This is a genomic window from Streptomyces sp. NPDC026673 (assembly GCF_040638135.1).
Lineage (GTDB): Bacteria > Actinomycetota > Actinomycetes > Streptomycetales > Streptomycetaceae > Actinacidiphila.
In genome coordinates this window covers 55,802-113,472 of the sequence record NZ_JBEZXR010000010.1, presented here as the reverse complement: position 1 = coordinate 113,472, position 57,671 = coordinate 55,802, and the positions used below count along the sequence as shown (strand labels likewise).

44 protein-coding genes and 1 pseudogene (2 of these 45 running past the window's edge) are annotated in these 57,671 nt (G+C 72.4%); 26 read left to right on the top strand and 19 right to left on the bottom strand.

Annotated features, from left to right (window positions below; genetic code table 11):
- Both AB0F62_RS10965 and AB0F62_RS10960 read right to left on the bottom strand, forming a co-directional pair.
- Window positions 1–133 carry the beginning of a DUF4232 domain-containing protein gene (locus tag AB0F62_RS10965; protein ID WP_361795275.1) on the bottom strand. 656 nt of this gene lie to the left of the window's left edge, so only the first 133 of its 789 coding nucleotides appear in the window; it begins with the start codon at window positions 131–133; the stop codon falls past the left edge of the window.
- A gap of 113 nt (window positions 134–246) precedes the next feature.
- A complete protein-coding gene (locus tag AB0F62_RS10960; protein ID WP_361795272.1) occupies window positions 247–1,638 on the bottom strand; it encodes a serine/threonine-protein kinase in 1,392 nt (463 codons plus the stop codon).
- Between the two features lie 9 nt (window positions 1,639–1,647).
- Here AB0F62_RS10960 and AB0F62_RS10955 point away from each other — a divergent pair, with 9 nt between their 5' ends.
- Both AB0F62_RS10955 and AB0F62_RS10950 read left to right on the top strand, forming a co-directional pair.
- Window positions 1,648–2,235 carry an RNA polymerase sigma factor gene (locus AB0F62_RS10955; protein WP_361795269.1) on the top strand — a complete coding sequence of 196 codons (588 nt, stop codon included), beginning with the start codon at window positions 1,648–1,650 and terminating at the stop codon, window positions 2,233–2,235.
- 126 nt (window positions 2,236–2,361) lie between these two features.
- Window positions 2,362–6,174: a carboxypeptidase regulatory-like domain-containing protein gene (locus AB0F62_RS10950; RefSeq protein WP_361795266.1), complete on the top strand. Its 3,813-nt coding sequence runs from the start codon at window positions 2,362–2,364 to the stop codon at window positions 6,172–6,174.
- An 84-nt stretch (window positions 6,175–6,258) separates the two neighbouring features.
- Here AB0F62_RS10950 and AB0F62_RS10945 read toward each other — a convergent pair whose 3' ends face one another.
- The 3 genes from AB0F62_RS10945 to AB0F62_RS10935 form a co-directional block, all read right to left on the bottom strand.
- Window positions 6,259–6,534 carry a hypothetical protein gene (locus AB0F62_RS10945; protein WP_361795263.1) on the bottom strand — a complete coding sequence of 92 codons (276 nt, stop codon included), beginning with the start codon at window positions 6,532–6,534 and terminating at the stop codon, window positions 6,259–6,261.
- A gap of 323 nt (window positions 6,535–6,857) precedes the next feature.
- Window positions 6,858–7,610: a nitroreductase gene (locus AB0F62_RS10940; RefSeq protein ID WP_361795260.1), complete on the bottom strand. Its 753-nt coding sequence runs from the start codon at window positions 7,608–7,610 to the stop codon at window positions 6,858–6,860.
- 433 nt (window positions 7,611–8,043) lie between these two features.
- Window positions 8,044–11,763, bottom strand: a complete 3,720-nt coding sequence (locus AB0F62_RS10935; protein ID WP_361795257.1) for a S8 family serine peptidase — start codon at window positions 11,761–11,763, stop codon at window positions 8,044–8,046.
- Between the two features lie 226 nt (window positions 11,764–11,989).
- On the opposite strand from AB0F62_RS10935, the gene AB0F62_RS10930 reads away from it, so the two are divergent.
- Window positions 11,990–12,487: a hypothetical protein gene (locus tag AB0F62_RS10930; protein ID WP_361795254.1), complete on the top strand. Its 498-nt coding sequence runs from the start codon at window positions 11,990–11,992 to the stop codon at window positions 12,485–12,487.
- 85 nt (window positions 12,488–12,572) lie between these two features.
- Here AB0F62_RS10930 and AB0F62_RS10925 read toward each other — a convergent pair whose 3' ends face one another.
- Window positions 12,573–13,568 (bottom strand): LysR family transcriptional regulator, encoded by a 996-nt coding sequence (locus AB0F62_RS10925; RefSeq protein WP_361795251.1) that lies wholly within the window; start codon window positions 13,566–13,568, stop codon window positions 12,573–12,575.
- A 129-nt stretch (window positions 13,569–13,697) separates the two neighbouring features.
- Between AB0F62_RS10925 and AB0F62_RS10920 the strand changes: the two genes are divergently transcribed.
- The 3 genes from AB0F62_RS10920 (at window position 13,698) to AB0F62_RS10910 (ending at window position 16,798) form a co-directional block, all read left to right on the top strand.
- Entirely contained in the window at window positions 13,698–14,393 is a 696-nt protein-coding gene (locus tag AB0F62_RS10920; protein ID WP_361795248.1) for a type 1 glutamine amidotransferase domain-containing protein, read from the top strand.
- Window positions 14,394–14,425: 32 nt separating this feature from the next.
- Complete coding sequence (locus AB0F62_RS10915; protein WP_361795245.1) at window positions 14,426–15,916, top strand: MFS transporter; 1,491 nt, start codon at window positions 14,426–14,428, stop codon at window positions 15,914–15,916.
- A gap of 96 nt (window positions 15,917–16,012) precedes the next feature.
- Complete coding sequence (locus tag AB0F62_RS10910; protein WP_361795242.1) at window positions 16,013–16,798, top strand: SDR family NAD(P)-dependent oxidoreductase; 786 nt, start codon at window positions 16,013–16,015, stop codon at window positions 16,796–16,798.
- A gap of 108 nt (window positions 16,799–16,906) precedes the next feature.
- Here AB0F62_RS10910 and AB0F62_RS10905 read toward each other — a convergent pair whose 3' ends face one another.
- A complete protein-coding gene (locus AB0F62_RS10905) occupies window positions 16,907–18,352 on the bottom strand; it encodes a WGR domain-containing protein (protein WP_361795239.1) in 1,446 nt (481 codons plus the stop codon).
- Window positions 18,353–18,783: 431 nt separating this feature from the next.
- Between AB0F62_RS10905 and AB0F62_RS10900 the strand changes: the two genes are divergently transcribed.
- Both AB0F62_RS10900 and AB0F62_RS10895 read left to right on the top strand, forming a co-directional pair.
- Complete coding sequence (locus AB0F62_RS10900; RefSeq protein WP_361795236.1) at window positions 18,784–19,752, top strand: helix-turn-helix domain-containing protein; 969 nt, start codon at window positions 18,784–18,786, stop codon at window positions 19,750–19,752.
- 101 nt (window positions 19,753–19,853) lie between these two features.
- Complete coding sequence (locus AB0F62_RS10895; protein ID WP_361795233.1) at window positions 19,854–20,429, top strand: SUKH-4 family immunity protein; 576 nt, start codon at window positions 19,854–19,856, stop codon at window positions 20,427–20,429.
- Between the two features lie 99 nt (window positions 20,430–20,528).
- On the opposite strand, the gene AB0F62_RS10890 is transcribed toward AB0F62_RS10895, so the two are convergent.
- Window positions 20,529–21,332, bottom strand: coding sequence for an SDR family oxidoreductase (locus AB0F62_RS10890; RefSeq protein ID WP_361795230.1), 804 nt, complete (start codon window positions 21,330–21,332; stop codon window positions 20,529–20,531).
- 101 nt (window positions 21,333–21,433) lie between these two features.
- On the opposite strand from AB0F62_RS10890, the gene AB0F62_RS10885 reads away from it, so the two are divergent.
- Window positions 21,434–22,276: a helix-turn-helix transcriptional regulator gene (locus AB0F62_RS10885; protein WP_361795227.1), complete on the top strand. Its 843-nt coding sequence runs from the start codon at window positions 21,434–21,436 to the stop codon at window positions 22,274–22,276.
- Window positions 22,277–22,335: 59 nt separating this feature from the next.
- On the opposite strand, the gene AB0F62_RS10880 is transcribed toward AB0F62_RS10885, so the two are convergent.
- From AB0F62_RS10880 to AB0F62_RS10865, 4 genes are all read right to left on the bottom strand, one after another.
- Entirely contained in the window at window positions 22,336–22,716 is a 381-nt protein-coding gene (locus AB0F62_RS10880) for a hotdog domain-containing protein (RefSeq protein WP_361795224.1), read from the bottom strand.
- 9 nt (window positions 22,717–22,725) lie between these two features.
- Window positions 22,726–23,100, bottom strand: a complete 375-nt coding sequence (locus AB0F62_RS10875; RefSeq protein ID WP_361795221.1) for a DUF488 family protein — start codon at window positions 23,098–23,100, stop codon at window positions 22,726–22,728.
- Window positions 23,101–23,206: 106 nt separating this feature from the next.
- Window positions 23,207–24,103 carry an N-acetylmuramic acid 6-phosphate etherase gene (gene murQ, locus AB0F62_RS10870; RefSeq protein WP_361795218.1) on the bottom strand — a complete coding sequence of 299 codons (897 nt, stop codon included), beginning with the start codon at window positions 24,101–24,103 and terminating at the stop codon, window positions 23,207–23,209.
- Window positions 24,104–24,151: 48 nt separating this feature from the next.
- Window positions 24,152–25,102, bottom strand: a complete 951-nt coding sequence (locus AB0F62_RS10865) for a MurR/RpiR family transcriptional regulator (protein WP_361795215.1) — start codon at window positions 25,100–25,102, stop codon at window positions 24,152–24,154.
- Between the two features lie 205 nt (window positions 25,103–25,307).
- On the opposite strand from AB0F62_RS10865, the gene AB0F62_RS10860 reads away from it, so the two are divergent.
- From AB0F62_RS10860 to AB0F62_RS10845, 4 genes are all read left to right on the top strand, one after another.
- A complete protein-coding gene (locus AB0F62_RS10860; RefSeq protein WP_361795212.1) occupies window positions 25,308–26,309 on the top strand; it encodes a BadF/BadG/BcrA/BcrD ATPase family protein in 1,002 nt (333 codons plus the stop codon).
- 8 nt (window positions 26,310–26,317) lie between these two features.
- A complete protein-coding gene (locus tag AB0F62_RS10855; protein WP_361795209.1) occupies window positions 26,318–27,904 on the top strand; it encodes a sodium:solute symporter in 1,587 nt (528 codons plus the stop codon).
- 88 nt (window positions 27,905–27,992) lie between these two features.
- Window positions 27,993–29,171: an anhydro-N-acetylmuramic acid kinase gene (locus AB0F62_RS10850; RefSeq protein WP_361795206.1), complete on the top strand. Its 1,179-nt coding sequence runs from the start codon at window positions 27,993–27,995 to the stop codon at window positions 29,169–29,171.
- Window positions 29,172–29,218: 47 nt separating this feature from the next.
- The gene (locus AB0F62_RS10845) at window positions 29,219–32,086 is read left to right on the top strand and encodes an FAD-binding and (Fe-S)-binding domain-containing protein (RefSeq protein WP_361795203.1); all 2,868 of its coding nucleotides are present in this window, start codon (window positions 29,219–29,221) and stop codon (window positions 32,084–32,086) included.
- Window positions 32,087–32,093: 7 nt separating this feature from the next.
- On the opposite strand, the gene AB0F62_RS10840 is transcribed toward AB0F62_RS10845, so the two are convergent.
- Window positions 32,094–32,633, bottom strand: coding sequence for a precorrin-3B C(17)-methyltransferase (locus tag AB0F62_RS10840; RefSeq protein WP_361795200.1), 540 nt, complete (start codon window positions 32,631–32,633; stop codon window positions 32,094–32,096).
- 128 nt (window positions 32,634–32,761) lie between these two features.
- Here AB0F62_RS10840 and AB0F62_RS10835 point away from each other — a divergent pair, with 128 nt between their 5' ends.
- Window positions 32,762–32,980: a hypothetical protein gene (locus tag AB0F62_RS10835; RefSeq protein WP_361795197.1), complete on the top strand. Its 219-nt coding sequence runs from the start codon at window positions 32,762–32,764 to the stop codon at window positions 32,978–32,980.
- 80 nt (window positions 32,981–33,060) lie between these two features.
- Here the strand turns inward: AB0F62_RS10835 and AB0F62_RS10830 are convergent, their stop codons facing one another.
- Entirely contained in the window at window positions 33,061–34,212 is a 1,152-nt protein-coding gene (locus AB0F62_RS10830) for a methyltransferase (RefSeq protein ID WP_361795195.1), read from the bottom strand.
- Between the two features lie 163 nt (window positions 34,213–34,375).
- On the bottom strand, window positions 34,376–35,242 hold the full coding sequence (locus tag AB0F62_RS10825) for a hypothetical protein (RefSeq protein WP_361795192.1): 867 nt from the start codon (window positions 35,240–35,242) through the stop codon (window positions 34,376–34,378).
- Window positions 35,243–35,729: 487 nt separating this feature from the next.
- Here AB0F62_RS10825 and AB0F62_RS10820 point away from each other — a divergent pair, with 487 nt between their 5' ends.
- Window positions 35,730–36,701, top strand: a complete 972-nt coding sequence (locus AB0F62_RS10820) for an alpha/beta hydrolase (RefSeq protein ID WP_361795189.1) — start codon at window positions 35,730–35,732, stop codon at window positions 36,699–36,701.
- 85 nt (window positions 36,702–36,786) lie between these two features.
- Here the strand turns inward: AB0F62_RS10820 and AB0F62_RS10815 are convergent, their stop codons facing one another.
- Window positions 36,787–37,602: an IclR family transcriptional regulator C-terminal domain-containing protein gene (locus tag AB0F62_RS10815; RefSeq protein ID WP_361795186.1), complete on the bottom strand. Its 816-nt coding sequence runs from the start codon at window positions 37,600–37,602 to the stop codon at window positions 36,787–36,789.
- A 124-nt stretch (window positions 37,603–37,726) separates the two neighbouring features.
- On the opposite strand from AB0F62_RS10815, the gene AB0F62_RS10810 reads away from it, so the two are divergent.
- From AB0F62_RS10810 to AB0F62_RS10795, 4 genes are all read left to right on the top strand, one after another.
- Complete coding sequence (locus tag AB0F62_RS10810) at window positions 37,727–38,314, top strand: flavin reductase family protein (protein WP_361795183.1); 588 nt, start codon at window positions 37,727–37,729, stop codon at window positions 38,312–38,314.
- A 96-nt stretch (window positions 38,315–38,410) separates the two neighbouring features.
- A complete protein-coding gene (locus tag AB0F62_RS10805; protein WP_361795180.1) occupies window positions 38,411–39,979 on the top strand; it encodes a 4-hydroxyphenylacetate 3-hydroxylase N-terminal domain-containing protein in 1,569 nt (522 codons plus the stop codon).
- A 32-nt stretch (window positions 39,980–40,011) separates the two neighbouring features.
- Entirely contained in the window at window positions 40,012–40,848 is an 837-nt protein-coding gene (locus AB0F62_RS10800; protein ID WP_361795177.1) for a catechol 1,2-dioxygenase, read from the top strand.
- 65 nt (window positions 40,849–40,913) lie between these two features.
- A complete protein-coding gene (locus AB0F62_RS10795) occupies window positions 40,914–41,645 on the top strand; it encodes a hypothetical protein (protein ID WP_361795174.1) in 732 nt (243 codons plus the stop codon).
- A 539-nt stretch (window positions 41,646–42,184) separates the two neighbouring features.
- Here the strand turns inward: AB0F62_RS10795 and AB0F62_RS10790 are convergent.
- On the bottom strand, window positions 42,185–42,472 hold the full coding sequence (locus tag AB0F62_RS10790) for a hypothetical protein (RefSeq protein ID WP_361795171.1): 288 nt from the start codon (window positions 42,470–42,472) through the stop codon (window positions 42,185–42,187).
- Window positions 42,473–42,526: 54 nt separating this feature from the next.
- On the opposite strand from AB0F62_RS10790, the gene AB0F62_RS10785 reads away from it, so the two are divergent.
- Complete coding sequence (locus tag AB0F62_RS10785; RefSeq protein ID WP_361795168.1) at window positions 42,527–43,258, top strand: MerR family transcriptional regulator; 732 nt, start codon at window positions 42,527–42,529, stop codon at window positions 43,256–43,258.
- A 38-nt stretch (window positions 43,259–43,296) separates the two neighbouring features.
- Here the strand turns inward: AB0F62_RS10785 and AB0F62_RS10780 are convergent.
- Window positions 43,297–43,476: pseudogene (locus AB0F62_RS10780) on the bottom strand (aminoglycoside adenylyltransferase domain-containing protein); the annotation flags it as partial.
- Between the two features lie 263 nt (window positions 43,477–43,739).
- On the opposite strand from AB0F62_RS10780, the gene AB0F62_RS10775 reads away from it, so the two are divergent.
- From AB0F62_RS10775 to AB0F62_RS10755, 5 genes are all read left to right on the top strand, one after another.
- Complete coding sequence (locus tag AB0F62_RS10775; RefSeq protein ID WP_361795165.1) at window positions 43,740–47,018, top strand: GH92 family glycosyl hydrolase; 3,279 nt, start codon at window positions 43,740–43,742, stop codon at window positions 47,016–47,018.
- A gap of 365 nt (window positions 47,019–47,383) precedes the next feature.
- Complete coding sequence (locus AB0F62_RS10770; RefSeq protein WP_361795162.1) at window positions 47,384–48,352, top strand: ABC transporter permease; 969 nt, start codon at window positions 47,384–47,386, stop codon at window positions 48,350–48,352.
- A gap of 49 nt (window positions 48,353–48,401) precedes the next feature.
- On the top strand, window positions 48,402–49,418 hold the full coding sequence (locus AB0F62_RS10765) for an ABC transporter permease (RefSeq protein ID WP_361795159.1): 1,017 nt from the start codon (window positions 48,402–48,404) through the stop codon (window positions 49,416–49,418).
- Window positions 49,415–51,529, top strand: coding sequence for an ABC transporter ATP-binding protein (locus AB0F62_RS10760; RefSeq protein ID WP_361795156.1), 2,115 nt, complete (start codon window positions 49,415–49,417; stop codon window positions 51,527–51,529). Before AB0F62_RS10765 ends, AB0F62_RS10760 begins: the two co-directional genes overlap by 4 nt.
- Window positions 51,530–51,650: 121 nt before the next feature.
- Window positions 51,651–53,351: an ABC transporter family substrate-binding protein gene (locus AB0F62_RS10755; RefSeq protein ID WP_361795153.1), complete on the top strand. Its 1,701-nt coding sequence runs from the start codon at window positions 51,651–51,653 to the stop codon at window positions 53,349–53,351.
- A 143-nt stretch (window positions 53,352–53,494) separates the two neighbouring features.
- Here AB0F62_RS10755 and AB0F62_RS10750 read toward each other — a convergent pair whose 3' ends face one another.
- Window positions 53,495–57,241 carry a S8 family serine peptidase gene (locus AB0F62_RS10750; protein ID WP_361795150.1) on the bottom strand — a complete coding sequence of 1,249 codons (3,747 nt, stop codon included), beginning with the start codon at window positions 57,239–57,241 and terminating at the stop codon, window positions 53,495–53,497.
- A gap of 371 nt (window positions 57,242–57,612) precedes the next feature.
- On the opposite strand from AB0F62_RS10750, the gene AB0F62_RS10745 reads away from it, so the two are divergent.
- Window positions 57,613–57,671, top strand: the beginning of a protein-coding gene (locus tag AB0F62_RS10745) for a LuxR family transcriptional regulator (protein WP_361795147.1). 949 nt of this gene lie beyond the right edge of the window; the window shows 59 of its 1,008 coding nt (coding positions 1–59); the start codon lies at window positions 57,613–57,615; its stop codon lies beyond the right edge, outside the window.

Below are 57,671 nucleotides of genomic sequence, written 5' to 3'. Positions count from 1 at the left end.
CGCTCAGGGCCGCCGCCAGGAGGAGTCCGCCCGCCGGCAGCGCGACGAGCCGGAACGAGCTGCCGCGGCCGCGGGCGGCCGCGTCCCGGCCGGGTCGCCCGAACGGCATTCCCTCGTAATCGGCCATGTGCATGCCCCTTTCCTCGTCGGCGGGGTGCGCCACGGCACCCTGGGCCGGTCGTTCGTGCGGCCCGTCTTCCCGGTGAGATGCGCCGGGGGCGGCGGAAGTTCTCGGCGGATACCGGCTCACACGGTGATCCGGAGCTCCCCGAGGATCCGGTCGGTCAGATCGGGACCGCCCTTCTGCCGGATCTGCACATACACCTGGGGCTGCGCGCCGGCCCCCCTGATGAGGCTGATCTCGTCGATCGAGCCGCCCGCGGAGCCGCAGTCGCTCCAGTGGCGGACCCGGCCGGTCCACCCGGACGGTCCCCCGCCCGCGTAGCCACGGCCGCCCCGGTAGCGGCAGCCGTCGTGCCGGATGGCGCCGACCCGCGCGGCGAGATCGCCCCGCTCGCTCAGCCCGACGAACACGCCGTCGACCCCTGAGCCCAGGTCCTGCCAGCTTCCCACGTCACCCGCGACGAGGAGGGCCGGCTCATCGGCGTCGGGGAGGCCCACCGCCTTCGGGCTCCACCCGCCGCCGACGAGTTCCCGGGCCCACCCCGCCGGTACCTCCACCCGGATCCGGTGCGTCGCGTCGCCGACGACCGACGGCGCGGCGGCCCGGGGCGTATCGGAGCGCGAGGCGACCAGGCCCGCGCCCGACGCGGCGAGCACCGCGGCGCAGACCACGACGGCCGGCGCCCGTCCCCATCGGCGACGCGGTCCCCCGGACTCGTGGCCGGCCCGCACTGCCAGCGCGTCCAGTTCGTCGGCGAACCGCGCCGCGCCCGGCCAGCGCTTTTTCCGGTCGGGCGCCAGAGCGCGCAGCACCGCCCGCTCCACACCCGCCGGCAGGTCGGGGCGGAGCCGGCGGGGTCGTACGACCTTCCCCGGCGGACCGGGTACCGCCCCCGTGACCAGGTGGTACAGCAGGGCCCCCAGGCCGTACACGTCGGCCCTGACGTCGATGTCCCCGTCCGGGCGCGCCTGCTCGGGCGCCATGTAGCCGGCCGACCCGGCCGCCATGGTCAGACCCGAGGCCTGGGCGAGGGCCTTGGCCAGACCGAGGTCGGCCACGAGCACCCGGTCGCCGCCGTCCTGCGCCTTGCTGATCAGCACATTGGACGGCTTGATGTCGCGGTGCACGACGCCCGCCTCGTGCAGCGCCGCGACGCCCCGGGCGGCCTCCGCCGTCAGCCGCAGTGCTTCGCGCACGGGCGGCCGGCCGTGCGCGAGGAGATCGCCCAGAGTGCCCCCGTCGGCGTACTCCATCACGAAATACGGCCGCTCGTCGGGCAGTTCCCCCATGTCGAAGACCTGCACCAGGCGGCGCGACGCCGCCTTGCGGAGCAGTCGGGCCTCGGCGAGGAACCGCTCGCGCAGATCCATGCGGTACGCCCAGTTCTCGGCCATGACCTTGACGGCCACCGGCGCGTCGAGCGAGTCGTCGTGGGCCAGCCACACCATCGCGAACGCCCCCGATCCGACGGGTCGCACCAGCCGGTAGCGGCCGATCTGCTCAGGTGGGGGCATGTGCCTATCATGCACCGACCCCAAGACGGCCTAAGGAGGACCCCTGTGACGCCCGCCCAGGAGACGGAGGAGCTCGCCGCGCGGGCGGCGGCCGGGGACACCGCGGCGCTGGACCTGCTGCTCGCGCGGATCCGTCCCGAGGTGCTGCGGCGGTGCGGCCGTTTCCTGCCGCACCGCGAGGACGCCGAGGAGGCCGCGCAGGACGTGCTGCTCCAAGTCGCCCGCAGCATCGGCACCTTCGAGGGCCGCAGCCTCTTCCACACCTGGCTGTACACGGTCGTCGCCAACTGCGCGCGCCAGAAGTACCGCGAACTCAGGCGGCGGCGTGCCGAGCAGCCCCTCACCGCGGCCGAGACCGACACGCCCGACCCGCGCAGGACCAGCGTGGTGGCCGGGACCCGCCTCGACCTGCTGGAGGCGCTCGAACGGCTGGAGAGCGCGAGCCCCGACCTGGTCGCGCCGCTGGTGTACCGGGACATCTGCCAGATGGAGTACCGCGAGATCGAGGAGCGCCTCGGTATCCCGCTCGGCACGGTGAAGTCCCGCCTGCACAAGGCGCGCCGGCAGGTCCGGCAATGGCTGGTGGACACGGCCTGAGGCGTACCGCACGGGCATCCGCGAAAGTTCCCCGCGCCGAACGCGAACTTTTCCCGGGCTTCCCGCAACTCACCCATCCGGGGGCGGTGTGCGCCGCCGCCCGAGAATGCCGACAGGAGTTGCGATTTGTCCATATCCCGGAGACCGCTGACCCACCGGCGCAGACGGTGGTCCGTCGCCGCCGGGCTGCTGAGCACCGCCGTACTGGCCGTGCTCGGCGTCCAGGCCCCGGCCCTCGCGACGGGCGCCGCGGAGGCCACGGCGTCGCCGACGTCCGGTCACGCGCCGCCGGGCCGCGTCGAGGCGCTGTGCGGCCCGCCCAAGCCGCACGAGTTCACCTGCTACGGCCTGCGGCGCACGGACCTCCCCGCGCGCAAGGGCGTGCGGACGGCCGGGGACGCCCCGCAGGGCTTCGGTCCCGCCGATCTGCGCGGCGCCTACGGCCTGCCCGACGACGGCGGGGCCGGAAGGACGATCGCCGTCGTCGACGCCTTCGACAACCCCCAGGCCGAGGCCGACCTCGCCGTTTACCGCGCGCAGTACGGGCTGCCCCCCTGCACCACCGCCAACGGCTGCTTCACCAAGGTCGACCAGCGCGGCGGCACCCACTACCCGGCCCCCGACCCCGGCTGGGCCGGTGAGATCTCCCTCGACCTGGACATGGTCTCCGCCGTCGCCCCGAACGCCCGCATTCTGCTGGTCGAGGCCGACTCCGCGAGCATCGAAGACCTGGGCGCCGCCGTCGACCAGGCCGTGGCGCTCGGCGCGGGATACGTCTCCAACTCCTACGGCTCCAACTACCTGTACTACCCCGAGGACCCCGGCGAGTCCGCCGCCGACGTCCACTACGACCATCCCGGCGTCGCCATCGTCGCCTCGTCGGGTGACTCCCGCTACGGCGTCGCCTACCCGGCCGCGTCCCCCCACGTGACCGCCGTCGGCGGGACGACCCTGACCCGGGACGGCGGCACGGCCCGCGGCTGGTCGGAGTCGGTGTGGGACCACGACGGAGCAGGCACCGGCTCCGGTTGCTCCCTGTACGAGCCCAAGCCCGCCTTCCAGCAGGACACCGGCTGCCCGGGGCGGACCGTCGCCGACGTGTCCGCCGTGGCCGACCCGGCCACCGGCGTGGCCGTCTACGACGGCTACAACGGCGGCGGCTGGGGCGTGGCCGGCGGCACCAGCGCCTCGGCGCCGATCATCGCGGGCGTCTACGCCAACGCGGCCGCCCCGGTCGCCGGGACCTACCCCAACACCTACCCGTACGCCGCCGGGGGCGCCGGACTCCACGACGTCACCACCGGCACCAACGGCCGCTGCTCACCGGCGTATCTGTGCACCGCGGGCCCGGGATACGACGGCCCCACCGGCCTGGGCACCCCCGACGGCCTGCGGGCCTTCCGGATGGGGCCGCACGGGACCCTGACGGGGAAGGTCACCGACAAGGGCAGCGGCGCACCGGTGCCCGCGGCCGTGGTGACCGCGGGCATCTTCCGCGCCACCACCGACGCCCAGGGCCGGTACAGCCTGCCGCTGCCCGCGGGCGGCCATGATGTCCGGGTCGCCGCGTACGGCTACGCGACGGGCGAGGCCGCGGACGTCGACGTCACCGACGGAGCCGCGGTGACCCGGGACTTCCCCCTGCGCAAACTGGCGACCCACCGGGTGTCGGGCACCGTCGCCGACGGTTCCGGGCACGGCTGGCCGCTCCACGCGAAGATCACCGTGGACGGGGTGCCGGGCGCTCCGGTCTGGTCCGACGCCTACACCGGCGCGTACCGCCTCGACCTGCCCGAGAACCACACCTACACGCTCCGGGTCGCCGGTGACGACTCCCACTACCGGCCCCTGGTGAAGCAGGTCACGGTGGGCGGTGCCGACCAGGAGCTGCGCCTGGCGCTGCCCGCGGACACGTGGGCGACCGGCAACCCCGCGTACACCCTGAAGGTGGACACGCTGGACACCCAGCCCTTCGACTCCGCGGCCGGGGCGCCCGAGGGCTGGAGCGTCGCCGACGCGCCCGGCACGGCGCACGGCTGGGCGTTCGACGACCCCGGCGGCCGCGGCAACAACACCGGCGGTTCCGGCGGCTTCGCCGTCGCCGACAACGACCACGCCGGCTGGGACACCGCGCTGGACACCCGGCTGATCAGCCCCGTGTACGACTTCGGCGGCCAGGGCGACCCCGCGCTGGCCTTCGACACCGACTACGAGGGTTCCGCGGAGCAGAGCGGCGACGTGGACGTCACCGACGACGGGGGCCGGACCTGGACGACGGTCTGGCACCAGGACCAGCTGTGGGGCACCGGGCGGGTCGAGATCCCGCTCACCGCCTACGCCGGTGCGCGCGCGGTGCAGGTGCGCTTCCACTTCACCGGGCCCGGCATGCTCTGGGCCGTCGACGACGTGACGGTCACCCGGCGGATCCTCACCCCCGTCCGCGGGGGAGTGCTGACGGGCACCGTCACCGACGCCAACACCGGACGCGGACTGGTCGGCGCCTCGGTGCGGAGTGGTCTGCACGGTCCGTCGGCGCCGACCACGGCCACCACCGGCGACCCGCGGGTCGGCGACGGCCTCTACCGCCTGTTCGTCCCCGGCGGTGGCGGCCACCTCGTCAGCGCCGCCAAGCCCTCCTACCGCACGGCCCACCGGTCCGTGACCGTCCCCGCCGATCGCGCCGTCAAGGCCTCCTTCGCCCTCGGGGCGGGGCGGCTGTCCGTCGGCGCGGCACGGATCGACACCACCGTCGCGCCCGGCGGCAAGGCGGTCCGCAAGGTCACCGTGCGCAACACCGGCACCGCGCCCGCCACGCTCCGCATCGGCGAGCGCACCGGCACCGGTCCGGGCTCCGCGGCACCCGCCGACGCCTGGCGCACCCTGCCCGCCCTTCCCGTCCCGGTGATGGACAACGCGGTGGAGAGCCACCGCGGCAGGCTCTACTCCGCCCTCGGTTCGGACGGCGCGGCGCCCACCGCCGACCTGTACGTCTACGACCCGTCGGCGGGCAGCTGGAGCCGCGGCGCCCCGGCGCCCGAGCCCCGGCAGGCCACGGCGCACGGACTCATCGGGGACCGCGTCTACACCGTCGGCGGCTGGGGCCCGCAGGAGACGGTCAGCCGCACCCTGCAGGTCTACGACACCACCCGCGACACCTGGGCGAAGGGCCCGGCCATCCCCCAGGGGCACTACGGCGCGGCGGGTGCCGTCCTCGACGGGCGGCTGTACGTCGTCGGCGGCTGCACCAACACCGAGTGCGCGGACACCGTGTACGTCTTCAACCCGGCTTCCGGCCGATGGGCGAGGGTCGCGGACTACCCGCAGTCGATCAGCTGGGCCGCGTGCGGCGCGATCAGCGGCAGGCTGTACTGCGCGGGTGGCACCCACGAGTACGTGGAGACGGCCGCGGCGTACGTCTACGACCCCGGCTCCGACAGCTGGCAGCCCGTCGCCGCCATGCCGGTCGGCCTGGCCACCGGGGCCTACGCGGCCGTCAACGGGCGGCTCCTGGTGTCCGGCGGCTTCAAGCGGGTCGGCGTGAACAGGGTCCTCACCCCGGAGGGCTACGCCTATGACCCGGGCAGCGACACCTGGACCGCGCTCCCCGACACCGCCACCGCCGTGTACCGGGGCGGTGGCGCGCCCGGCATGTACCGGGTGGGCGGCAGCGAGCAGAGCCGCTTCCCCGTACCGGTGGCCACCGTCGAGCAGCTGCCGGGCTGGGACCGTACCGAGTCGGACGTGGACTGGCTGTCCGAGAGCCCGCACCGGCTGACCCTGCGGCCCGGTCAGCGGGCGACGTTCACCGTGACGACCGACGCGCGCGGGATCATCCGGCCCGGAGACCGCACGGCCTCCCTGGTCATGCGCAGCGACACCCCGTACTGGCTGCCACCGGTGCCGGTGACCCTGCACGTGACGAGGGGACGCACCCCGTAGCGTCACCCGGCACCACGACCGTGCCCCCGGGCGGACCGCTGTCCGCCCGGGGGCACGTTGCTGTCGTGGGGCGCGGTCCTGCCGCTACACCCACCTGCAGGTGTTCCACTTCTCGTGGTCGTAGAGGTCCTGCGAGGGGTACCGCACCATGACGGGCGTCACCTCGGTGGTGTCCTCCGGCCGTACGCGCTCGGGCAGGGCGCCGAACCGGGCCCGGCGCGCCACCGCGTCGGCATCCGCGGTCTTGGCGACCGCGACGACCGTGACGGGCTCGGCGGCCTGGGCGACCGTGACGGCTTTGACAGCGCTGACGGCCTTGACAGCGCTGACGGCTTTGATGACCTTCCGCGTCTTCCGCATGCCGGTCCTCTCTCTCGCGGTGTCGTCCTCAGAAGACCTGGAGGAAGCACCCGCAGGCGATGGTGACGATGGCCACTGCCACAGTGGCCGCTTTCATGACGTTGCGTACTGTCACGGGATTCCTCCGGTGGGGGAACGGGCGGATTCGGGCGCCACCGAGGTGACGCCCGGGCGATCCGCTTCGCAGGTGCGGCGCCACCGCGGACGAGGGAGCCGGATCCCACCGCGGATGATGCCGACGGTCGCACAGGCTGCGTCACCTGTCAAGGGAGTGACGATTCTCGGGCCCGGTCGAGACGTCGCACGTCGGAACGGGTGCCGGATCAGGCGCAGACCGCCGGGGCCGCGGCTGTGGCGGGCGGCGCGGCACGCCGAGGCCCCCGTGTCCGGTCGTGGGGGTGCGGCGCGGCCTCATCGCCGACGAACTCCACCGTCTCGGCGAGCGGTGCCCGTGCCGGGCGGGGGTGACGTGCCGTGACGTCCTCGAACCCTATGGACATGCCGCAGAAGAGGATGAGGCCGTCCGGGACGGCGAGCACCTCCGCGACGGTCCTGTGGTACTTCGCCCATGCCATCTGCGCGCAGCTGTGCAGCCCTTCGGCGCGCAGCAGCAGCATCACGGTCTGCAGATACATGCCGACATCGGCCCACTGCGGCATGCCCATGTCGCGGTCGACGTAGCAGAACAGGGCGGCGGGCGCGCCGAAGCAGTCCCAGTTGGCGGCGGCGGCCCGCTGGCGCGCCTCCAGGTCCCGGCGCGGGATGCCGAGCGCGCCGTACCGCTGCTCCCCGAAGGCCTCCCGGCGCTCGCGGTACGGGGATCCCAGTGTCGGCGGGTACTGCTCGTACTCCGGCTCGTCCCAGGGGTCGCCCGCCGCCACCCGTTCGCCGGCGCGCTTCTTGAGCTCGGCCAGCGGCCCGCCGGTCAGCACGTAGAGATGCCACGGCTGCAGGTTCGAGGCGGACGGGGCCCAGGCGGCGGCGGACAGCACGCGCTCGAGTACCTCGCCGGGGACCTGCCGATCGGTAAAGGCGCGTACTGCCCGTCGGCTCGTCACGGCCTCATAGACATCCACGACCATCCACCTCCAACAGATGTAAGTCACCTTATTGACAGTGAAACCTGTTGAAATGTGACATCGCGCCCGGATATCGACGACCAAGGCGGGGACCGGGGCCGCCCAGGCGATGATGCGGCGCATGTCGGCGTTCTGCCGGAAGCCGAGCCGGGCGATGCCGGCTGCGCGCATGCCGCTGACGGGTTCCTCGAAGGCGGTGATCGGCGGTGATCTGCTCGGCGACCCGCTGGCGGTGGTCGGCGACGTCACGGAAGCAGGCGGGCACCCGGGCCGGTGTGTGCGGGCCCGGATGCTCGGCAAGGTGCCGCAGTGCCGCCGTGAGCGGCATGACGGCGCGCTCGGACTCCGCCGACTCCCGGTTGGGTCGGTACACGACGGCGGGCGGGGCCGTCGGCTGCGGCCCCGCCCGGTGGATGTTCCGTCGCCGGCGTCAGCGCAGGCCGAAGGCCCGCGTGATCGTCTGCGAGACGGTGTTGTCCGCGCTGTCCCGGACGGTGACCCGGAGCGTGGCGAATCCGGCGGACTTCGGCGCGTTCAGGCCGGCCCGCCAGCCGTCACCGCTGCGGCCCAGTTCGGTCCGCTGCCAGGTCTTGCCGTCGTCGTAGGAGACCTCGAGCGAGGGCTTTCCGATGGCGGCGGTCGTGCCGGGCAGGTGGGAGGCGGTCACCGTCAGTTTGGCGTGCCGGTCCGCCCGGCCCGCCTTGTCGGTGTCCACGCCGTAGTCGAGCTGGATCAGCGGCAGGGCCTCCGCCGACTCGGGTCCGGTGGCCGCGGACGTGAAGTTCCACTCCGTCAGCGTGTGCGTCGAGTACGGGTGGGTCCAGTCCGCCCGGTCGTTGTCGACGACCAGCCGGTAGGGCAGGCGCTCGGGTGCGAGGCCGGTGATCGGCAGGAACTCGGAGTTGCCCCAGTTGAGCTGCCGGTCACCCTGGTAGAGCGACATCCAGTCCTTGACGTCGTAGTTGCCGTAGGCCTCGCCGACGTGGCCGGAGCCGGAGTCGCCCCAGCCGGGTGCGGGGATGTAGACCCCGTCGAGGTAGCGCACCGGCTGGTAGTTGATGGGGCCCATCCGGGGGCGCTGGATCGGCCCGAACCAGGTGACCTTGCCGGTCTTCCCGGCCGGGTAGCGCAGGACGTCGATCGCGTGCTGCCCGGTCTCGCTCAGGATGAAGGCGTCGTCCAGCCAGGCGGCGTCCGCGGTCACCCAGTCGGTCCGGTCGCCCTGGGCGGGAGCGGCGAGCTGGTTGCCGACCGCCCAGCCCTGCCAGATGTCGGGGCGGTACTCCATCGCCTTGCCCTGGCGGTGGTTGCGGAACGAGACGTCGACCTTGCCCAGGTCGCGCTGAGTGACGCGCCAGGTCGGGTCCGCCGGTACCGCGCCGGACCAGTGGCGCACCACGTCGTAGAGGTAGTCGGTCGTGGGGTGGGAGGTGACCTTCAGGCCGACCTTGCCGCGGTGCAGCGCGCGGATCAGATGCGTGCCCTGGTCGGCGTTGAGCGTGGCCACCGTCAGCGGGGCCGGGCTCTCCGGGGTCCAGGCGATCTCGTCCCAGGGGTAGACCCGGCCGATGCCGGTGTTGACGACCACGAGCATCCGCGCGCCCGCCGCGGCGGCGGTCTCGGCCTGCGTCTGGATGGCCACCGGGTCGTTGCCGAGCACCACCACGGCCTTGCCGGCCACCTTGTGGCGGGCCAGTTCCGCGGCCGTGCCCTTGCCGGCGTAGACCGCGGTCAGCGTCCGGGTGCCGGCCGGCAGCGGCTTGGCTCCGCGCTTGACCAGCGGGTCGGCGTAGGTCGTCGACTTCGTGGCGAGGGTCAGCGCCGGCTGCTCCAGACGGAAGCGGGCACCGAACTCGAACTCGCCGTCGGTGACCTTCTTGCCGGTCGGCAGCGCCCAGATGCTGTCGTAGGTCGGGTTGGGCAGCATGGACGATTCGACCAGGCTGGTGGTGAAGGACCGGTGGACGTCCAGGCGCGGAGCGACAGCGGTGGTCTGCTGCGGGGCGCGGGCCAGGATCTGACGGGCCTTGCGGCCGTCGAGGGTGACGGACCGGTCCCGGTCCAGCCGTACGTCGTTGAAGGGGAGCAGCGCCATGCCCAGCGAGTGCGGGCCGTGGGCGCCCCGCACGTCGCCGATGAGATAGCCGCTGTAGTCGGCGACGGGCAGGCGCGCCGTGCCCTTCCCGGTCTCGTCGATGTCGATCGTCGTGAACAGGCCCTCGGCGGTGAGCATGACCCTGCCCGCCAGCGGCTTGCCCGAGCGGTCCTTGGCGGTGACGGTCAGAGTCTGCCGCTGGCCCTCCTTGGCGGCGCCGATCAGGGTGCGGGCGCGGACCGTTCCGGTGCCGTCCGTACCGATGACCATGCCGCTGATCGACTGCTCCAGCGGCAGCCGGTCCAGGTCCGCGGTCAGGGAGACCGAGGCCGTGCCGTGCGCCGGGATGGCGACCTTGTCCTCGGAGAGCGTGAACAGCCCTGCCGGGGCCTTCGCGTCGATTCCCAGGTTCAGACTGACCGGTGCGTCACCGGTGTTGGTGTACGTCACCTTCTGGACGTCGGTCTCTCCCGGCTTCTGGGGCCAGCCGTGGAAACCGGAGAAGGCGCTGACGGTCGCGAAGACCGAGGTGTGTACGGCCGCGGCCGCGTCCAGCCGGCCGGCGCCCGCCTCGTACGGGGAGTACGTGGGCGTCGCCTTGGCGCTGCTGACCAGCGCCTCCTTCAACTGCGGGCCGGTCCAGTCCGGGTGGGCGGCGGCCAGCAGCGCGGCGGCGCCGGCGACGTGCGGGGTCGCCATCGAGGTGCCGCTCATCGTGGTGTAGTAGCCCGAGCCCCGCTTGTAGTGGGAGCGGGCCGCCAGGATGTCGACGCCGGGTGCGGTGATCTCCGGCTTCAGCCCGGCGTCGCCGTCACGCGGGCCGGTGCTGGAGAAGTCGGCGAGCCGGTCCGCGGAGTCCACGGCGCCGACGGTCAGCGCGGAGTCCGCGGCACCGGGGCTGCCGATGGTGTGGGGGCCGCTGTTGCCCGCCGCGATGACGAACAGCGCGCCGGTCTCGCGGCTCAGCCGGTCGACCGCCTGGCTCATCGGATCGGTGTGGTCACCGGACCCGCCCAGGCTCATGCTGATGATCTTGGCCTGCTGGTCCCGGGCGGCCCACTCCATGCCCGCGATGATCCAGGACTCCTGGCCGCGGCCGTCGCCGTCGAGCACCTTGCCGATGTCCAGGCGGACCCCCGGGGCGACCCCCCGCTCCTTGCCGTCGGAGGCACTGCCCGTGCCGGCGATCGTCGAGGCCACGTGGGTGCCGTGGCCGTGGTAGTCGATGGTCTCGGGGTCGTTCGGGATGAAGCTGGCGCTGGTGTCGATCCGGTCGGCGAGGTCGGGGTGCTCGGCGTCGATTCCGGTGTCGAGCACCGCGACCTTGACGCCCTTTCCGGTGTTGCCCTCCGCCCAGACCTTGTCCGCACCGATCTGGGCGGTCGAGTCGGCCAGATCGGCCTTCACCTTGCCGTCCAGCCAGACCTTGGCGACGCCGCCCGCGAAGGACGGCTTCGCGGAGCGGGACGCCCCATCGGTACCGCCGGTCAGCGCCGACCAGAACGCCGGAGCCTGCTTGCGGTTCTGCGCGAGGGCCGCGCCCTGGATGCTGTCCAGCCGGTGGACGTCGGTCGAGCCCGTCACCTTCGGCAGGGTCTTGGACCTGGCGGCCGCGTCGGTGTAGCGCACGATCAGCGGCAGCCGGGAGGAGTGCGCGTCGTCGTAGCCGTCGGCGATCAGCCGGGTCACGTTGAACAACTGCCGGTCCAGCGTTCCGGCGCTGACGTACGGCAGGACGGCGTCGGGGTACACGTACGTCGCCCCGTCGACGACCGCCCGGTGGAAACCGGTGGTGGTGCCGTTCGCCCCTTGGAAGGACCGGATGGCGGTGCCGTCGGCGGCGGTGCCGATCGTCACCTTGTCGCCGGTGATGAGGGTGACGGTGTGCGTGCCGCCGGTGCCGGGCAGACGTGGTGCGGCGCCGGCGGCCGGCACGCGACCGGCCGTGTCCGCGGATACCGCGGCGGTGGCCGGTATGACCCCGAGTGCCAGGGCGGCGACCACGCCGAGCGCGATCGCCCCTGACCTGGGCCGGGGGATGTGAACCGTGGGCAAGGGAACTCCTCAAGCCATGTGAAGAGTGGACGACCATTGATCTTCGGGGCGCCCTCGACCAGGCTCAAGGGCGAACGGTGTCGCTCTTGTGTCATGGCACAGTTGTGTCATCGCGAGGCCGCCCCGAGAGCCGCCGTGTGGCGACAAGACCGGCTGTGACGGGGAGTTACGGGGACGCGGCGAAACCGGGGTGCGTCCGGGACGTGCCCGCGGGCAGCATGGTGCGGTGCCGGATCTGCTGTGGGACGACGTGCGGGACTTCTTCGACCCCGGCCTGATGGGGGCTCTGCCGGACGTCTGTGTGCCCGGCACCACGGCCGACGACTGGCAGGCGGTGTTCGACCTGGCCCGGTCGCGCGGATGGGCGTGGACGTACGCGGAGGGAGGAGTCACCCGGCCGCTGCCCCGCGCCGCTGATGTGCTGGCCCGTCAGGAGGGCGCGGAGACGGCCGTATTGGGGGTCTCGCCGGTTCCGGGCGTGTCGATGGTCTTCCGGGTGTTCTCGGCCGCCGAAGTCGACTTCGACATCGACCTCCGCGAGCTCCGGGGGCAAGAAGGCGTGGACGTCCTGTGCGCCTTCCTCCGCGCCGTCGGCCGCCGGCTCGGCAAGCCGGTGCTCATGTCCGCCGAGGGCGACGGCGGGAACCCCGTGCTCGGGTTTGACCCCGAGGCCGGCCGCGTGGTGCTCCTGGCGGATCCGCGCACTCTTCGTCCTCTGACGTGACCTCATCTGTGCCGCCAGAGCCCGGTGTTGGCGCGGCGTGTCGGCGCCACGGGGCGAGCGCGGGGCGAGGGTGCGGCGACGCGGGTCACCAGCCGCGGGCCGCCGCCAGGAGCCGCTCCCGTACGGCGGTGACCGGCGCGCGGGCGTGCGCGCCCGCCCGTCCGACCAGGAAGCCGGTGTTGATGGGCGGATCCTCCGGCGCCAGCAACTCCACCAGCGCGCCCGACGCCAGCTCCGCCTCGCACAGATAGCGGGGGAGTACGGTCACGCCCCCGCCCGCGACGACGGCGGCGAGCACCCCGCGCAGGTCCGGTACGACGATCGCCGGCCGGGCGGTCAGGCGGGTACGGAAGACGTGACGCCAGTACCGGCGCAGGATCGGCAGGTCCTCGGCGTACGCCACCAGCGGGACGTCGCTCAGCGGGCCGGGGTCGTCGCAGGTGAGCTGCCCGATCCCGGCGGCCCACCCCGGCGTCGTCACCAGCACGAACTCCTCGTCCATGAGCGGGACGCCGGTCAGGGAGCGGCCGCGCGGCCGCACCGCCGACAGGACGAGGTCGAACCGCCCGCCCTGCAGGCCCTCGAGAAGGTCCTCGGCGAGACCGGTGGTGATGCGCAGCAGGACGCCCTGGGCCGCCAGCGGCGCCAGCACGGGCAGCGCCCGCACGGACACCATCTCCGCCGGCCCCGCCAGGTGCACCGGCTCGGCGGGCGCCTCCAGGCCGGTGCCGCCGCGGTCGGCGACCTCCGCCAGCGCGTCCAGCGGCCCGGCGATCCGCCCGGCCAGTTCATCGGCCACGGTGGTCGCGGCCACGCCCCGCGGCAGCCGCTCGAAGAGCTGCCGGTCGAGCTGCTGCTCCAGCGCGCGCACCTGCGCGGTGACGGTGGGCTGCGAGATGCGCAGCATCCGGGCGGCCGTGGTGAGGGAGCGGGCCCGGTAGACGGCGAGGAACGTGCGCAGCAGCCCGAGGTCCAGGGGGCCGTCGGCAGGGGCCGCCGGGGCCGTCGCACGAGCCTGCCGCGTCCCCGGTTCGCCGACGCCGCCGCCGGTTCCCCTTCCATCGGCTTTCTGATGAACCATGTCGGGGATCCTATTGGTTTGCCGATCGATGTGCGACCTATGGTCATGAACGTTCCGCCGCCGGTCAACCGGCGGCCCACTCGCCCCGACCGGGGGACCACCCCGGCGGAGACCAGGAAGTACCCGGACATGGCAGAGATCCTTTTCGTCGTCACCGGTGCCGATCACCTCACGCTGGCCGACGGCACCGAGCACCCCACCGGCTTCTGGGCCGAGGAGTTCACGGCCCCCTCCGGCGTCCTCACCGGGGCCGGTCACACCGTGGCCGTCGCCACCCCGGGCGGTGTCACCCCCACCGTCGATCCCGTCAGCCTGACGCCCGAGGTCAACGGCGGCGCCGCGGGCGCCGCGGCCGCGGCCGCCGCCCTCGCGACGGTGAACGCGCTCCGCACCCCGCTGGTCCTGGCGGACGTCGATCCCGCCCGATACGCCGCCGTCCTCTATGTGGGCGGTCACGGCCCCATGCAGGACCTGGCCACGGACGCCGACTCCGCCCGGCTGCTGCGCACGGTCCTCGCGCAGGGGACGCCGCTGGCCGCGGTCTGCCACGGCGTGGCGGCGCTGCTCGCCGCCCAGGACGCGGACGGCACGTCGCCGTTCGCCGGCTACCGGCTCACCGGCTTCAGCACGGCCGAGGAGAACCAGACCGGGCTCGCGGACCGGCTGAACTGGCTGCTGCAGGACCGGCTCGCCGCCCTCGGCGCCGAGTACGCGTCGGGCGAGCCATGGTCCCCGCACGTCGTCGTCGACCGCACCCTGCACACCGGCCAGAACCCGCAGTCCTCCGCCGCGCTGGCCGCCGCGCTGCTGAGGACCCTCGGCTGACCGGCACACCCGTCCACGGAAGCACCCACGTCATGGCAACAGCCCTCGAGCCCACCGGCGACGCGGCCCCGGGCCGCGGCCGCCCGACCGGCCGCGGCCTCGTCCTGAGCCTCGGGTTCGGCGCGATGGTCGTCTCGATGATGCAGACCCTGGTGGTGCCCGTCCTCGGCACCATCCAGCGGGAACTGCACGCCCCGGCCGCGGACGTCGGCTGGCTCACCACCGCCACCCTGCTGTCGGCCGCCGTCTGCACACCGCTGCTCGGCAGGGCGGGCGACCAGTACGGCAGGCGGCCCGTGCTGCTCGGCGCACTGGCCCTGACCCTGACCGGTTCGGTACTGGCCGCGGTCGCCGACACGCTGCCCGCGCTGATCGCCGGACGGGCCCTGCAGGGCGCGGCCACCGCCGTGTTCCCGCTGGCCCAGGCCGTCCTCCGGGACGAGCTGCCCGCCAGGCGACTTCCCGCAGCCATGGGCGCCGTCAGCGGCGCCCTCGCCTTCGGCAACGGACTGGCCCTGGTCGGCGCGGGACTGCTGATCGCAGGGCCCGCGCCCGACTACCACCGCGTCTTCTGGCCGGCCGTCGCGATGTCCGCGCTCGGCCTGGCGGCCGTCGCGGTCGCCGTCCCACCGTCCCGCGCGGCGACCGGTGGGCGCGTCGACTGGCGCGGAGCGCTGGGGCTGGCGGCGACGCTCGTCCTGCTGCTGCTCCCGTTGTCCCGCGGCACGGTGTGGGGCTGGACGTCGGCGCCGACACTGGGCTGCCTCGCCGCGGGCGCGGTGGCGGCGGCGGTCTGGATCCGGGTGGAACGGGCGGTAGCGGATCCCCTGGTCGATGTGCGGATGCTCGTCCACCGGCCGGTACTCTTCGCCAACCTGGCGGGACTGCTACTGGGCTACGCGATGTTCTCCCAGTTCATCCTGGTCTCGGCCCTGGTGCAGACGCCGCCCGCGGCCGGCTACGGCTTCGGGGCGTCCGTCCTGCAGGCATCCCTGTACTACCTCCTGCCGCCCGCCCTGGTCTCGCCGGCCGCCGCCCGGCTCGGCGGCATCCTGGTACGCCGCATCGGCGCCCCGCGCACGCTCGCCGTGGGAGCGGTGACGGGCACCGCCGGCTTCACGCTGCTGGCCACGGCCCACGGCGCCGCCGCCGTGGTGGTGGGGGCCGGAGTCCTCGTGGGCGTCGCCGTCGCGTTCGGGTTCACGGCGCTGCCCGCGGTCCTGCTGACCGCCGTCCCGGCGGAGCACACCGGCGTCGCCAACGGCGTCAACTCCGTGGCCCGCTCCGTGGGCAGTTCGGTGGCCGGTGCGCTGGTCGCCACGCTCGTGGCCGCCGGGTCCCCGGGGCACGCGCCCGCCGAGAGCCGCTTCACGCTGTGCTTCGCCCTGGCAGGGGGCGCCTTCGCGCTCGTCGCGGCCTTCGCGCGCTTCGGCATGCCCACGGGCTCCGGCGGTGCCGTCTCCCGCCGCGACCCTCGGGAGGACGCGTGCGGCGCCGGGACCGCGACGGCTTCCGCCCGCTGAACCCGGTGACCACCCGGCCCCCTCAGCCCCCACCTCGCTCACTGCCCCTCCATGGGACGGCATTTGCGATGCCGCCCGGACAGAAAGGTGTACGACATGGCAACGATCCTCATCACCGGTGCCTCCGACGGACTCGGCCGCGCCCTCGCGGAGGACCTGGCCGCCGACGGGCGGCACACCCTGCTGTTGCACGGCCGCGACCCCGACCGCCTGTCGGAAGTGGCCGCCGCCACCGGCGGCGAGCCCTACCGCGCCGACCTCTCCGCGCTCACCGACGTCCGGCGACTGGCAGCGGAGGTCGCCGTCCGGCACGACCGGCTGGACGTACTCGTCAACAACGCCGGCGTCGGCTTCCACACGGCGGGCACCCGGCGGCTGACGTCCGCCGACGGCCACGAACTGCGTCTGGCCGTCAACTACCTGGCACCCGTGGTCCTCACCCGGGAACTCCTGCCGCTGCTCCACCGCGGGGCGCCCTCCCGCGTCGTGAACGTCGCCTCGGTCGGCCAGCAGCCGCTCGATCTCGAGGACCCCGAACTCACCCGCGGCTACACCGACGTCGCCGCCTACTGCCGCTCCAAGCTGGCCCTCGTCTGCCACGGCTTCGACCTGGCGGAGGAGCTCTCCGACAGCGGCGTCACCGTCAACAGTCTCCATCCGGCGTCCTACATGCCGACGGCCATGTCCCGGCGTTCCGGGATGGATGTCGTCGACTCCCTGGAGCAGGGCGTCGCGGCCACCCGGCGTCTGGTCGACGCGCCCGAACTGGCGGGCGTCACAGGGCGGTACTTCGACGGCGAGAAGGAGGCCCGGGCGGCCGCCGAGGCCTACGACCCCGGATACCGGCGGCGCCTCGCCGCGGTCACCGCCGCCCTGCTCTGACACCGGATCGGCCGTCCGATCAGCGTGCACGGCGTCGGGCCTCCGGGCCGATGGCGCCGGCCCGCCGTCCGTGCCCGCCCTCAGCGCGGACGGCGGGCCCGCCCCCGGTCAGAGCAGGCGCTTGATGTCCCCGCGGGCGCGGTAGAAGCCGCCGCGGGCCGAGGCGAGGACCTCGGTGACCACGTAGCGGGCGCCGACGACCCGGACGTCCTTGGGGAACTGCACGCGCCAGGCCGGGTCGTAGCCGGGGGACACCACCCGTATGCGGGTGCGGGCGCCCTCCTGGACGCACTCCACCACCACGCCGTCGGCCGGTGCGGCCGGGGCGACGTGGACGGTGGCCAACTCCTGGGAGGGCGTGACGCGTTCCCATCCGGCGGCCTTGATGTCGGCGGTCTGCGGCAGGCGGCCGCCCTCGGCCTCGCGCACCGCGCCCTCGCTCGCGTCGATGCAGGCCAGTGAGCCGTCGGTGGTGACGATGTAGAGGCGTTCGTCGCGATACTGCATGGAGTACGCCGAGCCGCATCCGGTGCCGAGCTTCCACAGCCGGGTGCCGTCGGCGGCGAAGCAGTAGATGGACGAGGTGTTGTCGCCCGCGAAGACATAGCGGCCGTCGGGCGAGGTGGCGCAGGAGAAGACCGCGGCGTCGCAGCGGTAGCGGGCGCGCTCCGCGCCGTCGGCCTTGGCGAGCCGGTAGACCCAGCCGCGGCCGGTGCCGGCGAACACCTCGTCGCTCTCCTGCCAGCCGAAGAGCACCCCTCCCTGCGTGGTGACCGACCAGAGCGGGGCGCCGTCGCGGGCACCGTACATCGCCACGCCCCGCGAGTCGCCGTGGAAGACGCCGCGGTCGTCGCAGCGGACCATCCAGGCGCTCTGGCCGGCGCCGGAGCGGCGCCACTGGAACTCGTCCTCGTGGTCCACGGTGGTGACGCCGCCGTGCGCGTCGGAGACGCCCAGGAGGCCGTCGTGGATGTCGAGCCAGTAGATGTCGACGTCCTCGGCTATCTCGTAGGCGACATGCGGGACCTTGCCGCTGAGGTCGTACACCCGGCCGTCGTCGCAGCCCGCGTAGATCCAGAAGTCGTCGGCGACGATGCACTTGACGCCGTCGGGCAGGCCGAAGCGGCCCGTCACCTGTCCGTCGTGGGTCAGGGTGAAGACGTCGCCGCGCTGGTTGCCGACCCAGGCCCGGTCCTCGCCGACGAAGACGCCGAAGGCCGGGGCGCCGGAGGAGAACCGCCACAGCACCGGCGCCTGACGGGCCGTCGAGCGGCTGCTGACGATCTCCCGCCGGGTGACCGCGCGCCGCTGCCGCACCCCGCGCACCGCCGGGGCGTACCCCTTGCGGACCTTCTCGCCGACCTTGCGCGCCGCTGCCGCCGCCGCCTTCTCCGCGGTGGCGTAGGTGGCCGCACGCGTCTGGCCCTGCTCGCCTATCCGCCCGAAGGAGATGGTCACCTCGGTGCCCGTGTGCCGTACCTCGTAGAACTTGTGCGCGCCGCCGCCGTCCTCGGAGAGTTCGAGGTAGGTGGTCGAGTCGGTGGTCGCGGGCATGGCTGACCCTTCTTCAGGCGGGACGCGGGGAATCGACGGTCCGGCACCCGTATGCGGCGGGCGCGGCCTTCGCGATACACAGGACACTAGGGCGGACCACTGACATCGACGCCGATCCCCGGGTCGCGATGGCCGTGGCCCGGGCATTGACCGACATCCTGCGGGGTCGTCCTCAACGCCGCCGCATCGGCACGTCCGACCCCGTCGATGTCTACGCCGCCGCCCGCGCCACCCTGTCCGGGCGGACCAGCGCCTCACGCGGCAGTGCCCGCGGTCCGCCGGCGTACCGCAAGGCCGCGCGGAAAGAGATGTGCACGATACGGTAAAAGCCGCAAAGCATGTCATTTGCCGCAGTACCGTGGAGACCTGCCTCCGCAACGCAGGCTCCGCGAGCGGTTCAGGAGGAATCCCACATGGCAGGTCGACTCGACGTGGCGTCGCTGCCTCCCGGCGATCGCGCGGATGCGATCCGTGCATTCTCGTGGTCCATCAACGGCCGCATAGAGGTGGACCTTCCATCGAACCCGCATCACCTCAGGGCCAGGGCGGCCACCAACGCGGTGGGGTCGGTGAAGGTCTCGGAGATCGGCTGGAACGTGGACCGCCTCCGCCGTGCCGCCGCCCCGGTGGGCGACGACATGGTGCCGCAGGTTCTCGTCCATCTCCAGCAAGCGGGGGTCTCCCGGCTCCGCCAGGGGGGCAGGCAGGGTGTGACACGGGCGGGGGATCTCGCGGTGCTCGAGAACGCGAAGCCCTATGAGGTCCTTTTCGACGGCACGATGCACTCGGTCCTCGTGCGCGTTCCCACGCACGTCCTGGGGCTGCGGCGGTCCCTGCTCGACCAGGTCACAGCTGTGCGACTCGGTTCGGAGCGCCCGGTCGTGGGAGCCACAGCGGCGTTCTTCACCCGACTGGCCCGTAGCCGGGCCGCTGTCGACGAGGCCGGGACGGCCCTGTTCGAGGGGCCCTGTGTCGACCTGATCAGGGCTGTGGTCACCATGGCCCTGGGCCGGGACGACCTGGCCAGAGCGCCTTTGAACAGCACACTTCTGCAGCGCGTCCAGGAATACGTCCGCCTCCATCTGGCAGAACCCGACCTGACCGCCGCACGTATCGCCGCCGAGCACCAGGTGTCCGTACGCCAGCTCTACCTGATCCTGTCCCGAGCGGGAATCACCCTCGGTGAATGGATAAGGGCGCAGCGCCTCGAAGAGTGCAAGAAGGAACTGGAGTCGTCGGCGCATCAGTTCATGACGATCGAGGCCATCGCCCACCAGTGGGGGTTCGTCAGCGCACCCCACTTCAGTCGCGTCTTCAAGACCACGTACGGTGTGAGTCCCAGCGGGCTGCGGCGGCAACACGCGTCGGTGAGAGCGGACTTGCACCGGCAGGGTGCTTGACGGCCAAAAGGAGCCTCGAGGCCCCGCCACGCAGCCACCCCGGCGCCAACGCTCCACGCCCCCACGCCCCGGCGGCCGTCACGAGCTGGTTGGGTGGTGGGATGACGCATCCTCTGATCGGCCGCGCCGAAATGGAGTCGGCCTTCGGCTCCGGCGAACTGGTGACCGCGGACGAGGCGGCCCTCACCGGAGTCGCGCACCGGCCCACCACTGCCTTCCTGAGGGATGTCGGGCTCCCCGACCGAAGCGGATGGTTCGAGGCGGATCAACTGTTCGTCGACGGGGAGCTGGTCATCGGCGGCGAAGGATGGAGGGCCGTCGCCGAGCGGTATCCCTCCTGCCCGTTCGACATGTCGGCCTGGCTGTCGCTGGGCGGGATCGGCCTGTCCGACGTCATGGTCGACACCGGGACCGGATCGGTCTACTGCATCCCCGAGGACGGCGGCCCGCACCTGCTCAACAGCGGGGTCGACGCCCTGGCGTTCTTCCTCCACGCGCTGGAGCGCGAGCGGCCCGAGTACGACCCGGAAGCCGCGACGGACGACGGCGTCGACCCGCTGGGCGCGGCGGAGCGGCTGCTCGGGCTGATGCGTGCGACCGATCCGTCGGTCATGGAGAACCGCGCGTCCCTCTGGTACCTGGTCCTGGATTCGGTGCGGCGCCTCCTGAACGAGTAGCCGTACGGGAACGCGCGCCCCCCGGCGCCGCGGGCGTCCCGTTCCCGTACGGCGCCGGGTGAGCCGGCGCCGGCGCGGGACCGGCCCCCCGGCCGCGGGTCAGGACAGGCGGGTGGCGGAGATCCCGCCGTCGACGTAGAGCGTGATGCCGTGCACCATGGCCGCGTCGTCGCTGACGACGTACAGGACGCCCTTGGCGATGTCGTCCGGCCGGACGACGACTCCCGCCGGGGTGGCGGCGGTCATCGCGTCGAGCTGCGCACGGCCCGCCTCGTTGCCCGGCGTGAGGGTCGCACCGGGCGCGACGGTGTTGACCCGCACGCCGCGCGGTCCGTACTCCGCGGCCCAGCTGCGGGTGAGCTGCTCGTCGGCGGCCTTGGTCGCGGTGTACATCGCCGCGAAGGGGCTCCCGACCCGGGCCATCCAGGAGCCGATGGTGACGATGGCGCCGCTGCCCCGCGCCGCCATGGCCGGTGCCATGGCGGCCACCAGGACGTGGGGAGCGCGGACGTTGACCGCGAGCATGGCGTCGAGGTCAGCGTCCGGCAGTTCCTCGGTCAGCGTCGCGGGGTAGATGCCCGCGTTGTTGACCAGGATGTCCACGCGTCCGCCGAGCGTTTCCGTGGCCGTCGCGGCGAAGGCGCGCAGCTGCGCATAGCCGTCCCCCAGGTCCGCCGCGACGAAGTCGGCACGCCCGCCGGCCTGCCTGATCTCCTCGACGACCCGGTCCCCATGGGCCGTCTGCCGGCCGCTGACGACGACATGTGCGCCCTCGCCCGCCAGCGTGCGGGCTATCGCCGCGCCGATGCCGCTGGTCGAGCCGGTGACGACGGCGGTGCGGCCGGCCAGCCGGGAGCCGGGGACGGCGGGTGTGCTGTTCTTCGTGTGAAGGGAAGTAGTCATGGATCCCGTTGTATGGCGGCCCCGGGCACCGGGCCAGGACAGGACGAACCTGGGCACGGCAGGACCACCCAGCGCGCCGGCGGGCCGCCTACCCTGGAGGAATGCCACGCGACCGCGCCGCGCTCGGGGCGTTTCTGCGCTCCCGCCGGGACCGCCTCACCCCCGCCCAGGCGGGCATCGAGGCATTCCCCGGGGCGAGGCGGGTGCCAGGGCTGCGGCGGGAGGAACTGGCCGTGCTGGCCGGCCTGAGCGCGGACTACTACAGCCGGCTCGAGCAGGGACGCCAGGCCAACATCTCCGCCGAGGTGCTCGACGCGCTGGCCCGGGCGCTGCGCCTGGACGAGGTCGAGCACGCGCATCTCCGCGACCTCGCCGCGCCGACCGCGCGGCGCCGCGCCCCGGCTCCGCAGGCGGCCCAGCGCGCCGATCCCGGCCTGCTGCGGCTGATGCGCACGCTCGACCACGTCCCGGTGGTGCTGCTCGGTCATCGCGGCGAGGTGCTGGCCCGCAACGCCCTGCTGACGGAGGTGCTGGGGCGTCCGCTGGAACCGGGGGCGTCGTTCGTCCGCTACATGTTCCAGGACCCGATCGCGCGCGAGCGGATCGTGAACTGGGCGGACTTCGCCTCGGCCACCGTCGCCACGATGCGCCGGGAGATCGCCCGCCGTCCGTACGACCACCGCCTCGCGGCGCTGATGGACGAGTTGCGCGCGACCGACGGCGACGTCGCCCGCTGGTGGGACGATCACGCCGTCCGCGACTACGCGTCGGTGGTCAAGCGTATCCGGCACCCCGCCGGCGGCCCGATGTCCTTCGACATCGAGATCGTCCGCGCGCCGCACGAGCCGGACCAGCGCCTGGTCGTCTACACGACCGAGCCCGACTCTCCGACCGCCCGCGTCCTGCCGATCCTGGCCGGCTGGAGCGCGGTGCCGCATTCCTGACCGGGCCGGCACCCGGACCGCCCCGGAGGGGTACCCGCGGGGAGGCGGAGCCGCCCCGGTCAGGTCGGCTCGGCGCTCCGGCCCTCGTCGGACACGGCCGCGAGGAACCGCTGCCGGTCGACGACGGCCCGGTCGATCTCGCCGGTCGCGACCAGCCTGCCCGCGTCGTCGACCGCCCTCACGCGGAAGGTCAGATGCCGGCCGCTCGCGGCGGCCGGGGGCTCGGCGAAGACGTCCACGCGGCCGCCCACGCGCGTGGCGCGGACGTGTTCGATGCGCAGCGCGGTCCCCACGGTCGTCTGGCCGGTCGCGGTGAACGGTGCGGCGGCCCGCACCGTCGCCTCCTCCATCCACGCGACGAGCCGCGGTGTGGACAGTACGGGTACGTCTCCGCTGCCCACCGTCGTCGCGGTGTCGGCATCGGTCACCTCGTGGCGCATGCCACCACGTTAACGGCTGCCGCGGCCGGCCGAGTCCAGCCACCGGGCGAGCACGGCGGCCTCGCTGTGATCGACGTCCTTGGTGGCGGTGAGCAGCGTGACCTTGTCGTGGGCGGCGAGGTCGCGCAGGTGCTCCACGGCCGGCCGGTGTTCGGCGTCCTCCAGTTCGGCGATGTAGCGGTCGCGGAACTCGCCGAAGCGTTCCGGGTCGTGGTGGTACCAGTGGCGCAGTTCGCTCGACGGCGCGACGTCGCGGAGCCACTCGTCGAGGTGGGCCCGCTCCTTGCTCATTCCGCGGGGCCACAGGCGGTCCACCAGGACGCGCGTGCCGTCCCGCGACAAGGTGTCCTCGTAGATCCTCTGATAGCTGAACCGTCCGGCCATGGCCGTCGTCACCTTCCCCGGTCGGCCTGCCTGATGATCTTCACTCTATCGGCGGCGCGGTGCCGCGGCCCGTCCAGCGCCCTTCTCCCGTGGCGACGGCCGCCGGTCAGGCCTGTCCGGCGGCCGTGCGGGTGTCGCCGTGGGCCTGTTCGATGCGCCGGGCGGCCTCCTCGGCGGTGGTGCCGGTGAGGAGCATGACGATGGCGGTCTTGGCGTGGCCGCCCGCCGCGTGCAGGGCCCGGGCGGCGGTGTCGAGGTCGGCGCCGGTGGCCTGGGCGACCATGCGCTGCGCGCGGTCGACGAGCTTGTTGTTCGTGGCGCGGACGTCGACCATGAGGTTTCCGTAGACCTTGCCGAGGCGGACCATCGAGGCGGTGGAGAGCATGTTGCAGACCATCTTCTCGGCGGTGCCGCCCTTGAGCCGGGTCGAGCCGGTGAGGATCTCGGGTCCGGTGGGCACCTCGATCGGGATGTCGGCGTAGCGGCTGACGACCGCGTCGCGGTTGCAGGCCACCGACACGGTGACGGCGCCCTTGGCGGCGGCGTGCTTGAGGCCGCCGATGACGTAGGGGGTACGGCCGCTGGCGGCGAGTCCGACGACGGTGTCACGGTCGCCGACGCCTATCTCGTCGAGGTCGGCGATCGCCCGGGCGGGTTCGTCCTCGGCGCCCTCGACGGCCACGACGAAGGCGCCGGGGCCGCCGGAGAGCAGGCCGACGACCTGCTCGGGCGAGGTGCCGAAGGTCGGCGGGCACTCGACGGCGTCGAGGAGGCCGATCCGGCCGCTGGTGCCGGCGCCGAGGTAGATGAGGCGGCCGCCGCGGCGCAGGGAGTCGGTGATGGCCTCGACGGCGCTGCCGATGTCGGGGAGGGCGTCGCGGACGGCGAGGGCGACGGTCTGGTCCTCGGCGTTCATGACGGAGAGGAGCTCGGAGACCGGCATGCGGTCCAGTTCGGCGGTCCGATCGTTGCGGGTCTCGGTGCCGAGTGTGCTGAGGTCCACGGCGCGGTCGTCCTTTCGGAGGTGCTGGGTGTGGTGCGGGGCCGGCGGTCAGTCTTCGGCCGGTGCGCGGCGCTGGGGCTGCGGGCGCCTGCGGCGCTGCACGGCCCCGTACGTCTTCTGCAGCGCCGCGGTCGTGGCGTCGTAGGAGCGCTGGGCGACGCCGACGAACAGGCAGTCGATCACCGCGAGTTGGGCGATCCGGCTGACGGTGGCGCCGGACCGGAAGGGGGTCTCCCGGGCGCAGGTGGCCAGGACCAGGTCGGCGCTGTCGGCCAGGGTGGAGCCCGGGACGTTGGTGAGGGCGATGGTGGTGGCGCCGCGTTCGGCGGCGGCCTGGAGGGGTTCGACGGTGTCCTCGGTCTCCCCGGAGTGGGAGACGGCCACGGCGACGTCGCCGGGACCGAGGAGGGCCGCGGCGGTCAGCGCCGCGTGCCGGTCGGTCCAGATGAACGCCATGTGGCCGATGCGGTGGAGCTTCTGGTGCAGGTCCTGGCCGACGAAGGCGCTGGCGCCGATCCCGAAGATGTCCACGCGCCGGGCGCCCGCGACGGCGTCGACCGCGCGGCCGAGCGCCTCGATGTCGAGTCCGGCCCCGGAGTCCTCCAGGGCGCGCACCTCGTTGTAGATGATCTTGCCGACGATCTGGTCGAGGGTGTCGGTGGCGCTGATGTCGGTGCCCGGGGCGGGGCGTTCGCCGCCCAGGGCGTGTTCGCGGGCGGCGGCCGCGGCCAGCGCGAGCCGCAACTGCGGGTAGTTGCCCAGCTTCATCGTCCGGCAGAACCGCATGACGGTGGCGACGGAGGTGGCGGCCCGTTCGGCGAGGGCGCTGATGGACAGTTCCGCCGCCTGTCCCGGATCGGCCAGGACGGCGTCCGCCACCCGCCGTTCGGAGGGGGCCAGGGTCGGCAGGGCCGCGCGGATGCGCGCCAGGGTGTCGGCGGAGGCGGTGGTCTCCTGCGCCGGCTGCGCGGGGGTGCGGGACGGTTCCTGGCGGGCCATGACGGGTTCCCTCCTGGGTCGGTGGCGTCAGCGTAACCACGACCGGCGGTTGCGTCAAAAATTTACGAGCTGCATTTCCCGAAGTTACTTATTGACATACGGACGTCTGCCTTCCGATACTCGCTGCACCGCGATCCGCGCCGGTCACCGAACCGACCGTGACCACCCGACGTGCCGGATCCCGTAGGACACGAGGGCGTGCCGGATGACAGCAGCAGTGGCGGTGGACCTGGGGAAGACCGGCTGCCGTGCCGTGCTCTGGACGGGCGGGAACGGTCCCGCCGGTCCCGTCCGCGAGGTCCCGGGGGCTCCCGGTCTGGCGGCCGACAACGGTGTCGAAGCGGCCCGTGCCGCCGTGCTCGCCGCCGTCCTGCCGCTCCTCGAGGAGCACGCCCCCGGCCGGCTGTCCGCGGTCTGCGTGGGCGCGGCGGGCGCCGCCACCGCCCCGGACGCGGCCCGCGCCCTGGCCGGGCTGCTGCTGGCGGACCTGCCCGCCGACGAGGTGGCCGTCACCAGTGACGCCGTCACCGCCCATGCGGGCGCCCTCGGCGGCCGCACCGGCGTGGTGCTGGCGATCGGCACCGGTTCCGTGGCCATCGGCATCGGCGAGGACGGCTCGTACGCCCGCGTCGACGGCTGGGGCCCGTGGCTGGGCGACGAGGGAAGCGGCGCCTGGATCGGTGCCGCCGGGCTGCGGGCCGCGCTGCGCGCGCACGACGGACGCGGCCCGGACACCACCCTGCTGGCCGCGGCCGCCCGCCGCTTCGGCGACCCCGACACCCTGCCCGCGGCGCTCGCGAACGGCGGGAATCCCGCCCGCACCGCCGCCTCCTTCGCCCCCGAGGTGGCCCGCGCCGCCGAAGCGGGCGACGGCGTCGCCGGCGTCATCGTCCGGGACGCCGCCACCGCGCTGGGCGAGGCCGTGCTCGCGGCCGCCGCCCGGATCACCGGTGACGAACTGCCCGTCACCGTTACCGGCGGCCTGACCGGCCTCGGTGAACCGCTCATGGCGCCGCTCCGCGCGGCGCTCGACGGCACCGCGCGGCCGCTGCGCCCGCGGAGCCCGCTGGGGGACCCGCTGGACGGCGCGCGCCTGCTGGCACTGGACGCCTCCGTCCCGCACGAACCCCACGTCGTCCGAGTCCGCCGGACGACGCCCCCACCACCTGTCCCCACCGCGCCGGTGATCCCGCCGGCTGTTGTTTAGGAGCGAGCGTGCGCCAACTCGACCTCGTCGTGGTCGTCGTCTATCTGATCGCCATCGCCTGGATCGGATTGCGACTGGCCGGACGACAGAAAACGTCGAAGGACTACTTCGTCGGCGAAGGGCACATGCCCTGGTGGACCGTCTCCTTCTCCGTGGTGGCCACCGAGACCAGCGTGCTGACCGTCATCAGCGTGCCCGGCGGCGCCTACAGCGGGCAGGGCTTCGGCAATGTCGAACTCGCCCTCGGCTACGTCATCGGCCGCGTCGTCGTCGCGACCGTGCTGATCCCCCTGTACAAGCGCGGCGGGTTCGTCAGCGCCTACCAGTACCTGGGCGACAGATTCGGGCTGAAACTGCAAGGGCTCGCCTCGGTCACCTTCGTCTTCACCCGCCTCCTCGCCGAGGGCGTCCGCCTGTTCGCCTCCGCGATCCCGATCAAGCTGCTGCTCGCCGAGTTCGGCGTGGACGCGAGCTACCGCGTGATCATCATCGTCCTCACGCTGATCACCGTCGTCTACACCTACCTCGGCGGCATCAAGGCGGTCATCTGGACCGACGCCATTCAGATGGGCCTGTACCTGGGCGGCGCCATCCTCACGATCGCCGTGCTCTCCGGCCACGTCGGCGGCAGCGGCTTCTCCGACGCGCTGCACTCGGGCCACTTCAAGCTGTTCGACACCAACTTCGACCTGGCGCACATCCTCACCAGCCCGTTCGCGCTGCCGACCGCGATCATCGGCGGCGCCATCTTCGCGATGGCCAGCCACGGTTCCGACCAGCTGATCGTCCAGCGCGTCCTCGCCACCCGCTCGCTGCGCGACGGCCAGAAGGCCATGATCGCCTCCGGTGTCTTCGTCACCCTCCAGTTCGCCGCGTTCTCCCTGGTCGGCGCGCTGCTGTGGGCCTACAACCAGGGCAAGTCCTTCCAGGACCTGGGCCTGACGAGCAACGACAACCTCTACCCGAACTTCATCCTGCACGGCCTGCCGGTGGTCGTCTCCGGCCTGCTCGTCGCCGGTATCCTCGGCGCCGCGATGGGCTCGCTGTCCTCGGCGCTGAACTCCATGTCGAACTCCACCGTCGCCGACATCATCCACAGCTTCTTCCGCAGCACCCCCTCGGAGGAGACGCTGCTGAAGCTCGCCCGGGTGATGACGCTGGTGTGGGCCGTGCTCATGGCGGTGTTCGCCTGCGCCTTCAGCACCAGCACCGGCAACGTGTACCTGACCGGTCTGACCATCGCCGGCTACACCTACGGCGCGCTGCTCGGCGCCTTCCTGCTCGGACGGCTGGTCAAGCGCGCCAACGAGGTCGACTCGGTGGTCGCGTTCCTGGTCACCGTCGCGGTGATGACCTACATCGTGCGCGGGGTGAAGATCGACGTCACGGTGGCCGGGGCGACCGTGCCGACCGCGATCGCCGCGCAGTGGCTGGTGCCGATCGGCGTGGTGATCACCCTGGTCGTCGGCGCCGTGATGAGCCTGTTCCACCGGGCCCCGGAGGTCCGCGAAGTGCGCGAGGTCGAACTGCCCGGCGCCGGCCCGGAGTCCGGTTCCGGCTCGGGCCGCGTCGCGGCGGGCGCCGGCCTGGAGTGACCGAGCCCGGGGTGGGCGGCCGCCGGACCACCGCGGCCGCCCACCCCGGGCCCACCCGTTCGCCTCGCGAAAGCCACTGGGAGAAGACATGCGCGTGATCGGCCTGATGTCGGGCACCTCGTACGACGCCATCGAGGCGGCCGCCGCCGACCTCACCCTCGACGGCGACACCCTGCTCATGCGGCCGCTCGGCCATCTGTCCGTCCCGTACGCCGACGACCTGCGGGACCTGATCGCCGCGACGCTGCCCCCCGCGGCGACGACCACCCAGGCCGTGTGCGCCCTGGACACCGGCATCGGCCAGGCCTTCGCCGGTGCCGCGCTCCGGGCCCTGGACGAACTGTGCGGGGGCGCCGCCGATCTCGTGGTCTCCCACGGCCAGACGATGCACCACTGGGTCGAGGACGGCACCGTCAGCGGCACCCTGCAACTGGGGCAGCCGGCATGGATCGCCGAGGCCACCGGGCTGCCGGTGGTGTCGGACCTGCGCAGCAGGGACGTCGCCGCGGGCGGCCAGGGCGCCCCGCTGGTCGGGATGACCGACACCCTGCTCCTGCGCGGGCTGCCCGGGGTGCCCGCCGCGCTCAACCTCGGCGGCATCGCCAACGTCACCGTCGTCGCCCCCGGCGCCGAGCCGCTGGCCTTCGACACCGGCCCGGCGAACGCCCTGCTGGACGCGGCGGTACGCCACTTCACCGGCGGCGCCGCCTCCTACGACGAGGACGGACGCCGGGCCGCGGCCGGCCGTACCAGCGCCGACCTGCTCAAGGTGCTCCTCGACGATCCGTACTACCGCAGGCCCGCGCCGAAGAGCACCGGCAAGGAGCACTTCCATCTGCCCTACCTGCGGCGGGCGCTGGCCGCGGTGCCCACTCCCGCCGCGGACGACGTCCTGGCGACCCTGACCAGGCTCACCGCCGTCACCGTGGCCGACGCCTGCCGCGCGCACGGGGTCACGAGCCTGATCGTGTCCGGCGGCGGCGCCCGGAACCCGGTGCTGATGCGCATGATCGGCGAGGAACTGCCCGGCGTGACGTTGCGCCCGAGTGACGACCTGGGCCTGCCGTCCGACGCGAAGGAGGCACTGGCCTTCGCCGTGCTGGGCTTCCTCACGGTCAACGGACTGCCCGGCGCGCTTCCCTCGGGTACCGGCGCGCGCCGTGCCACGCTGCTGGGCAGCATCACCCCGGGCCTGTCGCCGCTGCGCCTGCCCGAACCCGCCGCGCGGCCGCCGCGCCTGCTGCGGATCACCGACCCCGCCCGCTGACCCTCCGCCGCAGCGTCCCACCGCCGCACCGCCGCACCCGAGGAACCATGAGCACCTCCGCCGCCACCCCCGCCACGCCCGCCACCACCTCCCGGACCGCCGGCCCCGGCCCTGCCGCGTGGCTGACGGCGTGCGTGGCCGACCCCTCGCGGGTCTCCACCGACGTGCCCCGCAGGGTGGCGGCGGCCCACGACGCCTCGCCGTACCTCTTCACGCCGCAGGCGGTGGTGCGTGCCGCGTCCGCCGCGGAGGTGGGCGCGCTCATGGCCGGCGCGCGCAGGGCCGGGGTGCCCCTGACGCTGCGTTCCGGCGGCACGAGCCTGGCGGGGCAGGCCGGCGGCGACGGCGTCCTGGTGGACGTCCGCACGCACTGGCGCTCCGCCGAGGTACTCGACGACGGCCTGCGCATCCGGCTGCAACCGGGCCTCACGGTCCGTCAGGCCAACGCCCGGCTCGTCCGGTTCGGGCGACGCCTCGGCCCCGACCCGGCGAGCGAGAGCGCGTGCACCATCGGCGGGCTGGTCGCCAACAACTCCAGCGGCATGAACTGCGGCACCCAGGACAACGCCTACCGGACCATGGAGTCGCTGCAGTTCGTCCTGCCGTCCGGCACCGTCGTCGACACCGCCGCCCCGGACGCGGACGCCGCGCTGCGCGCCCACGAGCCCGGTCTCCACGCCGGACTGCTCCGACTGCGCGACCGGGTCCGCGGCTCGGCCGCCGCACGCGCCACCATCGAGCGGCTCTTCGCGATGAAGAACACCATGGGCTACGGGCTCAACTCGTTCCTCGACCACACCGAGCCCGCCGACATCCTCGCCCACCTGATGATCGGCAGCGAGGGCACCCTGGGCTTCGTCGGCGAGGCCGTCTTCCGTACCGTCCCGCTGCTCCCGCACACCGCCACCGGCCTGCTGATCCTGCCGGGCCTCGCCGAGGCGACCGACGCGCTGCCCGCGCTGCTGGCCGCCGGTGCCCGTACCGCCGAACTCCTCGACGCCGCGTCGCTCCGCATGGCGCAGCAGGCCGCCGACCCGGTGGCCGAGCTGCGGGGGCTGCGGGTGGAACGGCACGCCGCCCTGCTCGTGGAGTTCGCCGAGGACAGCGCGGAGGCCCTGGACGCCACGGTCGCCGCCGCCCGGCCCGTCCTGGACCGGCTGCCCGCCGTCACCGGCTCCGCGCTCACCCGCGACGCGGCCGTGCGCGGCCGGCTCTGGCACCTGCGCAAGGGCCTGTACACCGCGGTCGCCGGAGCGCGCCCCGCCGGGACGACCGCGCTCCTGGAGGACATCGCCGTGCCGATGGAGCGGCTGACCGGCACCTGCGAGGGCCTGATCGGCCTGTTCGACCGGTACGGATACCAGGACGCCGTCATCTTCGGCCACGCCCGCGACGGCAACCTCCACTTCATGCTCACCCAGGACTTCGACACCCGCGCCGAGACCGAGCGCTACGCCCGGTTCACCGACGCCATGGTCGACCTCGTCCTGGACGCCGGCGGCACCCTCAAGGCCGAGCACGGCACCGGCCGCGCCATGGCCCCCTTCGTCCACCGCCAGTACGGCGACGAGCTGTACGAGGTCATGCGCGAGCTGAAGCGGCTGTGCGACCCCCACGACGTCCTCAACCCCGGCGTGCTCCTGACCGACGACCCCGTCGCGCACCTGCGCGACCTGAAGAGCGTCCCCGCGGTCGACCCGGCCGTCGACGCGTGCGTGGAGTGCGGCTACTGCGAACCGGTCTGCCCGACCGCCGACGTCACCACGACGCCCCGTCAGCGCATCGCCCTGCAACGCGAGATCGCCCTGGCCACCGCCGCCGGCGACGAGGAACGCCGGCGCACCCTGGAGGCGGACTACGCGTACGCGGCCGTCGACAGCTGCGCGGCCGACAGCCTCTGCGTCACCGCGTGCCCCGTCACGATCGACACCGGCGCGGTCATGAAACGCCTGCGCGCGCAGCGCCACAGCGCTCCCGCCCGGCGCGCCGGTGACGCCACGGCCCGCCACTGGGGGACCGCCGTCACCGGCGTGCGCGCCGCCCTCAACACCGCTCACGCCCTGCCCTCGCCGGTCGTCCGGGCCGCCACCGGCGCGGTCCGCAGGCTGGGTGCGGCGGAACTCGTGCCGGCCTGGTCCGGTGACATCCCCCGCGGCGGCCCGGCCCGACCGGCGCCGCGCCACCCCGACGGGGCCCGGGCGGTGTTCTTCGCCGCCTGCATCGGCAGCGTCTTCGCCTCCGAGGGGGACTCGGGCGGTGCGTCCGCCGCCTTCCTGCGGCTGTGCGAACGCGCCGGCGTCCGGGTCACGGTGCCGGACGGGCTGACCGGCCTGTGCTGCGGCACGCCGTGGCAGTCCAAGGGCTACACCGACGGGCACCGCACCATGGCTGCCCGGACCCTGGAGGCCCTGTGGCAGGCCAGCGACGGCGGACGGCTGCCGGTGGTGTGCGACGCATCGTCCTGCACCCATGGTCTCGAGCAACTGCCCGACGTACTACCGGAGTCCGACCGCGCGCGGTTCTCGGCCCTGCGCTTCGTCGACAGCGTGGCCTTCACCGCCGAGCACCTGCTTCCCGCCCTGCCCGTCCCGCGCCGCATGGGCACGATGGCCCTGCATCCCACGTGCTCCACGGTCCACCTGGGCATCGACGCCGCCCTGCGCCAGGTCGCGGCCGCGGTCAGCGAACAGGTCACGGTCCCCGACAACTGGGGCTGCTGCGCGTTCGCCGGGGACCGGGGGCTGCTCCACCCGGAGGTCACGGAGTCCGCGACGGCCGCGCAGGCGGCGGAGATCACCGCGGGCGCGTTCGACGCGTACGCCTCGTGCAACCGCACCTGCGAGATGGGCATGACCCGCGCCACCGGCCGCCCCTACCGGCACGTCCTGGAACTCCTCGACGAGGCGACCACCTGAAGCCGGATCAGTGGCCGCCCAGCCCCGGCAGGCAGGTCCCGTCGGCGGTACGTCCGATCACCTCGGCGTGGGCCTTGCCCGCCGCGTCCACGGTGCCGTTGACGCACACCCGGCCCTCGCCGCCGCCGACCAGCACATCGTGGAGCGGGTCGAAGTGGATTCCCCGTACCTCGATCTGACGTGAGGTCAGCCCCAGGGCCCGAGCGGCCGCCGTGCGCAGCGTCTCCTGCGTGGTGCCGCCGGCCGCGAGCTCGGTCAGAGCCGCCGCCAGCGCCTCGGCCTTCGGTGCGGACTGCCGCTTCTGCTCCTCGGTGATCGGCATGGGCTCGCGGAACGCGTGGTTCTCCGCCACCCGGTCGTTCCAGTCGAGGGTCATGCACGGTGACGGCTCGGCCGGCTGCGCGTCGGGTGGCGGGCACAATCCCTTCCCCGCGCGACCGGCGCCGCCGGCACGGGGGTCGGCGGAGGGATCGGCGCATCCGGCCGCCGCGACGGCGATCAGGACCAGAGCCAGGGTGCCGACGATGCGGCGGCGAGCGCATGCCATGGCGCGATCATGCCATGGTGTGCGGCCGTGCCGTGCGGCGGCGTCCTCAGGTAAAGGGGAGGACAAATGTGCTGTTCGGCGGCTATGATGCAGGTCACATAGCTGCTGACGCACGGGGGAGTGCCGCTGTGGCCGAACTGGTCGTGTTCTTGTCCCTGCTCGCGGTCGTCGTCGTGTTTCTGATCGTCAAGCTGATGCGCCGCGGTAGCTCCCGCACGCAGAACGCCGACGGCCTGCGCATCGAGGAGGCCCGCCGCGAGCAGGCCCACGACGACCGCATGTCGTACAACTCGCTGGCCGTGCACCAGTATCCGCTCACCCACAACAAGGATCCGTTCCATCCCTGATCGGAACCCCCGGCGGTACGGCCGCGGTCGCGGCGCGGCGCTGCGAACCGCTGGCCGCGCCACGGTGGCCGGTCCGGCGTTCAGCGCTTGACGGCCCGCAGGATCACGAACTTCGGGTTGGACGCGACGACGTCGCAGTTTCCGAAGAGCCGCTTCAGGCGCACGTGGTAGCCCAGGTGCCGGTTGCCGACCACCAGCAGTTCCCCGCCGGGGCGCAGCGCGGTCCTGGCGATCTGGAACATGCGCTGCGCGGTTGCGGCGGTGACCGAGCGGTGGGAGTGGAACGGCGGGTTGTTCAGCACGAGGTCGGCGCTGCCGGGCGGGCTGACGGTCAGCACGTCGGCGGCGTCTCCGACGAGGAAGCGGGCCGTGGCCGCGGATCCCACGTTGTCGCGGAACGTGGCCTCGGCGGAGGCCACGGCCTGGTGCGACTCGTCGACGAACAGGACGTCGCTGCCGGGGTTGGCGAGTGCCGCCGCGGTGCCGACCACGCCGTTGCCGCAGCCCAGGTCGATGACGCGGTCCGGGCCCTTCCGGTCCGGCAGGTGCTGGAGCAGGAAACGGGTGCCGATGTCGAGGTGGTCGGCGCAGAAGACGCCCGCGTGGTTGGTGACGGTGCGTCCCGACAGCGGGCCGACGTCGTCCGGCAGGGCGTAGCGCAGGGGCCACGGGTTGGCGCCGCGGTCGGCCGCCGGGTCGGGGGTGCTGAAGATCAGCCGGGCCTTGCGGACGGCCAGTGAGGTGCGGGTGGGTCCGACGATCCGCTCGAAGAGCCGCAGCGTGGAGGTGTGGATCTCGCTGACCATGCCCGTGCCCACGACGAGGGTGCCCGGGTGCAGCGCGGGCGCCAGCCGGTGGAGTTGGTCCTCGAGCAGGGCCAGGCTCTTGGGCACCCTGACGAGCAGGACGTCGATCCGCGCGGGCGGATCGTCGCGTGTGGTGCGCAGTTCCACCTCGGCCTGTGGGGCGTTGCGCAGCAGGTTCGCCCGGGTGGCCTGCCGGCCGAGGTGGGAATCGGTGATCTGGGTGGGACGGTGGGCGGCGAGCGCGGTCGCCAGCGCCCCCCAGCGGTCTCCCAGGACGGTGATCCGGCCCGTCAGGTCCGCCCCGGTCTCCGCGAGGTGCCGCAGCAGGTAGTCGTCCGCGGCGTCCCACGCCCGCAGGGTCTCCCGCGGGTCCGCAGGGAAACGGGTCAGTTCGAGTGCGCCCCACGGCGTGCTGAAGAGGTTCATCGCCTCATCAGGGTACGGGCTGCCTGCGGCGTTCCCGGCCGGAAGGCTCCCCGGGTGACGCACGTGGGCGATGGCGGCGCACCCCCGCGGCATCGCGCCGCGGGGGTGGCCGCCGGGTCTGCCGGGTGGCAGGGGACGCCGGGCTCGGCCCTCGTCGCCGGGCTCAGCCCTGGGCGGCGCTCTTCAGCATCTCCGCGAGCGTGGTGACGTCCTTGGCCGGGGGCACCGTGACCGCGGAGGTCTGACCGTAGTCGGAGTACGTGATCGTCAGCTTGGCCGGGCCCTTGGCCGTCGAACCGGACTCCATGGTCTTGACGGTGAGGTCGTCGGCGCCGACCCACGCCTCGATCTTGACCGAGTTCTTGATGCCGGTGTCCTTGAGCTCGGCCACGTAGGCGTCGCGCTCGTCCTTGGTGATCAGGTCGAGGACGCTGCTGTCCGCCGCGAACTTCGCGATGTCCACGGTGCCCGTGTAGTGGGTGGCCTGGGCGCCGTCCACCTGCTCCTCGCCGGCCTTGGCGAGGTCGCCGGCGATGGACAGGGCGGCGAGGGCCTGGACGGGGCCGTGCGGCATGTCCTTGGCCGGGTTGTCCTCCGCGGCGGTGGCGTCGAACTTCAGCCACTTCTTGCCGTTGGCGGCAGCGGCCATCTCACCCTCGATCGGCAGGTACACGGCACCATCGGTGATGGTCATGTGCACCTTGCCGTCCTCGCCGGCCATGTCCTTCATGTCGGCGTCGGAACCCGGGTCCATGCTCAGCTCGGCTCCCTCGGAGCCCTTCTTCCAGCTCAGCGTGCCCTCGGCCTTGGTGTTGCCCTCCTTGGGGTCGACGGAGTCGACGGCCACCTTCGCCGCGGCCTGCTCCACCGCCGCCTTGGTGGCGGCCCGCAGCGCCTCAGCCGGGGGCACCTCCTTCTTCTCCGACTTGGCGGAGCTCTGCGACGGCTTCGCCTTCGCCCCCTCGTCCGCGGAGCCACCGCAGGCCGCGAGACCGAGTGCGAGCGTGCCGGTCGCAGCGGTGATCGCCACAAGACGAACCATGCGCATGAGAAGTTCCCCCCTGAGAGGTAAAAGCTTGTACAACGAACGGAGATCGAACCTTACAACAGCGTGAAACGCACGAACGAGCGGGGCCCCGCTCGCCTGGCGGGGGCACTGCTCGACCGGGTCACGACAGGCAAGCCTGTCGTCGCCGTCCATCGGATCCTTCCACGCGGCACCGACAGTGCGGTCCGGCTGGTGTCCCCGCTTCCGGTGCGGCCGCGCCGACGTCCCCGGGTCGTAAGGTCCCGTGGTGGCCACGAGGTTCGATCGGAGCGCGTGCCGGATCCGGCCGGCGGCGGCGTTGCCCGGAAGTGAAGTGACAGCGTGTGCCCGCTCGGTGAGCAGACCGCGACGGGCCCCCCTCCGAAGTTGCGGCGGTGTGCCACCGAGAGACGATGGGAAGCGGTTGGCACGGTCCGCCATGACCCGATCCGCAATGCTTTGAGTGGATCCTCCGAGGCAGGAGCGCAACATGCCCGAGTCCCCGTCCACGACACCCGTCCTGGAACCCGCGGCCAAGGAGTTGGCGGATGCCACCTCGTCGCACCCGCGCATCTACGAAGTCCCACCGGCGAACGGCCGCGAGATCCTCGACGATCTGCAGGCGGGGACGGACGTCCCCAAGCCCGCGGTGGACGAGGAGTGGGTGACCGTCGACGCCGGGAAGTACGGCACCGTCCGCGCCCGGATCATCCGCCCCGAGGGGGCGACGGGCACCCTGCCCGCGGTGTTCTACATCCACGGCGCCGGCTGGGTCTTCGGCGACGAGAACACCCACGACCGGCTGGTGCGCGAAATCGCGGTCGGCACCAACGCCGCGGTGGTCTTCCCCGTCTACGACCTGGCCCCCGAGGCGAAGTACCCCACGCAGATCGAGCAGAACTACGCGGTCGGAAAGTGGATCATCGAGAACGGCGAGGAGCGGAACATCGACGCCTCCCGCATCGCGGTCTGCGGTGACTCCGTGGGCGGCAACATGTCGGCCGTCTTCGCGCTGATGGCGAAGGAACGCGGCGACATCGACCTGGCGGCTCAGGTGCTGCTCTACCCCGTCACCGACGCCAACTTCGACACGCCGTCCTACCAGCAGTTCGCCGAGGGCTACTACCTCACCCGCGACGGGATGAAGTGGTTCTGGGACGCGTACACCACCGATCCCCGGCAGCGCGCGGAGATCTACGCGTCCCCGCTGCGGGCCGAGATCGAGCAGTTGCGCGGCCTTCCGACCACACTGGTCATCACCGATGAGGCCGATGTGCTGCGCGACGAGGGCGAGGCGTACGCGTCCAAGCTGCGCGAAGCGGGGGTGGACGTCACCGCGGTACGCGTGCTGGGCATGGTCCACGACTTCCTCATGCTCGACAGCCTCCGCGACTCCAAGGCGACGGCCGTCGCGCGCACGCTGGCCATCGAGGCCCTGCAGCGGGCCCTCCGCTCCGGGTGATCCGCGCGGCGTCAGGCGTCGGTCGCGGGACGGTGTCGCAGGCGCCGTCCCGCGACCGGCATGTAGCGGGACGCGTGGCGGAGCGTCAGCCGGCCGTCCTCGGTGGGGGCCCGGGGGTCCGCACCCGGTAACTGCCACCGCCGAGGGCGGCACTGATGTGTCCGGCGGTCCGCACCAGCGGCGGTACGTAGTCGGAGAGCAGCTGGTCGAAGGTCCGGTCCGCGGTGCTGTTCGACAGCGCGAGGGCGGCGATCACGCGGCCGTTGGCGTCCCGGACGGGGGCGGCGGCGGACCTGCGGCCCACTTCGAGTTCCTGGTCCACGGCCGCCCACCCCTGTTCCCGCACCGTGCGCAGCCGTTCCTCGAGGGCGGCACGCGTGGTCAAGGTGCGCCCCGTCATGGGGCGGAGGACCGCCTTGGCGAGGTACGACTCCAGGGCCTCGGGGCCGAGGCCGGCCAGCAGGACGTGCCCCATGGACGTGGCGTGCGCGGGCAGCCGGGTGCCGACGGCGAGGCTGATGCTGGTGATGCGGTGCCGCTGGACCCGGTTGACGTAGACCACGTCGGTGTCGTCGAGGGCGGCCAGTGAGGTGCCCTCCTGGAGTTCCTCGGTGAGCGACTCCATGAACGGCTGGGCGACCTCGGTGATGTTCAGCGAGGACAGGTAGGCGTAGCCGAGGCCCAGCACCTTCGGGGTGAGCGCGTACCGGGTGCCCTCCGCGCGGACGTAGCCCAGTTCCCGCAGGGTCAGCAGGAGCCGGCGCGCGGTCGGCTTGCTCAGTCCGGTGGCCGCCGCGACCTCGCTCAGGTTCATCTGCGGGTGCCCCTGGGAGAAGGCCGTGATCACGGAGAGCCCGCGCTCCAGCGACTGCACGTAGTCCCGGCGCTCCGTCTCGGTCATCGCGTCGATCCTCCCTTGACTCTGCCCGATGTGAGGAGTTTGGTTGATGTACGCATTATATAACTTTTGTCCGCATAGCGTACGTGATCTCGGAGGCGGCGGGCAGGGGCGAGAGGAGCGGCCCATGGATATCGACGAGCGCGAATTCCGCGCGTGCCTCGGCCGGTTCGCGACCGGTGTCACCGTCGTGAGCTGCCACGTCGGCGAGGCGGTCCACGGGGCCACGGTGAACGCCTTCTCCGCGGTCTCGCTGCGGCCGCCGCTGGTCCTGGTCTCCCTGGACCGCCGCAGCAAGGCATGCCGGTACTTCGACGGGCGGCCCTTCGCGGTCTCCGTACTGGGCAGCGGGGATCGCGACACCGCACTGCACTTCGCCGGCCGGCCCCAGCCGCACCTGCGCGTCGACTGGGTCGAGGGGCCGGTGGCCCCGCGCATCGCCACCGGCATCGCCGCCTTCGCCTGCACGCCGTGGGCGACCTACGACGGGGGCGATCACGTGCTCTACGTCGGCGAGGTCCGGGAGATCACCCGCGCCGCCGACGCCGCACCGCTGCTGTTCCACGCCGGTTCGTTCCACCGCGTCGGCGCACCGGCCGACGGCGCGCCCTGGCTGCAGAGCCTCGACTCGCCGGAGCCGGGACCGGGGTGGTGGCCGCACCGCCGGCCGGAGCGCGTCCACGGCGGGCAGGACCACCTGGCCCACTGTGCCTGACCGCCGGCGCCGGGCGCGAGAAACCGCGCGAGAGAGCCACCGGGCAAGAGCCACCGGGCAAGAGCCACCGGGCAAGAACCACCAGGGAAGAGAACCATGACCACTGCACACGCGACCCGTCCCGCCGAGCCCACGCCCGGCACGAACACCCGGCCCCTGACCGGGGAGGAGTACGTGGAGAGCCTGCGCGACGGGCGGGAGGTGTACCTGTACGGCGAACGCGTCGAGGACGTGACCACGCACCCCGCGTTCCGCAATCCGGTCCGGATGGCCGCCCGCCTCTACGACGCCCTGCACGACCCCGCCACGAAACCGGAGTTGACCTGTCCCACCGACACCGGCGGCGACGGATGGACCATGCGGTACTTCCGCGCCGCCCGCAGCGCCGAGGACCTCGTGGGGGACCGCGACGCCATCGCCCGCTGGGCACGCCTCACCTACGGCTGGATGGGCCGGAGCCCCGACTACAAGGCGTCCTTCCTGGGCACCCTCGGGGCGAACGCCGACTTCTACGACCCCTACCAGGACAACGCCCGCCGGTGGTACCGGGAGTCGCAGGAGAAGGTCCTGTACTGGAACCACGCGATCATCCACCCGCCGGTCGACCGGAACCGAAGGCCCGACGACGTCGCCGACGTCTTCGTCCACGTCGAGAAGGAGACGGACAACGGCCTGGTCGTGAGCGGCGCCAAGGTCGTGGCCACCGGATCGGCCATCACCCACCTCAACTTCATCGCGCACTACGGGATCCCCCTGAAGAAGCGCGAGTACGCCCTGATCTGCACCGTCCCGACGGGGGCACCCGGGATGAAGCTCATCTGCAGGCCCTCGTACGCCATGAACGCGGCCGTGACCGGCAGCCCCTTCGACTACCCCCTCTCCAGCCGCCTGGACGAGAACGACACGGTCTTCATTCTGGACAAGGTGCTCGTGCCCTGGGAGAACGTCTTCGTCTACGGGGACGTGGACAGGGCGAGCACGTTCTTCCCGATGTCGGGCTTCCTGCCGCGGTTCACCTTCCAGGGGTGCACCCGGCTCGCCGTCAAGATCGAGTTCCTGGCCGGCCTGCTCCTCAAGGCCCTGGAGATCACGGGCACCAGGGACTTCCGCGGCATACAGACCCGGGTCGGGGAAGTGCTGGCCTGGCGGAACCTGATGTGGGCGCTCACCGACTCCATGGCCCACAACCCCGACCCGTGGGTGGGCGGGACGGTACTGCCCGACACCAACGCGGGCCTGGCCTACCGGTGGTTCATGACCCAGGGCTATCCCAGGATCAAGGAGATCATCGAGCAGGACCTCGGCAGCGGGCTGATCTACCTGAACTCCCACGCGGCCGACTTCAGGAACCCCCAGGCCCGGCCCTACCTCGAGAGGTACATGCGGGGTTCGAACGGCTACGACGCGGTGAGCCGCGCCAAGGTGATGAAGCTCCTGTGGGACGCCGTCGGCAGTGAGTTCGGCGGCCGGCACGAGCTCTACGAACGCAACTACAGCGGCAACCACGAAGCGGTCCGGACGGAGATCCTCGCCGCGCAGGACGCCATGGGCCTCACCGGCGACTACGAGGCCTTCGCCGACGCCTGCCTCGCCGAGTACGACCTCGACGGCTGGACCGTGCCCGACCTCATCGACCCCGACGACGTCAGCATCGTCACCCGCTGACGCTCCCGCACACCCACCGTGAGGAAAGCACGATGACCGACGACCGAGTGATCGACGTGGTCGAGGACCTGGAACGCACCCTGCTCGACTTCATGCGCAAGCACCACATCACCCACGACGAGTACCGGCGGGCGAGGGACCTCGTCATCTCGTCCGTGAAGGAGGGTGAGGAGTCCCTCCTCCTGGACGTCTTCCTCGAGGCCGAGGCGACCGACATCGGGAACCTCGGACGACCGGGGAGCGCCGAGGCGATCGAGGGCCCCTTCTACCGGCCCGGCGCCCCCCGGCTCAGCCGGCCCTACCGGATGCCGCAACGGCCCGACGAGGCGGGCCGGGTGCTGGTCTTCCACGGCCGGGTCACCGACACCGGGAACCGGCCCCTGGCCGGAGCGGAACTGGACATGTGGCAGGCCGACGCCACCGGCCGCTACTCGAACGTCTTCCCGGGCATCCCGGAGTGGAATCTGCGCGGCCGCCTCACGACCTCCGAGGACGGCTCCTTCGCGGTGGAGACGATCCTGCCGCCGCCCTACGAGATCCCCAAGCACGGACCCATGGGCACCCTGCTCGGCGCGCTCGGACGCCACTCCTACCGTCCCGCCCACCTCCATGTGAAGGTCCGTCACACCGGCCACCGCGACCTGACCTCGCAGCTGTACTTCAGGGGCGGGCCCTACCTCGAGTCCGACGTCGCGAACGCCGTACGCGACGGCTTCATCCTCGACCTCGTCCGCCACGATCCGCCGCCCGGCGCCAACAGCGGCGGCCCGCACGGGCCCTGGGTCGACGCCCACCACGACTTCGTCCTGGCCCCGCTCGCGGCGGCCGCGGCGGACCACGCCGGAGGGGCGCTGCCGCGGCCCTCGTGACCACGTCCCCTCGACGGGCGGAAATTCGGGTGTGTGTGCGGGGCGGCGCTGCTAACTTTCCGGTTGTGCCGAAGCTCAATCAGATCATCGCCGTGGAAAAGGGCGTCAAGTCGAAGTCCCTCCAGGAACTGACCCAGGCCCATCACGACGTCCAGAAGCCCGCCCTGCTGGCCGGGATCTCGCGGACGTACCAGCCCAAGGACGAGGAGGGCGAGCAACTGCCCCCGGAGTCGACACGGGTGCAGGTGAAGGCGGAGGACGTGCTGCGGGGGGCCGCGGCCACGCTGACCCGGCTGTTCGACGTGACGGCGACGAAGGACTGGGCGAACCGGACCGCCGCCGCGGATGTCGTGGTGGACGGAACGGTTCTGCTGGCGCAGGTCCCCGTGCCGTATCTGCTGTTCCTGGAGAAGCAGCTCACGGATCTCCACACCTTCGTGCGCAAGCTGCCGGTCCTGGACGCCTCGGAGTCGTGGAACCTGGATCCGTCGACGGACAGCTGGAAGACGGACCCGGTGCGGACGATCCGGACGAAGAAGGTGCCGCGCAACCACGTGAAGGCGGAGGCCACGGAGAAGCACCCGGCGCAGGTCGAGGTGTACTACGAGGACGTGGCCGTGGGGTACTGGACGACCGTGAAGTTCTCCGGTGCGCTGCCGGCGCGGCGTGTGAACGAACTGCTCGGGCGGGTCGAGAAGCTGCAGCAGGCCGTCAAGTTCGCGCGCGAGGAGGCCAACGGGGCGGAGGTCACGGACCAGAGGGTGGGGGACGCGGTATTCGGTTACCTGTTCGGGTGACGTCATGATCCCCCCTCGCGGGAGCGAGGGGTGCGCGAAGAGCGCAAGCTGAAACTGATGTTGAAGCTGACCAGGGGTGACAGTGGGGGTTCGAATCCCTCCCCCGGCACAACGAGCCGGGGTGGCCCAAATCGGCAGAGGCAGCCCCGTGAAACTCAGATTCTCGCTCCAGTCTCAGCATTCGCCGCCGAACACCGGATCGACCGAGGGTGGACGATCATCGACGGATGGGGGTTCAAGTCCCCTCTGTGCCTCTGCCGTGGCACGGTAGTTCAAAGGTAGAACACGTCGATCTCACAATGATCCGCACCTCTTAGAGGCCGCCGGTGTGCGCAATTGGGTGGCACAGCAGGAGCCCGGGCAGCTGGATACCGCTCCCGGGCTCCGTCACGTCGCGAGCGCGCGGACGCGGATGCGCACGGATGCCCCTCGGTCCGCCCCCCGCCCGGAAACGCGGGCCGCGAAACGGATACGCCGGCCGCCGACCGGATCCGGGGGCCTCGGCCCGGGGCGCCACTGCCAGCGGTGCGCCGGGCCCCTCAGTCCCGATGTCCGTCGGCCGGTGCCTGAAGCAGCCGTTCCAGCTCGTGCCCGGCCGCCTCGTACCCGGCGTCGGAGATCCGCTGCAGCTCGCGCAGGTCGCCGGTCGCGGCGGCGCGCCGAGTGAGCAGGAATCCGGCGTGCGCGGATCCCTCGTCCAGCAACTCGTCCAGATCCGCGAGATCGCCTGCCTCGTCCGCGAGGTCGGCCAGCCGGTCCAGCGCGGTCTCGTTGCCCGCGTCGGCCAGTTCGCGCAGGGTCTCCCGATCCGCATTCGTATTCGCCATGCCGCCATACTGCGACCCTGCCCCTGGGGCAGGGTCAAGTGGGACGATGGCCGGGTGATCACCATCGGGCAGCTGGCCGGCCATGTCGGAGTGTCGGTCAAGACCATCCGCCTCTATCACGACAAGGGGCTGCTCCCAGAGCCCGAACGCGACGCCTCCGGCTACCGGCGGTACGGCGCGGAGGCCGCCATCGAGCTGATCAAGATCCGGACCCTCGCCGAAGCCGGTGTCCCGCTGGCTCGCATCCGGGACCTGAGATCGGCGACCGACGAGGAGTTCCGGCGGGCCCTGCGCGAGATCGACGACCAGATCACCGTCCGCATCGGTGGTCTGCGGGCCACGCAGGGGCGGCTGCGGCGGCTCGCGGACGGGCATCTGGTGCCGCTGCCCGCCGAGGTCGTCGCCCACATGGACGCCCTGGCCCGCTGGGGATTCTCGGCACGGTGGGTGGACCTGCAACGCGACCTGTGGATCCTCGTGTTCGCCACTCACCCGGACCGCGCGATCACCCTGTTCCGCGACCAGGCCGCGACCTTGGCCGACCCCGCGACCAGGCGGCTCTTCCTCGACTACGACGACGCCCACGACCTCGACGCCGACGATCCCCGCGTCGACGCCCTCGCCCGCCGCATCGTCGCCGCGCATCGGGAACGCTACGGGTCCGGCGAGCCGCCCGGGCTGGACGCGGGCTCCGAGATCCCCGCCCTCATCCAGGGCACGGTCGACGCCTCGTCCCCGGCGTGGCGGCGCCTGGGCGTGCTTCTCCGCGCGCAGCTGGGTGGGTGACCCGGCGCGACGGACGTGCGTCCCGTCGCGCCGGGGACTCATGTGTGCAACCGCTCGATCTCGGCGAGCACCCGGTCGACATGCGGACGCACCTGCGCCCGCAGCGCGTCGCTCCAGTTCTCCTCGGAATAGCGGTGGCCGAGGTAGAGCCGCCTGGCCTATGCGAGGGCGGGGCGGTGTTCGGGCGGGAGCCGGGCGAGGGCCCAGTCGGCGGCGGCCCGGGTCCGAAGTGGGGGTTTCGGTGGTGCGTGGCTTGGTGACGACCGTGGCGCGCGACAACGTTGTCATTGATCTGCGCATGACTATACCGGTCCGATGGGCAACGTTGTCAAGCATGCTGACGTGCGGCTGGACTCCGCGACGCTGCCGGGAGGTTCGCGTCCCGAGGCGGTCTTCCGGCAGGCCCGTGGGACGCGTTACTGTCCCCGCGGCTTGTGTGACCTGTGGCGCGCGACCCATCGGAGACAAGAGGGGCCGCGTCATGCGTTTCCGTCCGACGTCCGTGCTATTGGCCGCCGTTATGGCACTCGGCGGCGCCACGCCCGCCCTCGCGGCGCCCGCCGCGCCGCCACCCGACCTCGTGCAGGACCCCACCGCGTACGTCGACCCGCTGATCGGCACGAAGAACGGCGGCAACGTCTTCCCCGGCGCCGTCGTCCCGCTCGGCATGCTGTCCTGGAGTCCCGAGACCACCCGCGGCGACGCCACCCGCACCACCGCCCCCGGCGGCTACCACTACGACGCCACCCGCATCCGGGGCTTCAGCCTCACCCACATGTCCGGTACCGGTTGCGCCGGCGGCAGCGGCGACATCCCGTTCCTCCCGTACGCGGGTGAGGTCACCACCTCGCCCGCCGTCGACACCAAGGACGCGGTCTACGCGGCGGACTTCAAGCACGCCGCCGAGACCGCCGAGCCCGGCCGCTACACCGTGGACCTCTCCTCGGGCGTCACCGCCGACCTGACGGCGACCGCGCGCACGGGCTCCGCCCGCTTCGCCTACCCCGCGGGCAAGCCCGCCTCGATGCTCATCCGTACCGCCAACTCCGAAGTCGGGTCGACCGATTCGACCGTGTCCATCGACCCGAAGACCCGGACCGTCTCCGGTTCGGTCACCTCGGGGAACTTCTGCGGATACCTCGACCCCGAGGGCCGGCGCGCCTACTACACCCTCTACTTCACCGCCCGCTTCGACCGCGCCTTCAAGACGACCGGCACCTGGCAGGACGACAAGCTGAACCCCGGTTCCACGTCCGCCTCCGGCGGCACCGGAGGCTTCTCCCAGGGCGGGACGCCCGTGGCGGGCAAGGGCGCCGGAGGCTACGTCGAATTCGAGCCCGGCACCGGCCCGGTGAACGTCAAGGTCGGCATCTCCTATGTGAGCGAGGCGGGCGCCGAGGCCAACCTCGCCGCGGAAAACCCGCCGCGCCGCTCCTTCGACTCCGTACGGGACGCGGCCCACCGCGCCTGGCGGGAGCGGCTGGGCGCCGTCAAGGTGGGCGGCGGCACCGACGCGGGGCGCACCACCTTCTACACCGCCCTCTACCACGCGCTGATGCACCCGAACGTCATCAGCGACGCCGACCGCAGATACCGCGGCAGCGACGGCGCGGTCCACACCGTGGCGCGCGGTCACCAGGCCCAGTACGGCACCTTCTCCGGCTGGGACGTCTACCGCTCGCAGGTGCAGTTGCTCACGCTGCTGAGCCCGCGCACCGGTTCCGACATCGCCCAGTCGCTGTACGAGCTCGCCCGGCAGAACGGCGGGGTCTGGGACCGCTGGCTGCACGGTGCCGAGGGCACGCACGTCATGAACGGCGACCCGTCGCCCGCCGCCCTCGCCGGCATCCACGCCTTCGGCGGCACGGACTTCGACCTGCGCGGCGCGCTCGGCTCGCTGGTGAAGGCGGCGACCGTGCCGACGGAACTCGACCTCTCCCCGACCGGCAAGCCGATCCTCTCCGTGGGTCAGCGCCCCTCCCTGGACAAGTACCTGAAGCTCCACTACATGCCGTCCGTCTCCAACGCCTGGGGCGGTGCCGCCGAGACGCTGGAGATGTCGGGCGCCGACTTCGCCCTCTCACAGCTCGCCGCGGCCGCCGGGGAGAAGGGCACCGCGGCGGACTTCGCGCGGCGCGCCCAGTGGTGGCAGAACAACTTCAACGTCGCTGCCGACCCGAGCGGCGGCTACATCGCCAACCGCGCGGCGGACGGCAGCTGGGTCACCGGCTTCACCCCGGCCACCGGCAACGGCTTCGTCGAGGGGACGGCTGCCCAGTACACCTGGATGGTGCAGCACGATCCCGCCGGTCTGTTCGCCGCGATGGGCGGCCGTGACCAGGCCCTGGCCCGGCTGGACTCCTTCTTCCACAAGGCCGACGGCAGCTGGGCCTTCACCGGGAGCGGTGGCGAGAAGTCGGAGATGGACAACGAGCCGTCGATCAACGTGCCCTACCTCTACGCCTACGCGGGCGCGCCCTACAAGACGCAGGAGACGGTGCGGGCCGCGATGACCGCGCTGTGGTCGACCCAGCCGGGCGGAATCCCGGGCAACGACGACCTTGGCGCGATGTCGTCCTGGTACGTCTTCTCCGCGCTCGGCATGTACCCGCAGGTGCCCTCCCGCGCCGAACTCGTCCTGTCCTCCCCGCTGTTCCCGCGGATCGAGATCCACCGCCCCGCCGGCAACGACATCTCCATCCGGGCGGCGGGCGCGGCGGCCGACGCGCCGTACATCCGGTCCCTGAAGGTCGACGGCCGCGCCACCGACCGGCCGTGGCTCCCGGCCTCCTTCGTACGGGACGGCGGCAGGCTCGACTACAGCCTCTCCGGCACGGCGAACCGCTCCTGGGGGACGGACGCGGCCGACGCGCCGCCGTCCTTCCGGGAGGGCGAGCAGCCGTACCAGGTCGGCGTCGGACCGACCACGGCGACGATCGCCCCGGGCGGCGGCTCCAAGGTCGGCATCCGGGCCGTGGCGCTGCGCGGCGGCGCGGCACCTCGGGTGCGCTTCCGCGTCGAGGTGCCCGAGGGTGTCACGGCGTCCCCCGCGGAGGGCGAGTTCACCGGCGGCTCCCAGGAGATCACGCTGTCCACCGCCGAGGACGTCAAGCAGGGCTTCTACGACGCCAAGGTGGCGGTGTCGTACGGGGACACGGCGTACGAGCAGCCGGTGTCCCTGACCGTCGCGGCCCCCGGCTCCCTGATCGCGGCGTACAACAGCACGGGGATCTCGGACGACTCCGGTGACCACGACGAGGCGGACTTCGACGGCGGCGGCTGGAGCTACTCCCGTCAGGCCCTCGCCGCGGCGGGGCTGAGCGCGGGCACGCGGGGCACGGTTCCCGGAGGTCCCGCGTTCACCTGGCCCGACTCCCCGACCGGCCGCCCCGACAACGCCTCGGCGACCGGCCAGACCATCGAACTGCGCACTCCCGCCTCGCGGTTGTCGTTCGTCGGCAGCGCCGTCAACGGCGACCAGCAGACGACGGCGACGGTCACCTACGCGGACGGCAGCACCGGCACCGTCGACCTGTCCTTCACCGACTGGACGATGGGAGGCGGCGGCGGCAGCGTCCGGTTCGGCAACGAGGTCGTGGCCAAGACGGCGTACCGCAACGTCGCGGGCGCGGACAAGGATCCGGTGGCCACCTACGTCTTCGCCACCAAGCCCTTCACGGCACCGGACGGCAAGACCATCACGCGCGTGAAGCTCCCGGACAACACGGACCTCCACGTCTTCACCCTCGCGGTGGACTGACGCGGACCATCCCAGGGGCGGGCGCGGAGCCGACTCCGCGCCCGCCCTTCGCGTTCTCCGGACCGCCGGCATATCAACATCACATAAAGTGGCGCACGTCATAGAGGGAATTCCGGCAGGGTCGGAACCCTTTTCCCGCAATTCCGTCCCGTCATGTGCATTGCCAATTCTTTGTCCGCGAATTGCCTGACATGGATGTGGACGGCAGGAGAATATTTGCGAGCCGTTCGATGACGACGCTCCATTGTTCCCCCCCGCCCGATGCGGCGCCTTCCCGGCGGTCATGCCGAATCCGGAATGCGCCCCCCCAGCGGAGCTGGGCGACGCCCTGGTCACAGGGCGGGTCGCATGAAGGAGAAAGCACGTTGGGTCGTTACCTGCTGCGCCGCCTCGGCAACTACGCAATCCTGGTGTTCATCGCGGCCAGTGCGACGTACTTTCTCGCCTCCTGCACCCTCCACCCCGACATCAACTACCTCTCGAAGAATCCCCGGCCGCCCCTGCACTCGATCTACGCGATCCTGCACAGCTACAACCTCGATCCGCACACCCCCGTGTACCTGCGGTATTGGCGCTGGCTGACCGGGATCGTGCTGCACGGCGACTTCGGGAAGACCGCGGAGGGCGCGTCGGTCAACACCGAGCTGGGCCGGCGCGTCCTGGTCAGCACCGAGCTGCTGTTCGTCGCGACCATCCTCGGCGCCGTCGGCGGTGTCGCGGTGGGCGCGTGGAACGCGCTACGGCAGTACCGGCCCTCCGACCGGGTGTCGACGATCGTCTCGTACGTCCTGCTGGCCACCCCCGTCGTGGTGATCGCGGTCGGACTGAGGACCCTGGACACCGCGGGCAACGGGCCGCTCGTGCAGTACATCGGGATGTACGACCCCAAGGTGCACGGCACCTTCCCGGTCATCCTCAACAACATCGAGCACCTGATCCTGCCGACCCTGACCCTGCTCCTCGCGCAGATCCCGTTCTTCAGCCGCTACCAGCGCAGCACCATGCTCGACGTACTGGGCAGCGACTTCCTGCGGACGGCCCGCGCCAAGGGGCTCCGGCGACGGCAGGCCGTCCTGCGGCACGGACTGCGCACCGCGGTCATCCCGGTGATGCCGCTGCTCGTCTACAACGTCGTGCTGCTGTTCACCGGCGCCACCTTCACCGAGGAGATCTACGGGTGGCACGGCATGGGGGAGTGGCTGGTCAACTCCATCGCCGGCAACGACGTCAACGCGGTGGCCGCCGTGGCGATCTTCACCGCCGCCGTCGTGCTGATCGCGGGCCTGCTCTCCGACATCGTCTACGCGGCGCTCGACCCTCGGGTCCGTACCTGAGAACGCCCCAGGTGAACGACCGGCTCACCCGACTCGAGGAGATTCCGTCATGACCAACCCCGCAACAGGCGCCCCGGCGCCGGCGCCCAGGGCCAGGGGCCGAGGCGCGCTGATCCGGGCGCGTTTCGCCCGGAACCGGCTGGCCCTGGTGGGTGTCGGCCTGGTGATCGCGCTGGTGCTGCTGGCGTACGCGGCGCCGCCGTTCCTGCACTGGAGCTACCACGACAACGACTTCGGCAGCCTGGACGTCGGACCCGGCGCCCAGCACTGGTTCGGCACCACCCACTCGGGCCAGGACCTGTTCGCCCTCACCCTGCGGGGCCTGCAGAAGTCACTGGTCGTCGGCCTCGTGGGAGGGCCGCTGACGACGCTGATCGCCGCGGTGGTGGGCGCCTCGGCGGGCTACTTCGGCGGCTGGACCGACCGCGTCCTGATGTGGTTCCTCGACCTGATGCTGGTCATCCCGGCCTTCCTGCTCCTCGCGGTCCTCTCGCCGGCGTTCCAGCACGGGACCTGGCTGTTCTTCGTCGTCCTGCTGGCGGCGTTCGGCTGGATGATCACCGGCCGGGTCGTCCGGAGCATGACCCAGACCCTGAGGGAACGGGAGTACGTCCTGGCGGCGCGCTACATGGGCGTGCACCCGCTGGTGATCATCTTCCGGCACATCCTCCCCAACGCGGCCTCGATCCTGATCATCGACGCCACCGTCCAGGTGGGTGCGATCGTGCTGGGCGAGACCTCGCTGTCGTACTTCGGCTTCGGCATCCAGGCGCCCGACGTCTCGCTCGGCACCCTCATCGCGGCCGGCACCCCCGACGCCAACACCTCCCCGTGGCTCTTCTTCTTCCCCGCCGCCTTCCTCGTCCTGATCGGCGTCTCCGTGGCGTTCATCGGCGACGGGCTGCGGGACGCCTTCGACCCGACGGCCCGCGGGGCCAAGTCCGGGAGGCGCGCCACGACGCGCCCGCTCCCGGCCCGCCACGCGCGCAAGGAGCGTGCCCCGCACCGAGAGCCGGCGGCCGCGGCCGGACCGGCCGCACCGACCGAGGAAGGACTCACCTCGTGAACCACCCCACCGCTGTGCTCGACGGCCGCTCCTCGCGGCCGGCCGCCGGGACCCCCGTCCTGAGCGTGCGCGACCTGCGCGTGTCCTTCCCCAGCGAGGCCGGACCCGTGCGGGCGGTCCGCGGCGTCGACTTCACGCTCCGGGCCGGGGAGACCCTCGGCGTCGTGGGCGAGTCCGGTTCCGGCAAGTCGGTGACCGCCACCGCCGTGCTGGGCCTCCTGCCGGACGGCGCCGAGGTCACCGGCTCGGTCGAGCTCGAGGGCCGAGAACTGCTCGGCCTGTCGGACCGGGACATGTCGCGCGTTCGCGGCCGCGACATCGGCATGGTCTTCCAGGACCCGCTCTCGGCGCTCACCCCCGTCTTCTCCATCGGCACGCAGCTGGTGGAAGCGCTCCGGATCCACCAGGACCTCACCGCGGCACAGGCCCGGCAGCGGGCGCTGGACCTGCTCGACCTGGTCGGGATCCCCGACCCGCGGCGGCGTATCGACGCCTTCCCGCACGAGTTCTCCGGCGGCATGCGCCAGCGCGCGGTGATCGCCATGGCCATCGCCAACGACCCCAAGGTGATCATCGCGGACGAGCCCACCACGGCGCTCGATGTCACCATCCAGGCGCAGGTCCTGGAGGTGCTGAAGAAGGCGCAGGACGTCACCGGCGCGGCCATCCTCATGATCACCCACGATCTCGGGGTGGTGGCCGGGACGGCCGACCGGGTCACGGTGATGTACGCGGGGAAGCCGGTGGAGTCGGGGACCGCCGACGAACTGTTCCACACCCCCCGCATGCCGTACACCATCGGCCTGCTCAGCTCGGTACCGCGGCTGGACTCGGGGGACCGGACGGCGCTCACCCCGATCGAGGGCTCACCGCCGTCGATGGTGGACCTGCCGCCCGGCTGTCCCTTCGCGGCGCGCTGCCCGGTGGCCGTGGACCGCTGCCGGACCGAGGAGCCCCGGCTGCTGGGCGTCGGCCACGGCTCCGCGCACGCCACCGCCTGCCACCGCGGGCAGGAGATCGACCAGATCGGCGGCATCCCGGCCCAGGGCATGTTCCCCACGCCCGAACTGCCGCGGGTCTCCGCCGAACAGCCCCGCGCCGAACGGGCCGAGGTCCTGCGGGTCGCCAACCTCACCAAGCACTTCCCGCTGCTCAAGGGATCGGTCTTCAAGCACCGCGTCGGCACGGTGCGGGCCGTGGACGGGGTGGACTTCGACATCCGCCAGGGCGAGACCCTCGCCCTGGTCGGCGAGTCCGGCTGCGGCAAGACCACCACCATGCTGGAGATCCTCGACCTCTCCGCCCGGCAGAGCGGCACCGTGGTGGTGCTCGGCAGGGACGTCGGCGGTCTGGACGGGAAGGAGCGCCGGGAACTGCGCCGGGACCTCCAGGTCGTGTTCCAGGACCCGATGGCCTCCCTGGACTCCCGCATGCCCATCGGGGACATCCTGGCCGAACCGCTGCGCACCCACGGCTGGGACAAGAAGCGGATCGCCGAGCGCGTCCCCGAACTGCTCCGCCTGGTGGGACTGCTCCCCGACCACGCCGAGCGCTACCCCGCCGAGTTCTCCGGCGGGCAGCGACAGCGCATCGGCATCGCCAGGGCACTGGCCCTCGATCCGAAGCTGATCGTGCTGGACGAGCCCGTGTCGGCACTGGACGTCTCGATCCAGGCCGGCGTGATCAACCTGCTCGACCAGCTCCAGGCCGAGCTCGGCCTGAGCTACCTCTTCATCGCGCACGACCTGTCGGTCATCCGGCACATCGCCGACCGCGTCGCCGTGATGTACCTCGGCCGGATCGTCGAGGCCGGCGACGTCGAGGACGTGTTCGCCCGCCCGGCGCACCCCTACACCCAGGCACTGCTGTCCGCCGTGCCGCTGCCCGACCCCCGGAAGGAGCGGGAACGCAAGCGGATCATCCTCCAGGGCGATCTGCCCAGTCCCGCGGCCACCCCCTCGGGATGCCGGTTCCGCACCCGCTGCCCCAAGTACCGGCGGCTCACGCCGGACCGGATGCAGCGCTGCGACACCGAGGATCCCGCGGCCGCCGCCATGGGCGAGGACCACACCGCCGCCTGCCACTACGCGGCGGCCCTCGAGGTCCTGTGAACCGACGGGACCGCACGCGCCGGCGGAGGCCGCCCGCGCCGCGGAGGCCGCCCGCGCGGCCGAGACCGCCCGCCCGGCGGTCGCCGAACCCACCGAACGAAGAAGGAGAGCCGAGTTGAACGTGAAGTCCGTAAAGCTGGCGACGGCGGTCGTGGTGTCCGCGGGGCTGCTCGCCGGAGCCACGGCGTGCGGAGGCGGAAAAGGCGGCGACGCGGGTTCCGCGGCACCCAAGGCCCCACCCAAGGCGACGCTCAACCAGATCAACCCCGTCGACCCGGCGAACCTCCGGCAGGGCGGCACCCTCAACTTCCCGGTGGACGAGTACCCGACCCAGTGGAACAGCCTCAACGCGGCCTCGCAGAACACCGTCGCCGTGACCACGACGATGGCGCCGCTGCTGCCGTCCCTCTTCCACAGCACCCCCGACAACAAGCGGACCCCCAACCCGAACTACCTCACCAAGGTGGCCACCGTGCTGAAGCACGGCAAGCAGGTCACGACCTACCGGATCAACCCCAAGGCCGCCTGGTCCGACGGGACGCCCATCACCTGGAAGGACTTCCGGGCGAACTGGCAGGCGCAGAACGGGAAGAATCCCAAGTACACCCCCGTCAGCACCGCCGGATACGAGCAGATCTCCTCCGTGAAGCAGGGCAGCGACCCGCGGCAGGTCGTCGTCACCTACGCCACGCCGTTCTCGGAGTGGCAGACGCTGTTCAGCCCGCTGTACCCGGCGTCGCAGATCGACACCCCGCAGAAGTTCGCCGACAGCTACAAGAACAAGGTCCCGGTCACCGCGGGCCCCTTCAAGATCAGCAAGATGGACCCCACGACGAAGGTCGTCTCCGAGGTCCGCGACCCTCACTGGTGGGGTGCGAAGCCGGTGCTGGACGGGATCAACTTCCGGACCCTGGACGCCGCGTCGACGCCGGGCGCCTTCGCGTCGGGCGAGATCGACGTCGAGGACATCGGTCCCGACGTGGCCGCCTACAAGCAGGCCACGAAGGTGCCGCACACCTCCATACGGGTGGCGGGCGCCCCCAACCTCCGTCAGATGGTCGTCAACGGCGAGAGCCCGCTGCTGAAGGACAGCCGCGTCCGCCAGGCCGTCTTCATGGCCCTGGACCGCGAGGCCATCGGCAAGGCGGACCTCAACGGCCTCCCCTTCCCGGCCAAGCCGCTCGACAACCACTTCCTGGTCAACAACGACGTCGCCTACCGTGACAACGCCGGATCCCTCGGCCGGTACGACCCCGCCGCGGCGGGACGGCGACTGGACGCGGCGGGCTGGAAGCTGCACGGCGGTGTCCGCGAGAAGGACGGCAAGCCGCTGGAGCTGGCCCTCACGATCCCCTCGGGAACACCCATCGCCGCCAACGAGGCCCAGCTGTTCACGGCGATGCTCAAGAACGTGGGCATCAAGCTGGACACCAAGGTCAAGCCGAGCGACGACTTCTTCAACGACGTCAGCGCCGGAAAGTTCGACCTCACGCTGTTCAGCGGCATCGGGTCGGTCCCGTTCTTCCCGCTGACCAACAGCGCGGCGACCTTCGTCTCGCCGAAGCACGGCAACGTCGGCCAGAACTACGCCCGCATCGGCACCCCCAAGATCGACGCGGACATGCACAAGGCGGGCACCGAGGTCGACCACTCCGCCTACCTCGCGGATCTCAACGCCGCCGACACCGCGCTGTGGAAGCTGGCCGTCAACCTGCCGCTGTACCAGCGCCCGCAGATCGTCGCGGCCAAGTCCGATGTGGCCAACTACGGCGCCTTCGGCTTCCAGGACACCGACTGGACCCGGATCGGATTCACCAAGTAATCACAGGACCGCGGCGCGGGGGGCGACCCCCTCCTCAAGCCTCCCGCGCCGCGTCGGCCCCTGACCCGAGCCGACACCCCACGAAGGGCCCCTGCCCCCGGTTCACCACCGGGGACAGGGGCCCTTCGGTCGGCCCGGCGCCGCTACTTGAGACCGAACGCCCGGATCAGCGTCTGGTGGACGCTGTTCCCGTTGGCGTCCCGCGCGGTGGTGCGCAGGCTCGCGAAGCGGGCCCGGGACGGCGCGTCGAGCTGCGCCTTCCAGCCGCCGCCCGACTGCCGCAGCGTCGCCTTGCGCCACGTGGCGCCGTCGTCGTACGACACCTCCAGCGTCACCGTGCGGATCGCCCCGGCGCCCGCGGCTCCCTTCAGGTGCGAAGGGGTGACCGTCAGCCCGGTCCGCCGCTTCGCCTTGCCGGACAGGTCGGTGGCCACCGCGTAGTCGAGCTGCACCAGCGGAAGGGGCGTGAGGGTCGCGTAGTCCGCCGTGCCGGAGGTGAAGCCCCACTCGGTGCGGGTGCGGGTCGAGTACGGCCGGTCCGGCGTGTTCCGCTTGCCCTCCACCACGATCCGGTACGGCTTCGGGTCCGGTGACAGTTCCTCGACAGTCACGATCCGCTCGTTGACGTCCTGGCCGAGGAGCTGGTCGCCCTGGTAGAGCGAGATCTTCGACGTGTCGCCGTCGATCCAGGCGACGCCGGCGTGAGCGCCGGAGTCACCCCAGGCCGGCAGCGTCGAGGTGCTGATGATGTCGCCGACCCGGTAGGGGCCCTGCCAGCTGACGCCGTCGCTGTACACGCGCGGACGCTGGACGGGCGCGAACCAGCTCTCTTCGGTGGTGCTGCGCGCCTTGTAGGTGCGCATCACACCCCGCTGCCCGAGGTCCCGCATGGCGGCGGAGGAGATCCAGCGGGCGTCGGAGCCCGCCGAGACCCACGACGTCAGCGTGCCCTGGGCCGGGACCAGCGTCGGCGCGATGAGCATGGGCCTGTCGAAGAGGGACACGTCCTCGCGGTACGCGACGGCCTCGCCCTGCCTGGTGTTGCGGAACGACTCGTCGATACGCGCCAGTTCACCGGCGCCGGGACGGTAGGACGGCTCCTTGGGGATCGCCCCGTCGTGGTGGCGGACCAGGTCGTACACATAGCGCGGATACGGGTGCGAGACCACCTTCAGTGTCGCGCCGGGCCTGCGGAGCCGGTTCAGCAGCTGCGCGCTCTCGTCCGCGCCGAGGGAGGCCACCGGCAGCGGGGCGCCCTCGGGCAGGTCCGCCCAGGGGTCGAACTTTCCGTAGCCGTCGTTGAGGATCAGCAGCTGCCTCGCGCCGGCCTTCGCCGCGGCCGCGGCCTGGTCCGGGGCGGACACGGTGTCGCTGCGGCGGACGACCGCCACCTGGCCGCGGGCCCTCACCTTGCGGAAGTCGGCGGCCGAGCCGTCGCCGGCCCATACCGCGCGGTAGGTGCCGGTGCCCTCGGGCAGCTTGGGCGACAGGCTCTGGACGGTGACGTCGTCGTAGGTCCGCGAGCCGGAGGAGAACGTCAGCGGCGGCTGGATCTGCCGCCAGCGGGTCGCGAAGACGTAGGAACCCTTCGTCACCTTCGGGGTCGGGGTCACCCAGAGGCTGTCGTACTTCCAGTACTCGGGCATGTAGCTGTCCATGAAGGGGAACAGGCCGCTGTTGGTGCGGTACTGGTCCACCCTCATGAACTGGTTGGCGGTCGCCTGGGGCGTGACGGCGGCCGCCTTGCGCAGGTTCGCGGCGTCGAAGGCGACCGTGCGGTCGGTGTCGAGGTCGATCTGCGGCGCGGAGAACATCGCGAAGCCGAGCGTGTGCGTGCCGTCGACGCCGGGCACGTCGGCGTTCAGCCACGCCGAGTAGGTGCTCGGGGACAGCCGCAGCTCCGTGCGGCCCGAGGCGTCGACCGTGATCGCCTTGGGGGCGGTGTTGCGCTCGACGTCCTTGAGGATGAGGGTGCCGGGCAGGGCCTTGCCGTTCCGGTCCTTCGAGGTGACCGTCAGGTTGACCCGGCGGCCCTCCTTGTTCACACCGACCGACGTGCGGGCCAGGGGCGTGCCGTCGGTGGCGGTGGCCACCAGGCGGGTGGCGTAGGCGCCGTTGTCCTCGGCCGCGTCGAGGTGCGTGATCACGCCGACGGTGGCGGTGCCGTGCGCGGGCACGGTCAGCCGCGAGTCGGTGAGCGTGAACAGGCCCTCGGGCAGCTGGCCCGGGCTCACGGCCAGGTCCACGGTGACCGGTTCGGCGCCGGAGTTGGTGTAGGTGACGTCCTTGCGGACCGTCTGACCCGGCGTGTACGGGTAGTGGGTCTGCGCGTAGGCGTCACCGGAGGCGACCAGCGTGGCCTTCACGGCGGCGGCGACGTCGACGCGCCCGCTGCCGGCCTCGAAGGGGTTGAACCGCTGGGTGCTCGCGGTGGTGCTGATCAGGGCGTCCTTGAGCTGCTGCCCCGTCCAGTCCGGGTGCTTGGCGGCCAGCAGGGCCGCGGCGCCCGCGACGTGGGGCGTCGCCATGGAGGTGCCGCTCATCGTCTGGTAGGCGCCCTCGCCTTCGGGCGCGTACTGCGAGCGCGCTGCCAGCACGTCCACACCGGGGCCGGTGAGATCGGGCTTGACGGCGTTGTCGCCCACGCGGGGCCCGCGGCTGGAGAACGACGCCAGCTGGTCCACGCCCTTGCCCGGACCGTTCACCGCGCCGACCGTCAGCGCGGCGTCCGCGGCGCCGGGGGCGCTCACGCTGTACGGCGCGGGGCCGGAGTTGCCGGCCGCGATGACGAACAGCGCGCCGGTCTCCTTGCTGAGGTTGTCGACGGCCTGGCTGAGCGGGTCGGTGCCGTCGGTGGGACCGCCGCCGAGGCTCATGCTGACGACCTTGGCGTGCTGGTCGCGGGCGGCCCACTCCATGCCGGCCAGGATCCAGGAGTCCTGGCCGCTGCCGAAGTTGTCCAGGACCTTGCCGATGTGCAGGGCGGCGCCGGGGGCGACGCCCTTCTCGGTGCCGCCGGAGGCCGCGCCGGTCCCGGCCACCGTGGAGGCGACGTGGGTGCCGTGACCGTGCCGGTCGCTGACGTCCGTGTCGGGCACGAAGCTCTCGGCCGCGGCGATGCGGCCGGCGAAGTCGGGGTGCTCGGCGTCGATGCCGGTGTCGAGGACGGCGACGTCGACGCCCTGTCCGGTGTTGCCGCTCTCCCAGACCTGCGGGGCGCCGATCTGCGCGGTCGTGTCGGACAGGGTGGCCTTGACCTTCCCGTCCAGCCACACCTTGGCGATGCCGCCCGCCAGCCGTCCGCCGTCCGCCGCCTTCGCGGCGGCGGTGGTCTTCGCGTCGGCACCGGTCAGGGAGGACCAGAAGTCCTCCGCCCGGTCGTGTTCGGCGGAGAGCGCCGCGCCCTGGATGCTGCTGAGCGTCAGGGTCTTGCGGGCACCGTCCGGGGTCTTCGCGCTGCGGGATCGGGCGGCGGCGTCGGTGTAGGTGACGATCAGCGGCAGCCGGTCGCTGCGGGCGTCGTCGTAACCGTCCTTCAGCAGGCCGGTGATGTTGAACAGTTCCTTGTCCAGGGACCCGGACGCGATGTAGGGCAGCGCGGCGTCGGGGTACACGTAGGTGTCCGGGCCGACCGTCATGACACGGGCTCCGCCGGTCCTGCCGTGCGGATCGACGACCGACGTGACCGACTGCCCGCCGCCGTCCGCCGTCACCGTGACCTTGTCACCGGTGATCAGCGTGACGGTGCGGACGGAGGCGGGACCGGTGGCGGTTGCGGTGGGGGAGGGGGATTCGGCGGCCGGGTCGGCCGATGCGGCCGGACCGGTGGCCGTCAGCACCACCAGGGCGGCGACGGCGACTGACAACCCGCGTCTGCGGGACGGAGGCATGCGCAAGGGAACCTCATGAACTAGATGTGCAGGAGTCGTTCGCAGTCAGCCATCCGTTCGCGTCGCTGTAAAGACAGTGCTTTGGCACTTCTGTGCCATGTCACCAAGTGGACAGGGCGCAAGGCGGTGCAAGGTGCCGCAAGCGAGGCGCGTGACACGGTGTGAGGCGACTCGGGACCCCCGCGGTACTCGCCGCCTCTCGTCCACCGGCGTATGTTGCGCCCGGGTTAATGCCGATACGTACGCGTAGCGTCCCGGAAACACGGACAGTGTGATGGACTGTCACACCGATGCTGTGCACACGGCCGGCGACCCGGCTTGTATTTTCCTGATCGAGATCACACGTACCGGGCCGGAAGTGGAGCACGACGATGGAAACCGAGGCGCCCTTGGAGTTGGTCGGACTCGACGCGGAGGCGGAGGCCGTCTA

Coding starts and splice junctions, on each gene's coding strand:
- AB0F62_RS10775 (WP_361795165.1), top strand. CDS start 43,740: ATGCGTTTCCGTCCGACGTCCGTGCTATTGGCCGCCGTTATGGCACTC.
- AB0F62_RS10960 (WP_361795272.1), bottom strand. CDS start 1,638: ATGCCCCCACCTGAGCAGATCGGCCGCTACCGGCTGGTGCGACCCGTC.
- AB0F62_RS10850 (WP_361795206.1), top strand. CDS start 27,993: ATGCGCGTGATCGGCCTGATGTCGGGCACCTCGTACGACGCCATCGAG.
- AB0F62_RS10875 (WP_361795221.1), bottom strand. CDS start 23,100: ATGGCCGGACGGTTCAGCTATCAGAGGATCTACGAGGACACCTTGTCG.
- AB0F62_RS10810 (WP_361795183.1), top strand. CDS start 37,727: ATGGATATCGACGAGCGCGAATTCCGCGCGTGCCTCGGCCGGTTCGCG.
- AB0F62_RS10830 (WP_361795195.1), bottom strand. CDS start 34,212: ATGAACCTCTTCAGCACGCCGTGGGGCGCACTCGAACTGACCCGTTTC.
- AB0F62_RS10905 (WP_361795239.1), bottom strand. CDS start 18,352: ATGCCCGCGACCACCGACTCGACCACCTACCTCGAACTCTCCGAGGAC.
- AB0F62_RS10765 (WP_361795159.1), top strand. CDS start 48,402: ATGACCAACCCCGCAACAGGCGCCCCGGCGCCGGCGCCCAGGGCCAGG.
- AB0F62_RS10910 (WP_361795242.1), top strand. CDS start 16,013: ATGGCAACGATCCTCATCACCGGTGCCTCCGACGGACTCGGCCGCGCC.
- AB0F62_RS10845 (WP_361795203.1), top strand. CDS start 29,219: ATGAGCACCTCCGCCGCCACCCCCGCCACGCCCGCCACCACCTCCCGG.
- AB0F62_RS10915 (WP_361795245.1), top strand. CDS start 14,426: ATGGCAACAGCCCTCGAGCCCACCGGCGACGCGGCCCCGGGCCGCGGC.
- AB0F62_RS10920 (WP_361795248.1), top strand. CDS start 13,698: ATGGCAGAGATCCTTTTCGTCGTCACCGGTGCCGATCACCTCACGCTG.
- AB0F62_RS10885 (WP_361795227.1), top strand. CDS start 21,434: ATGCCACGCGACCGCGCCGCGCTCGGGGCGTTTCTGCGCTCCCGCCGG.
- AB0F62_RS10925 (WP_361795251.1), bottom strand. CDS start 13,568: ATGGTTCATCAGAAAGCCGATGGAAGGGGAACCGGCGGCGGCGTCGGC.
- AB0F62_RS10800 (WP_361795177.1), top strand. CDS start 40,012: ATGACCGACGACCGAGTGATCGACGTGGTCGAGGACCTGGAACGCACC.
- AB0F62_RS10955 (WP_361795269.1), top strand. CDS start 1,648: ATGCACCGACCCCAAGACGGCCTAAGGAGGACCCCTGTGACGCCCGCC.
- AB0F62_RS10895 (WP_361795233.1), top strand. CDS start 19,854: ATGACGCATCCTCTGATCGGCCGCGCCGAAATGGAGTCGGCCTTCGGC.
- AB0F62_RS10860 (WP_361795212.1), top strand. CDS start 25,308: ATGACAGCAGCAGTGGCGGTGGACCTGGGGAAGACCGGCTGCCGTGCC.
- AB0F62_RS10750 (WP_361795150.1), bottom strand. CDS start 57,241: ATGCCTCCGTCCCGCAGACGCGGGTTGTCAGTCGCCGTCGCCGCCCTG.
- AB0F62_RS10790 (WP_361795171.1), bottom strand. CDS start 42,472: ATGGCGAATACGAATGCGGATCGGGAGACCCTGCGCGAACTGGCCGAC.
- AB0F62_RS10945 (WP_361795263.1), bottom strand. CDS start 6,534: ATGCGGAAGACGCGGAAGGTCATCAAAGCCGTCAGCGCTGTCAAGGCC.
- AB0F62_RS10840 (WP_361795200.1), bottom strand. CDS start 32,633: ATGGCATGCGCTCGCCGCCGCATCGTCGGCACCCTGGCTCTGGTCCTG.
- AB0F62_RS10890 (WP_361795230.1), bottom strand. CDS start 21,332: ATGACTACTTCCCTTCACACGAAGAACAGCACACCCGCCGTCCCCGGC.
- AB0F62_RS10820 (WP_361795189.1), top strand. CDS start 35,730: ATGCCCGAGTCCCCGTCCACGACACCCGTCCTGGAACCCGCGGCCAAG.
- AB0F62_RS10805 (WP_361795180.1), top strand. CDS start 38,411: ATGACCACTGCACACGCGACCCGTCCCGCCGAGCCCACGCCCGGCACG.
- AB0F62_RS10815 (WP_361795186.1), bottom strand. CDS start 37,602: ATGACCGAGACGGAGCGCCGGGACTACGTGCAGTCGCTGGAGCGCGGG.
- AB0F62_RS10865 (WP_361795215.1), bottom strand. CDS start 25,102: ATGGCCCGCCAGGAACCGTCCCGCACCCCCGCGCAGCCGGCGCAGGAG.
- AB0F62_RS10880 (WP_361795224.1), bottom strand. CDS start 22,716: ATGCGCCACGAGGTGACCGATGCCGACACCGCGACGACGGTGGGCAGC.